The organism is Serratia sp. CY71090, from assembly GCF_052166845.1.
GTDB lineage: Bacteria > Pseudomonadota > Gammaproteobacteria > Enterobacterales > Enterobacteriaceae > Serratia > Serratia nematodiphila.
The window spans coordinates 55,763-111,898 of the sequence record NZ_JBJNOA010000014.1 but is presented as its reverse complement, the minus strand read 5'-3'; the positions used below and the strand labels follow the sequence as shown (position 1 = coordinate 111,898).

At 60.6% G+C, this 56,136-nt stretch carries 53 protein-coding genes (1 of these 53 running past the window's edge); 31 read left to right on the top strand and 22 right to left on the bottom strand.

Going from position 1 to position 56,136, the window contains the following annotated elements:
- Nucleotides 1-33 precede the first annotated feature (33 nt).
- The 3 genes from ACJ8OK_RS22080 to ACJ8OK_RS22070 all read left to right on the top strand — a co-directional run bounded on the left by ACJ8OK_RS22080 (nucleotide 34) and on the right by ACJ8OK_RS22070 (nucleotide 2,794).
- Nucleotides 34-765 (top strand): glutathione peroxidase, encoded by a 732-nt coding sequence (locus ACJ8OK_RS22080; protein ID WP_004931051.1) that lies wholly within the window; start codon nucleotides 34-36, stop codon nucleotides 763-765.
- A 72-nt stretch (nucleotides 766-837) separates the two neighbouring features.
- Nucleotides 838-2,286: a dihydrolipoyl dehydrogenase gene (locus tag ACJ8OK_RS22075; protein ID WP_442531045.1), complete on the top strand. Its 1,449-nt coding sequence runs from the start codon at nucleotides 838-840 to the stop codon at nucleotides 2,284-2,286.
- A 181-nt stretch (nucleotides 2,287-2,467) separates the two neighbouring features.
- Nucleotides 2,468-2,794: a type II toxin-antitoxin system HicB family antitoxin gene (locus tag ACJ8OK_RS22070; RefSeq protein ID WP_019452249.1), complete on the top strand. Its 327-nt coding sequence runs from the start codon at nucleotides 2,468-2,470 to the stop codon at nucleotides 2,792-2,794.
- A gap of 36 nt (nucleotides 2,795-2,830) precedes the next feature.
- Here the strand turns inward: ACJ8OK_RS22070 and argH are convergent, their stop codons facing one another.
- From argH to argC, 4 genes are all read right to left on the bottom strand, one after another.
- Entirely contained in the window at nucleotides 2,831-4,204 is a 1,374-nt protein-coding gene (gene argH, locus ACJ8OK_RS22065) for an argininosuccinate lyase (RefSeq protein ID WP_033631318.1), read from the bottom strand.
- Between the two features lie 68 nt (nucleotides 4,205-4,272).
- On the bottom strand, nucleotides 4,273-5,493 hold the full coding sequence (locus ACJ8OK_RS22060) for an argininosuccinate synthase (RefSeq protein WP_004931061.1): 1,221 nt from the start codon (nucleotides 5,491-5,493) through the stop codon (nucleotides 4,273-4,275).
- Nucleotides 5,494-5,518: 25 nt separating this feature from the next.
- Entirely contained in the window at nucleotides 5,519-6,292 is a 774-nt protein-coding gene (gene argB, locus ACJ8OK_RS22055; protein ID WP_033631319.1) for an acetylglutamate kinase, read from the bottom strand.
- Nucleotides 6,293-6,312: 20 nt separating this feature from the next.
- Nucleotides 6,313-7,317 carry an N-acetyl-gamma-glutamyl-phosphate reductase gene (gene argC, locus ACJ8OK_RS22050; protein ID WP_004931065.1) on the bottom strand — a complete coding sequence of 335 codons (1,005 nt, stop codon included), beginning with the start codon at nucleotides 7,315-7,317 and terminating at the stop codon, nucleotides 6,313-6,315.
- A 216-nt stretch (nucleotides 7,318-7,533) separates the two neighbouring features.
- Here argC and argE point away from each other — a divergent pair, with 216 nt between their 5' ends.
- Together argE and ppc are read left to right on the top strand one after the other, a co-directional pair.
- Nucleotides 7,534-8,679 (top strand): acetylornithine deacetylase, encoded by a 1,146-nt coding sequence (argE, locus tag ACJ8OK_RS22045; RefSeq protein WP_442531044.1) that lies wholly within the window; start codon nucleotides 7,534-7,536, stop codon nucleotides 8,677-8,679.
- Between the two features lie 258 nt (nucleotides 8,680-8,937).
- Nucleotides 8,938-11,574, top strand: a complete 2,637-nt coding sequence (gene ppc / locus ACJ8OK_RS22040) for a phosphoenolpyruvate carboxylase (protein WP_442531043.1) — start codon at nucleotides 8,938-8,940, stop codon at nucleotides 11,572-11,574.
- A 106-nt stretch (nucleotides 11,575-11,680) separates the two neighbouring features.
- Here ppc and metF read toward each other — a convergent pair whose 3' ends face one another.
- The 3 genes from metF to metB all read right to left on the bottom strand — a co-directional run bounded on the left by metF (nucleotide 11,681) and on the right by metB (nucleotide 16,404).
- On the bottom strand, nucleotides 11,681-12,577 hold the full coding sequence (gene metF / locus ACJ8OK_RS22035; RefSeq protein ID WP_004931071.1) for a methylenetetrahydrofolate reductase: 897 nt from the start codon (nucleotides 12,575-12,577) through the stop codon (nucleotides 11,681-11,683).
- 228 nt (nucleotides 12,578-12,805) lie between these two features.
- A complete protein-coding gene (locus ACJ8OK_RS22030; protein WP_242141566.1) occupies nucleotides 12,806-15,241 on the bottom strand; it encodes a bifunctional aspartate kinase/homoserine dehydrogenase II in 2,436 nt (811 codons plus the stop codon).
- Between the two features lie 2 nt (nucleotides 15,242-15,243).
- Nucleotides 15,244-16,404 (bottom strand): cystathionine gamma-synthase, encoded by a 1,161-nt coding sequence (gene metB / locus ACJ8OK_RS22025; protein WP_015379413.1) that lies wholly within the window; start codon nucleotides 16,402-16,404, stop codon nucleotides 15,244-15,246.
- 304 nt (nucleotides 16,405-16,708) lie between these two features.
- On the opposite strand from metB, the gene metJ reads away from it, so the two are divergent.
- Nucleotides 16,709-17,026 carry a met regulon transcriptional regulator MetJ gene (metJ, locus tag ACJ8OK_RS22020; RefSeq protein WP_004931076.1) on the top strand — a complete coding sequence of 106 codons (318 nt, stop codon included), beginning with the start codon at nucleotides 16,709-16,711 and terminating at the stop codon, nucleotides 17,024-17,026.
- A gap of 77 nt (nucleotides 17,027-17,103) precedes the next feature.
- Here metJ and rpmE read toward each other — a convergent pair whose 3' ends face one another.
- Entirely contained in the window at nucleotides 17,104-17,319 is a 216-nt protein-coding gene (rpmE, locus tag ACJ8OK_RS22015; protein WP_004931078.1) for a 50S ribosomal protein L31, read from the bottom strand.
- 200 nt (nucleotides 17,320-17,519) lie between these two features.
- On the opposite strand from rpmE, the gene priA reads away from it, so the two are divergent.
- The 7 genes from priA (at nucleotide 17,520) to rraA (ending at nucleotide 25,594) form a co-directional block, all read left to right on the top strand.
- Nucleotides 17,520-19,715 (top strand): primosomal protein N', encoded by a 2,196-nt coding sequence (gene priA, locus ACJ8OK_RS22010; RefSeq protein WP_004931080.1) that lies wholly within the window; start codon nucleotides 17,520-17,522, stop codon nucleotides 19,713-19,715.
- 291 nt (nucleotides 19,716-20,006) lie between these two features.
- On the top strand, nucleotides 20,007-21,035 hold the full coding sequence (gene cytR, locus ACJ8OK_RS22005; protein WP_004931082.1) for a DNA-binding transcriptional regulator CytR: 1,029 nt from the start codon (nucleotides 20,007-20,009) through the stop codon (nucleotides 21,033-21,035).
- A gap of 65 nt (nucleotides 21,036-21,100) precedes the next feature.
- The gene (gene ftsN, locus ACJ8OK_RS22000) at nucleotides 21,101-22,039 is read left to right on the top strand and encodes a cell division protein FtsN (protein WP_260953789.1); all 939 of its coding nucleotides are present in this window, start codon (nucleotides 21,101-21,103) and stop codon (nucleotides 22,037-22,039) included.
- Nucleotides 22,040-22,141: 102 nt separating this feature from the next.
- Entirely contained in the window at nucleotides 22,142-22,672 is a 531-nt protein-coding gene (hslV, locus tag ACJ8OK_RS21995; RefSeq protein WP_004931085.1) for an ATP-dependent protease subunit HslV, read from the top strand.
- A gap of 12 nt (nucleotides 22,673-22,684) precedes the next feature.
- The gene (gene hslU / locus ACJ8OK_RS21990; protein ID WP_033631324.1) at nucleotides 22,685-24,019 is read left to right on the top strand and encodes an HslU--HslV peptidase ATPase subunit; all 1,335 of its coding nucleotides are present in this window, start codon (nucleotides 22,685-22,687) and stop codon (nucleotides 24,017-24,019) included.
- A 96-nt stretch (nucleotides 24,020-24,115) separates the two neighbouring features.
- On the top strand, nucleotides 24,116-25,033 hold the full coding sequence (locus ACJ8OK_RS21985; protein WP_033631325.1) for a 1,4-dihydroxy-2-naphthoate polyprenyltransferase: 918 nt from the start codon (nucleotides 24,116-24,118) through the stop codon (nucleotides 25,031-25,033).
- 75 nt (nucleotides 25,034-25,108) lie between these two features.
- Complete coding sequence (gene rraA, locus ACJ8OK_RS21980; protein WP_004931090.1) at nucleotides 25,109-25,594, top strand: ribonuclease E activity regulator RraA; 486 nt, start codon at nucleotides 25,109-25,111, stop codon at nucleotides 25,592-25,594.
- 59 nt (nucleotides 25,595-25,653) lie between these two features.
- Here rraA and zapB read toward each other — a convergent pair whose 3' ends face one another.
- Nucleotides 25,654-25,893 carry a septal ring assembly protein ZapB gene (gene zapB / locus ACJ8OK_RS21975; protein WP_004931092.1) on the bottom strand — a complete coding sequence of 80 codons (240 nt, stop codon included), beginning with the start codon at nucleotides 25,891-25,893 and terminating at the stop codon, nucleotides 25,654-25,656.
- A 523-nt stretch (nucleotides 25,894-26,416) separates the two neighbouring features.
- Between zapB and ACJ8OK_RS21970 the strand changes: the two genes are divergently transcribed.
- The 3 genes from ACJ8OK_RS21970 to glpX all read left to right on the top strand — a co-directional run bounded on the left by ACJ8OK_RS21970 (nucleotide 26,417) and on the right by glpX (nucleotide 29,953).
- Nucleotides 26,417-27,262, top strand: coding sequence for an MIP/aquaporin family protein (locus ACJ8OK_RS21970; RefSeq protein ID WP_004931095.1), 846 nt, complete (start codon nucleotides 26,417-26,419; stop codon nucleotides 27,260-27,262).
- A gap of 42 nt (nucleotides 27,263-27,304) precedes the next feature.
- A complete protein-coding gene (gene glpK, locus ACJ8OK_RS21965; protein ID WP_442531041.1) occupies nucleotides 27,305-28,813 on the top strand; it encodes a glycerol kinase GlpK in 1,509 nt (502 codons plus the stop codon).
- A 129-nt stretch (nucleotides 28,814-28,942) separates the two neighbouring features.
- Nucleotides 28,943-29,953 (top strand): class II fructose-bisphosphatase, encoded by a 1,011-nt coding sequence (gene glpX / locus ACJ8OK_RS21960; RefSeq protein ID WP_016929713.1) that lies wholly within the window; start codon nucleotides 28,943-28,945, stop codon nucleotides 29,951-29,953.
- Between the two features lie 194 nt (nucleotides 29,954-30,147).
- On the opposite strand, the gene emrD is transcribed toward glpX, so the two are convergent.
- The gene (gene emrD / locus ACJ8OK_RS21955; RefSeq protein WP_004931102.1) at nucleotides 30,148-31,332 is read right to left on the bottom strand and encodes a multidrug efflux MFS transporter EmrD; all 1,185 of its coding nucleotides are present in this window, start codon (nucleotides 31,330-31,332) and stop codon (nucleotides 30,148-30,150) included.
- Nucleotides 31,333-31,629: 297 nt separating this feature from the next.
- On the opposite strand from emrD, the gene ACJ8OK_RS21950 reads away from it, so the two are divergent.
- Together ACJ8OK_RS21950 and fpr are read left to right on the top strand one after the other, a co-directional pair.
- On the top strand, nucleotides 31,630-32,241 hold the full coding sequence (locus ACJ8OK_RS21950) for a helix-turn-helix transcriptional regulator (protein WP_004931104.1): 612 nt from the start codon (nucleotides 31,630-31,632) through the stop codon (nucleotides 32,239-32,241).
- Nucleotides 32,242-32,244: 3 nt separating this feature from the next.
- Nucleotides 32,245-32,991 carry a ferredoxin--NADP(+) reductase gene (fpr, locus tag ACJ8OK_RS21945; RefSeq protein WP_004931107.1) on the top strand — a complete coding sequence of 249 codons (747 nt, stop codon included), beginning with the start codon at nucleotides 32,245-32,247 and terminating at the stop codon, nucleotides 32,989-32,991.
- An 8-nt stretch (nucleotides 32,992-32,999) separates the two neighbouring features.
- On the opposite strand, the gene ACJ8OK_RS21940 is transcribed toward fpr, so the two are convergent.
- On the bottom strand, nucleotides 33,000-33,419 hold the full coding sequence (locus ACJ8OK_RS21940; protein ID WP_004931108.1) for a DUF805 domain-containing protein: 420 nt from the start codon (nucleotides 33,417-33,419) through the stop codon (nucleotides 33,000-33,002).
- Nucleotides 33,420-33,618: 199 nt separating this feature from the next.
- On the opposite strand from ACJ8OK_RS21940, the gene ACJ8OK_RS21935 reads away from it, so the two are divergent.
- Together ACJ8OK_RS21935 and tpiA are read left to right on the top strand one after the other, a co-directional pair.
- On the top strand, nucleotides 33,619-34,203 hold the full coding sequence (locus tag ACJ8OK_RS21935) for a DUF1454 family protein (protein WP_021504458.1): 585 nt from the start codon (nucleotides 33,619-33,621) through the stop codon (nucleotides 34,201-34,203).
- Between the two features lie 127 nt (nucleotides 34,204-34,330).
- On the top strand, nucleotides 34,331-35,098 hold the full coding sequence (tpiA, locus tag ACJ8OK_RS21930; RefSeq protein WP_004931113.1) for a triose-phosphate isomerase: 768 nt from the start codon (nucleotides 34,331-34,333) through the stop codon (nucleotides 35,096-35,098).
- Nucleotides 35,099-35,163: 65 nt separating this feature from the next.
- Here tpiA and ACJ8OK_RS21925 read toward each other — a convergent pair whose 3' ends face one another.
- The 4 genes from ACJ8OK_RS21925 to cpxP all read right to left on the bottom strand — a co-directional run bounded on the left by ACJ8OK_RS21925 (nucleotide 35,164) and on the right by cpxP (nucleotide 39,048).
- A complete protein-coding gene (locus ACJ8OK_RS21925; RefSeq protein WP_060557951.1) occupies nucleotides 35,164-36,153 on the bottom strand; it encodes a sulfate ABC transporter substrate-binding protein in 990 nt (329 codons plus the stop codon).
- 186 nt (nucleotides 36,154-36,339) lie between these two features.
- Nucleotides 36,340-37,302, bottom strand: a complete 963-nt coding sequence (pfkA, locus tag ACJ8OK_RS21920) for a 6-phosphofructokinase (RefSeq protein ID WP_004931116.1) — start codon at nucleotides 37,300-37,302, stop codon at nucleotides 36,340-36,342.
- A gap of 231 nt (nucleotides 37,303-37,533) precedes the next feature.
- Entirely contained in the window at nucleotides 37,534-38,436 is a 903-nt protein-coding gene (gene fieF, locus ACJ8OK_RS21915; RefSeq protein ID WP_048326689.1) for a CDF family cation-efflux transporter FieF, read from the bottom strand.
- Between the two features lie 132 nt (nucleotides 38,437-38,568).
- On the bottom strand, nucleotides 38,569-39,048 hold the full coding sequence (gene cpxP / locus ACJ8OK_RS21910; RefSeq protein WP_004931122.1) for a cell-envelope stress modulator CpxP: 480 nt from the start codon (nucleotides 39,046-39,048) through the stop codon (nucleotides 38,569-38,571).
- A 148-nt stretch (nucleotides 39,049-39,196) separates the two neighbouring features.
- On the opposite strand from cpxP, the gene cpxR reads away from it, so the two are divergent.
- The 5 genes from cpxR to ACJ8OK_RS21885 all read left to right on the top strand — a co-directional run bounded on the left by cpxR (nucleotide 39,197) and on the right by ACJ8OK_RS21885 (nucleotide 43,403).
- Nucleotides 39,197-39,895, top strand: coding sequence for an envelope stress response regulator transcription factor CpxR (gene cpxR / locus ACJ8OK_RS21905; protein WP_004931124.1), 699 nt, complete (start codon nucleotides 39,197-39,199; stop codon nucleotides 39,893-39,895).
- Nucleotides 39,892-41,286: an envelope stress sensor histidine kinase CpxA gene (gene cpxA / locus ACJ8OK_RS21900; RefSeq protein WP_015379421.1), complete on the top strand. Its 1,395-nt coding sequence runs from the start codon at nucleotides 39,892-39,894 to the stop codon at nucleotides 41,284-41,286. Before cpxR ends, cpxA begins: the two co-directional genes overlap by 4 nt.
- A 43-nt stretch (nucleotides 41,287-41,329) precedes the next feature.
- Nucleotides 41,330-41,803, top strand: a complete 474-nt coding sequence (gene trmL / locus ACJ8OK_RS21895) for a tRNA (uridine(34)/cytosine(34)/5-carboxymethylaminomethyluridine(34)-2'-O)-methyltransferase TrmL (protein WP_085058907.1) — start codon at nucleotides 41,330-41,332, stop codon at nucleotides 41,801-41,803.
- Nucleotides 41,804-41,853: 50 nt separating this feature from the next.
- On the top strand, nucleotides 41,854-42,627 hold the full coding sequence (locus ACJ8OK_RS21890; protein WP_085058908.1) for a CHAD domain-containing protein: 774 nt from the start codon (nucleotides 41,854-41,856) through the stop codon (nucleotides 42,625-42,627).
- A 104-nt stretch (nucleotides 42,628-42,731) separates the two neighbouring features.
- Entirely contained in the window at nucleotides 42,732-43,403 is a 672-nt protein-coding gene (locus tag ACJ8OK_RS21885) for a DUF3313 domain-containing protein (RefSeq protein ID WP_033631337.1), read from the top strand.
- 61 nt (nucleotides 43,404-43,464) lie between these two features.
- On the opposite strand, the gene cysE is transcribed toward ACJ8OK_RS21885, so the two are convergent.
- From cysE to ACJ8OK_RS21860, 5 genes are all read right to left on the bottom strand, one after another.
- Nucleotides 43,465-44,286, bottom strand: coding sequence for a serine O-acetyltransferase (gene cysE, locus ACJ8OK_RS21880; protein ID WP_004931135.1), 822 nt, complete (start codon nucleotides 44,284-44,286; stop codon nucleotides 43,465-43,467).
- A 106-nt stretch (nucleotides 44,287-44,392) separates the two neighbouring features.
- Nucleotides 44,393-45,412, bottom strand: a complete 1,020-nt coding sequence (gene gpsA / locus ACJ8OK_RS21875) for an NAD(P)H-dependent glycerol-3-phosphate dehydrogenase (RefSeq protein WP_033631338.1) — start codon at nucleotides 45,410-45,412, stop codon at nucleotides 44,393-44,395.
- Complete coding sequence (gene secB / locus ACJ8OK_RS21870) at nucleotides 45,412-45,882, bottom strand: protein-export chaperone SecB (RefSeq protein ID WP_004931139.1); 471 nt, start codon at nucleotides 45,880-45,882, stop codon at nucleotides 45,412-45,414. Before secB ends, gpsA begins: the two co-directional genes overlap by 1 nt.
- 57 nt (nucleotides 45,883-45,939) lie before the next feature.
- Nucleotides 45,940-46,188, bottom strand: coding sequence for a glutaredoxin 3 (grxC, locus tag ACJ8OK_RS21865; RefSeq protein ID WP_004931142.1), 249 nt, complete (start codon nucleotides 46,186-46,188; stop codon nucleotides 45,940-45,942).
- A 28-nt stretch (nucleotides 46,189-46,216) separates the two neighbouring features.
- Entirely contained in the window at nucleotides 46,217-46,651 is a 435-nt protein-coding gene (locus tag ACJ8OK_RS21860; RefSeq protein ID WP_015379424.1) for a rhodanese-like domain-containing protein, read from the bottom strand.
- A 297-nt stretch (nucleotides 46,652-46,948) separates the two neighbouring features.
- Here ACJ8OK_RS21860 and gpmM point away from each other — a divergent pair, with 297 nt between their 5' ends.
- The 3 genes from gpmM to ACJ8OK_RS21845 are packed head-to-tail and all read left to right on the top strand — an operon-like array spanning nucleotide 46,949 to nucleotide 50,793.
- Nucleotides 46,949-48,493 carry a 2,3-bisphosphoglycerate-independent phosphoglycerate mutase gene (gene gpmM / locus ACJ8OK_RS21855; protein WP_021504464.1) on the top strand — a complete coding sequence of 515 codons (1,545 nt, stop codon included), beginning with the start codon at nucleotides 46,949-46,951 and terminating at the stop codon, nucleotides 48,491-48,493.
- Between the two features lie 9 nt (nucleotides 48,494-48,502).
- On the top strand, nucleotides 48,503-49,837 hold the full coding sequence (gene envC / locus ACJ8OK_RS21850; RefSeq protein ID WP_048326700.1) for a murein hydrolase activator EnvC: 1,335 nt from the start codon (nucleotides 48,503-48,505) through the stop codon (nucleotides 49,835-49,837).
- A 2-nt stretch (nucleotides 49,838-49,839) separates the two neighbouring features.
- Nucleotides 49,840-50,793, top strand: a complete 954-nt coding sequence (locus ACJ8OK_RS21845; protein WP_442531036.1) for a divergent polysaccharide deacetylase family protein — start codon at nucleotides 49,840-49,842, stop codon at nucleotides 50,791-50,793.
- A 41-nt stretch (nucleotides 50,794-50,834) separates the two neighbouring features.
- Here ACJ8OK_RS21845 and tdh read toward each other — a convergent pair whose 3' ends face one another.
- The gene (gene tdh, locus ACJ8OK_RS21840) at nucleotides 50,835-51,860 is read right to left on the bottom strand and encodes an L-threonine 3-dehydrogenase (RefSeq protein ID WP_004931152.1); all 1,026 of its coding nucleotides are present in this window, start codon (nucleotides 51,858-51,860) and stop codon (nucleotides 50,835-50,837) included.
- Nucleotides 51,861-51,869: 9 nt separating this feature from the next.
- Nucleotides 51,870-53,066, bottom strand: coding sequence for a glycine C-acetyltransferase (kbl, locus tag ACJ8OK_RS21835; RefSeq protein ID WP_004931154.1), 1,197 nt, complete (start codon nucleotides 53,064-53,066; stop codon nucleotides 51,870-51,872).
- Nucleotides 53,067-53,306: 240 nt separating this feature from the next.
- Between kbl and rfaD the strand changes: the two genes are divergently transcribed.
- The 3 genes in view from rfaD to rfaC are tightly spaced (at most 22 nt apart) and all read left to right on the top strand, a layout consistent with a single transcriptional unit that may run on beyond the window.
- Complete coding sequence (rfaD, locus tag ACJ8OK_RS21830) at nucleotides 53,307-54,236, top strand: ADP-glyceromanno-heptose 6-epimerase (RefSeq protein WP_033631340.1); 930 nt, start codon at nucleotides 53,307-53,309, stop codon at nucleotides 54,234-54,236.
- Between the two features lie 22 nt (nucleotides 54,237-54,258).
- Nucleotides 54,259-55,305, top strand: a complete 1,047-nt coding sequence (gene rfaF / locus ACJ8OK_RS21825) for an ADP-heptose--LPS heptosyltransferase RfaF (protein WP_048326703.1) — start codon at nucleotides 54,259-54,261, stop codon at nucleotides 55,303-55,305.
- A 2-nt stretch (nucleotides 55,306-55,307) separates the two neighbouring features.
- Nucleotides 55,308-56,136: the 5' portion of a lipopolysaccharide heptosyltransferase RfaC gene (gene rfaC / locus ACJ8OK_RS21820; RefSeq protein ID WP_442531033.1), read on the top strand. The gene runs 137 nt beyond the window's last position; the window shows 829 of its 966 coding nt (coding positions 1-829); its start codon is at nucleotides 55,308-55,310; its stop codon lies off the right edge, out of view.

Sequence of the window (56,136 nt, the reverse complement as noted above, 5' to 3'; positions counted from 1 at the left end):
AAAAATTACTTTTCCTAATTAAGGGGTTAATCAATGTTTACCAGTCAAGAAGGCAAGAAAGTTCCTCAGGTTACTTTCCACACCCGTCAGGGCGACCAATGGATTGATGTGACCACTGATGACCTGTTCAAAAACAAAACCGTTATCGTGTTCTCGCTGCCGGGCGCGTTTACGCCGACCTGCTCTTCAAGCCATCTGCCGCGTTACAACGAGCTGTCCAGCGTATTCAAGCAGCACGGCGTCGACAGCATTCTTTGCGTCTCAGTGAACGACACCTTCGTCATGAACGCCTGGAAAGCCGATCAGCATGCGGAAAACATCACTTTCGTGCCGGACGGCAACGGTGAATTCACCAAAGGTATGAACATGCTGGTTGAGAAAGCGGATCTGGGCTTTGGCCCTCGCTCATGGCGCTACTCGATGCTGGTGCGCGACGGCGTGGTCGAGAAAATGTTTGTCGAACCAAACAAGCCGGGCGACCCGTTTGAAGTGTCCGACGCCGACACCATGCTGAAATACCTGGCGCCGGAATTCAAAGTGCAGGAATCGGTCTCCCTGTTCACCAAACCGGGCTGCCCATTCTGCGCCAAAGCCAAGCAGATGCTGCAAGAGCGCGGCATTCAGTATGAAGAGATCGTGCTGGGCAAAGACGCCACCACCGTCAGCCTGCGCGCCGTCAGCGGCCGCGCCACGGTGCCGCAGGTATTCATCGGCGGCCGTCACATCGGCGGCAGCGACGATCTGGAAACCTTCCTGTCAGCTTAATAAGTAATAACAAAGCCAACGTGAACTTTGGCGGGCTACGGCCCGCCTTTTTTTTACCTTTCAGGAGCGGATATGAAACTGTTGAACGTTGATGTCGCGGTCATCGGCGGCGGCACCGCAGGGCTCGGCGCCTACCGAGAGGCCAAGCTGTCTACCCCCAGCGTGGTGATGATCGAAGGCGGGCCTTATGGCACCACCTGTGCGCGCGTTGGCTGCATGCCATCCAAATTATTGATCGCCGCCGCCGAAGCGGTGCATCAAATCGAACGTGCGCCGGGCTTTGGCGTGCACCCAACCGGCAAAACGCGCATTGACGGGCGCGAGGTGATGGCTCGCGTCAAACGCGAACGCGATCGTTTCGTCGGCTTCGTGCTGGAAGGCGTGGACGAGATCCCGGCCGGCGACAAAATTCAGGGCTATGCCCGCTTTATCGACGACAACACGCTGCAGGTCGATGAGCATACGCGCATTGTGGCGCAGCGCATCGTAATCGCCACCGGCTCCCGCCCCAGCTGGCCGGCGCCGTGGAACGAACTGGGCGATCGCCTGATCGTCAACGACGATCTCTTCAACTGGGATGATTTGCCGCAGTCCGTAGCGGTGTTCGGCCCCGGCGTCATCGGGCTGGAACTGGGGCAAGCGCTGCACCGCCTCGGGGTCGACACCCGGGTCTTCGGCATCGGCGGCGCCGTCGGGCCGCTCACCGACAGCGCCGTGCGCGATTACGCCGCGAAAACGTTGGGGGAAGAGTTCTATCTCGACGCCGACGTGAAAGTGGAGATGATGCAGCGCGAAGGCGACAAGGTGTTTATCCGCTATCGGGATCTGCAGTGCCAACCGCAGGAGATCCTGGTGGACTACGTGTTGGCCGCCACTGGCCGCCGCCCCAACGTCGATCGGTTAGGCCTCGAAAACACCGGTTTGCAGCTCGACGCTCGAGGCGTGCCGCTGGCCGACCGCCTGACGATGCAAACCAGCGTGCCGCATATCTTCATCGCAGGCGACGCCAGCAACCAGCTGCCGCTGCTGCATGAGGCCAGCGATCAGGCGCGCATCGCCGGCGCCAACGCCGGCAGCTTCCCGGAGATCAATCCGGGTCTGCGCCGCAGCGCGATTTCGGTGGTGTTCTCCGATCCGCAGATCGCCATGGTCGGCTCGACCTTCCGCGAGCTGAGCGAGAAGTTCAGCGCCTGCGGCTGTTTTGAAGTGGGCAAGGTCTCGTTTGAGAATCAGGGCCGCTCTCGGGTGATGCTGCGCAACAAGGGCGTTCTGCACGTTTACGGCGAACAGGGCACCGGCCGTTTCCTCGGCGCGGAAATGATCGGCCCGGACGCCGAACACATTGCGCACCTGTTGGCCTGGGCGCACCAGCAGCAGATGACCGTCGATCAGATGCTGGACATGCCGTTCTATCATCCAGTGATCGAAGAAGGCTTGCGCACCGCGCTGCGCGACCTGCAGGCGAAGCTCAAACTCGGCGCGGCCGAAATCGAGCGCTGCCAGCGCTGCCCGGGCGAATAACCCCTCATTCTCCATTCATACCCACCGGGCCTTCAGGCCCGGTTTTTTTGCGCAGCGCTTTCCAGATTTTCCTCCCTCCTCTTGCCTCACGGCCCTCCTGCACGCATTTTTATGCTTTGGCACTGAAGTGATATCAATAATGACACTAAAATGGAGGACAGAGCCAGAATGGAGGAAGAGCATGGAAAAGCATGAACACTATACCTATCGCATCACCTGGTCAGCGGAAGATCGTGAATATGTCGGGCTGTGCGCCGAATTCCCCTCGCTGTCCTGGCTGGCCGCCACGCGTACCGGCGCACTGGAGGGCATCGAAAAAGTGGTGAGCGAAACGATCGCCGATATGCTGGCGCAAGGCGAAACGCCGCCGCAGGCGCTGGCGGAAAAGAACTTCAGCGGAAAACTGGTGTTGCGCATGACGCCGGAACAGCATCGCCGGCTGGCGATCGGCGCGATGGAAGAAGGCGTGAGCCTGAACCGTTATCTGTGCGCCCGCCTGGCGGGGTAGAGGTTCAAGGGCGGCGCCAGGCCGCCCTTGTCGTCGTCAAGCCAAACGCTGTTTCGCTGCGGCGATTGCCGCGGCCACCTGTTGCGGCGCGACGCCGCCTTTGGCCGCACGTTTGTCCAGGCAGGATTGCAACGCCAGGATCGGGTAGACATCGTCAGCGATCGTCGCGCTGAACTGCTGCAAATCCGCCAGCGGCAGCGCTTCCAGCGGTTTGCCCTGGCGAATCGCTTCTACCACTGCCTCACCGACGATATGGTGCGCTTCGCGGAACGGCACGCCCTTGGCGACCAGGTAATCCGCCAGCTCGGTGGCGTTGGCATAGCCCTGCTCCGCCGCTTCCTGGCAGCGCGGGCGCTTCACCTGAATGCCGTCCAGCACCAGCGCCGCCATCTGCAGGCAGTCCATCCAGGTGTCGAGCGCGTCGAACAACCCTTCTTTGTCTTCCTGCATGTCTTTGTTGTACGCCAGCGGCAGGCCTTTCAGCGTCATCATCATGCCGGTCAGCGCGCCCTGTACGCGGCCGCACTTGCCGCGGATCAGCTCCAGCGCGTCCGGGTTTTTCTTCTGCGGCATCAACGAAGAGCCGGAGGTCACGCGGTCGGACAGCTCGACAAACGCCGCCTCGCCGCTGTTGAAGAAGATCAGATCTTCGGCGAAGCGCGACAGATGCACCATGCTGATGGCGGCGTTGGACAGCAGTTCCAACACGTGATCGCGATCGGATACGCTGTCCAGGCTGTTGCGGGTCGCCGAGGCGAAGCCCAGCCAGCCGGCCAGCTGCTCGCGATCGATAGGATAAGCAGTGCCGGCCAGCGCGCCGCTGCCCAGCGGGCTGACGTCCAGCCGTTTCAGGGTATCCTGCAGGCGGCTTTCATCGCGCGCCAGCATCTCGACATAGGCCAGGCACCAGTGCGCGAAAGTCACCGGCTGCGCGCGTTGCAGGTGGGTATACCCCGGCATCACCGCATCCTGGTTGGCTTCGGCGGTCTCCACCAGCGCCTGCTGCAGCTGGACGATCGCCTGATGCAGATCGCCGATCTGCTGTTTGCACCACAGCTTCAGATCGGTCGCGACCTGATCGTTGCGGCTGCGGCCGGTGTGCAGCTTCTTGCCCAAATCGCCGACCTTCTCGATCAGCTTCTGCTCCACCCAGCTGTGGATGTCTTCGGCATCGCTTTGGACGATCGCCAAAGGCTCGGCCTGGACTTCCTTCAGTAGCGCATTCAGCGCCAGCTCCAGCTGCTGTTGCTCCGTTGCCGTCAACACGTTAACGGTCACCAGCGCCTTCGACCAGGCCACCGAGCCCACGATATCCTGCTCCGCCAGGCGATAATCGAACCGCAGCGAATCGTTGAGTTGCTTGAACCGCTGATCCGCCGCCTGAGTGAACCTTCCGCCCCAAAGTGCCATACCTTACTCCTGAATTTTTATGCGAAAGGGCGCAGCATGCTGCGCCCTTGCAGAGTCACGCCAATCGGTTATTTATTCTTTTTCTCATTCAACGCGCGGATGCGTGAAGACAGAGAGAACAGGCGGATAAAGCCGCCCGCGTGGCTGTGATCGTAAACTTCGTCTTCGCCGAAGGTGGCGAACTCTTCGGAGTACAGGCTGTTGGCGGATTTTTTCTGGGTCGCCGTCACCTGGCCTTTGTACAGCTGCAGCACCACTTCACCGTTCACCTCTTCAGCCAATGCTTCGGCAGAGGCCTGCAGCGAGCGGCGCAGCGGCGCGAACCAGCGGCCGTCATACACCACATAGGACATCTCCAGGCCCAGCTGCTCGCGCCATTTGAAGCTGTCGCGATCCAGCACCAGCTGCTCGATGGCGCGCAGCGCCGCCACCATGATGGTGCCCCCCGGGGTCTCATAGCAGCCGCGGGATTTGATGCCCACCAGACGGTTTTCCACGATGTCGATCCGGCCGACGCCGTGCTTGGCGCCCAGCGCGTTCAAGGTTTCCAGGCACTGGTAAGGCGACAACGCTTTCCCGTTAACCGCCACAACGCGGCCTTTCTCAACGGTGACGGTCACCTGCTCAGGCTGATCCGGCGCTTCCTGCGGATCGACGGTCCATACCCAGCAATCCTTGTTCGGCGCATTCCACGGGCTTTCCAGCACGCCGCCTTCGGTGGAGATGTGCCAGGCGTTCTCATCGCGGCTGTAGATTTTCTCCAGCGATGCGGTGGTCGGGATATTGCGCTCTTTCAGGTAATCCAGCAGCGCTTCACGGGAACGCAGGTTCCACTCACGCCACGGCGCCACCACTTTCAGCTGCGGCGCCAGCGCGGTGTAGGTGGTTTCGAAACGCACCTGATCGTTGCCTTTGCCGGTTGCGCCGTGGCACAGCGCGTCCGCGCCCACTTTCAACGCCAGCTCGACCTGCGCCTTGGCAATGATCGGCCGCGCCATCGAGGTGCCCAGCAGGTAGCTGCCTTCGTACAGGGCGCCGGTCTGCAGCACCGGATAAACGTAATCGCGGATAAATTCTTCACGCAGATCGACCACATGACATTCAGAGGCACCGGACTGCAGGGCTTTTTGCTCCACGCCTTCCAGATCGCTGCGCTCCTGGCCGATGTCCGCCACGAACGCCACCACTTCACAGCCGCCGTAGTTCTCTTTCAGCCATGGAATGATGGCCGAGGTATCCAGGCCGCCGGAGTACGCCAGAACGATTTTTTTGATGCCTTGGTTTTGCATGATCTATTCCTTTCTAATTCTAAAATTAAGCGAGGATCCGGGTGCCAATCGACACGCCGTTAAACAAAGCAGGAAGCTGATCGGCATGGCGCCAGCTGGCGATATCCACCGGGCGGCCGAGGGTGCGGGCGGCGTCGAGCGCCGCATTCACCTTCACCACCATACCATCGGTGATGATGCCTTGCGCGATCAGTTGTTCCGCTTTTTGCGCCGTCATTTCCGCAATGCGTTGGCCCTTGCCGTCGAGGATGCCGCTGACGTCCGACAGCAGGATCAGATCCGCCCCCAGCGTCGCGGCCAGCGCCGTCGCCGCCTGATCGGCGTTCACGTTCATTAACTGCCCTTCGGCGGTGATGCCGATGGAGCTGATAACCGGCAGGTAGCCGGCGCCCAGCAGGGTATTGAGCAGCGCGGGCGAGCCGGGCTGCGCGTTGCCAACGTGGCCCAATGCCGGATCGAGCGGGGTCACGACCGAGCTGCCGCCGTCCGCCAGGCTCAGGCCGACAGCGTTGATTTGGTGTTTAATCGCCCACGCCAGCAGCGTTTTGTTGGCGGTGCCAGCCAGCGCGCCGGTGATGATGTCGATCTGATCGGCCGGCGTGACCCGCAGGCCGTTCTTTTTCACCACCGGCAAAGCGAGCTGCTTCATCAGTTCGTCCACCACGCAGCCGCCGCCGTGCACGATCACCAGCGGGCGCTGGTGCTGCTGCCGATAGCTGTCCAACGCGGTAAACAGACGCTCCAGCGCTTCTTCACTGTCTAATAACACGCCACCTAACTTGATAATTAACGGGTTCATTGCTGTTTACTCACGCTGGTTTAAAGGAGTGATTGGGTTTCCGGGAAGCCGAAACGGATATTCAGGCATTGCACCGCCTGCGCCGCCGCGCCTTTCAGCAGGTTATCTTCCGCCGCCACGGCGATCAGATGCTCGCCCTGCACCGCAAAACCGATGTCGCAGAACGGCAGCCCCACCACCGCTTTCAGCGCCGGCACGCCCTGGTCGTACAGCCGCACCAGCGGCTTGTCGTCATAGGCGGCATGATAGGCGGCGGCCACGTCCTGCGCGGTCACGCCAGCTTTCAGGCGGCAGGTGATGGTTTCAAGAATGCCGCGCGGGAAATTACCCAGGTGCGGCGTAAAGATAACCGGCACGCCCAGGTGCGCGGCGATCTCCGGCTGGTGCCGGTGAGTGAAAATACCGTACGGCTGCAAGCTCACTTCGCAGAAACTGGTGGTCATGCTGGCCTTGCGCCCGGCGCCGCTGACGCCGCTGGTGGCGTTGATCACCGGCCACTGGTCGAGGTTCAGCAGTTGCTTTTCGATCAACGGTTTCAGCGCCAGCTGCGCCGCCGTCGGGTAGCAGCCCGGCACCGCGATCAGCTGCGCCTGTTTGATCTTGTCGCTCTGCCACTCCGCCAGGCCGTACACCGCCTGCTCCAGCAGGGCGCCATGCTGATGCTCGAAACCGTAGTACTGGGTATAAAAACCGGCGTCCTGCACGCGGAAGGCGCCGGACAGATCGAACACCACGCAGCCTGCCGCCAGGAAGGCCGGTGCGATATCGTGGCTGACTTCATGAGCGGTGGCGAGGAACACCACGTCGATGCCCTGCGCCGCCTTGGCGACGTCGGTCAACGGCTGCAGCGGCAGATCGACGATGCCTTTCAACTGGGGATGGAGATCGGAAAGCAACTTTCCTGCATCTGCACTTTGCGCTGAAACCGCTAAAGCGGTTATGTTCATGTGTGGGTGGCGATTCAGGTAAGCCGTGAGCTCCGCTCCGGCGTAACCGCTGGCACCAACGATCAGCGTATTCAACATGTGGCCTTTCACCTTCTAAACTGACGTGCGGTCGCTTGTGACCCAGGTAACAGGGCTAGCCAGCGTTGTTGCGCCGTTCACCCACGGAGCCAGGCGTTGATGCTTTTATAAACATCCGGGCATCGGGTTCCCTTACGCTTCGGCTTAATGTATTTTTATTCAAAATAAATGCATGAATATTGATACTATCCTAACCAAAGGCTGTCAACAGTGAAGATGAAATTACCTCCATTTATTGAGCTGTACCGGGCGTTGATCGCCACTCCGTCAATCAGCGCCACCGATGCCGGCCTCGATCAGAGCAATGAGGCGTTAATCAACTTGCTGGCCGGATGGTTTGCCGACTTGGACTTCCGCGTCGACGTGCAGCCGGTGCCGGAGTCGCGCCACAAATTCAACCTGCTGGCCAGCATTGGTGAAGGCAGCGGCGGCCTGCTGCTGGCCGGCCATACCGATACGGTGCCTTACGACGAAGGCCGCTGGACGCGCGATCCCTTCACCCTGACCGAGCACGACAACAAGCTCTACGGGCTGGGCACCGCCGACATGAAAGGCTTCTTCGCCTTTATTCTGGACGCGGTGCGCGACATCGACGCGAGCAAGCTGACCAAGCCGCTGTACATTCTGGCGACCGCAGATGAAGAAACGACGATGGCCGGCGCGCGTTATTTCGCCGCCTCCACCGCCATTCGGCCGGATTTCGCCATCATCGGCGAGCCGACCTCGCTGCAGCCGGTGCGCGCGCACAAGGGCCACATGGCCAACGCCATTCGCATCGTCGGCCAGTCCGGCCACTCCAGCGATCCGGCGCGCGGCGTCAACGCCATCGATCTGATGCACGAGTCCATCGGCCGCCTGATGGAGCTGCGCAAGACCCTGCAGGAGCGCTACAACAACCCGGCGTTCGCCGTGCCTTATCCCACCATGAACTTCGGCCATATCAGCGGCGGTGACGCGGCCAACCGCATCTGCGCCTGTTGCGAGCTGCACCTGGATATCCGCCCGCTGCCCGGCATGACGCTCGACAACATCAACGAACTGATGCATCAGGCGCTGGAGCCGGTGAGCCAACGCTGGCCGGGCCGCCTGACCATCGAAGAGCTGCACGCGTCGGTGCCGGGCTACGAGTGCCCGACCGACCACCGCATGGTGGCGGTGATCGAGGAGCTGCTGGGCACCCGCACGCAGGTGGTCAACTACTGTACCGAGGCGCCGTTCGTGCAACAGGTATGCCCGACCCTGGTGCTCGGCCCCGGTTCCATCGATCAGGCCCACCAGCCGGACGAGTACATCGATACCGCGTTTATCGAACCGACGCGCAAACTGTTGGGCCAGCTGGTCAGTCACTTTTGCCGGCAATAAACACGACATTTAACAGGGGAAATGCCTTATGCTTTCCCCTACCTCAAAATAAGTAGAAAACAGCGAAATAAGCCGTGCTGATAACCGACGAGGCGTAATTAAATTTCAGAAAATGCGCCGATTTTGATGTTTTTTTGCTAAAAATAGTGTCAATTGACGATTGGACAGGAACGCGATGTGATCAGGCTGGCGGTCTGCGCCTGACGCGTGAAATTTATTTACAAGATAAAAATCATACAGAACTGGGTCAGGGGTTATATGAACGAACAATATTCGGCAATGCGCAGTAATGTCAGTATGCTCGGCAAATTGCTCGGCGATACCATCAAAGAAGCGCTGGGCGAGCATATTCTCGATCGCGTTGAGACCATCCGTAAGCTTTCCAAATCTTCACGCGCCGGCAACGAAGCGCATCGCCAGGAGCTGCTCTCCACCCTGCAGAACTTGTCCAACGACGAGCTGCTGCCGGTGGCGCGCGCCTTCAGCCAGTTCCTCAACCTGACCAACGTCGCCGAGCAGTACCACAGCATTTCGCCCAACGGCGAAGCCGCCAGCAACCCGGAAGCGCTGGCGCAGCTGTTCAGCCGCCTCAAAGACAAAAAGCTCAGCGACAAAGAGCTGCAGCACGCGGTGTCGCAACTTTCCATCGAGCTGGTGCTGACGGCGCACCCGACGGAGATCACCCGCCGCACCCTGATCCACAAGCTGGTGGAGGTCAACACCTGCCTCAGCCAGCTCGATCACAACGATCTGGCCGACTACGAGCGCAACAAGATCATGCGCCGCCTGCGTCAGCTGGTGGCCCAGTCGTGGCACACCGATGAAATTCGCAAACATCGCCCCTCCCCGATCGACGAAGCCAAATGGGGCTTTGCGGTGGTGGAAAACAGCCTGTGGGAAGGCGTGCCGGCGTTCCTGCGCGAATTCAACGAACAGCTGGAAAACTCCATCGATTACAGCCTGCCGGTGGAAGCGGTGCCGGTGCGCTTCACCTCCTGGATGGGCGGCGATCGCGACGGCAACCCGAACGTCACCGCCGAAATCACCCGCCATGTGCTGCTGCTCAGCCGCTGGAAAGCCTGCGACCTGTTTACCCGCGATATCCAGGTGCTGGTCTCCGAGCTGTCGATGACCGAGTGCACCCCTGAGCTGCGCGCCCGCGCCGGCGGCGATGAGGTGCAGGAGCCGTACCGCGAAATCATGAAGCAGCTGCGTAGCCAGCTGATGAGTTCCCAGGCTTATCTGGAAGGTCGCCTGAGGGGCGAGCGCGTGCTGAAGCCGCACGACCTGCTGGTGAACAACGAGCAGCTGTGGGAGCCGCTGTATGCCTGCTACCAGTCGCTGCAGGCCTGCGGCATGGGCATCATCGCCAACGGTCAACTGCTGGATACCCTGCGCCGCGTGCGCTGCTTCGGCGTGCCGCTGGTGCGCATCGACGTGCGCCAGGAAAGCACCCGCCATACCGAAGCCATCGCCGAGCTGACCCGCTATCTGGGGCTGGGCGACTATGAAAGCTGGTCGGAAGCCGATAAACAGGCGTTCCTGATCCGCGAACTGAACTCCAAACGCCCGCTGGTGCCGCTGAAGTGGCAACCGAGCGCCGACACGCAGGAAGTGCTGGAAACCTGCCGGGTGATCGCCGAAGCGCCGCAGGGCTCGATCGCCGCCTACGTGATTTCGATGGCGCGCACGCCTTCCGACGTGCTGGCGGTGCACCTGCTGCTGAAAGAGGCCGGCTGCCCGTTCGCGCTGCCGGTCGCTCCGCTGTTCGAAACCCTCGACGATCTGAACAACGCCGACGACGTAATGACCCAGTTGCTGAATATCGACTGGTATCGCGGCTTTATTCAGGGCAAACAGATGGTGATGATCGGCTATTCCGACTCGGCGAAAGACGCCGGCGTGATGGCCGCTTCCTGGGCGCAGTACCGTGCGCAGGACGCGTTGATCAAAACCTGTGAAAAAGCCGGCGTGGCGCTGACGCTGTTCCATGGGCGCGGCGGTTCCATCGGCCGCGGCGGCGCACCGGCGCATGCGGCGCTGCTGTCGCAGCCGCCGGGCAGCCTGAAGGGCGGCCTGCGCGTCACCGAACAGGGCGAGATGATCCGCTTCAAATTCGGCCTGCCGGAAGTCACCATCAGCAGCCTGGCGCTGTATGCCGGGGCGATCCTCGAGGCCAATCTGCTGCCGCCGCCGGAACCGAAGAAAGAATGGCGGGCGTTGATGGACGACCTGTCCGAGACCTCCTGCCGGATGTATCGCGGCTACGTGCGTGAAAACCCGGACTTCGTGCCTTACTTCCGCGCGGCCACGCCGGAACTGGAGCTGGGTAAACTGCCGCTGGGCTCGCGCCCGGCCAAACGCAAGCCGAACGGCGGCGTAGAGAGCCTGCGCGCCATTCCGTGGATCTTCGCCTGGACGCAGAACCGCCTGATGCTGCCGGCCTGGCTCGGCGCCGGCGCCGGATTGCAGGAAGCGGTGAAGGCCGGCAAACAGGCGGAGCTGGAGGCGATGTGCCGCGACTGGCCGTTCTTCTCCACCCGCATCGCCATGCTGGAAATGGTGTTCGCCAAGGCCGACCTGTGGCTGGCGGAATACTACGATCAGCGCCTGGTGGATAAATCGCTGTGGCCGCTGGGCCAACAGCTGCGCGATCAGCTGGAAAGCGACATCAAGGTAGTGCTGACCATCGCCAACGATGCGCACCTGATGGAAGACCTGCCGTGGATCGCCGAATCCATCGCGCTGCGCAACGTCTATACCGACCCGCTGAACGTCCTGCAGGCCGAACTGCTGCACCGTTCGCGCCAGCAGGAGCAGCCGGACGCCCGCGTCGAGCAGGCGCTGATGGTCACCATCGCCGGCGTCGCCGCCGGGATGCGCAACACCGGCTAGTGAGCCTAATCGCGGCCCCGTTTATCGGGGCCGTTTTTTTATGCCTTCCCCCACAAAAAAAGGGCGCCGCGGTAAAGCGACGCCCTTTTTCAATGGAACAAGCCCGTCAGGCGGCGGCCACCGGGCGCACGCCCAGCGTGTGGCAGATGGCGTAGCTCATCTCGGCGCGGTTCAGCGTATAGAAGTGGAAATCTTTCACCCCTTCGCGGCTGAGGATCTTCACCATGTCCATGGCGATATTGGCACCGACCATTTTGCGGGTCTCCGCATCGTCGTCCAGCCCTTCGAACATGCTGGTCATCCAGCTTGGCACCCGCACGTTGGTCATGGTGGCAAAGCGCTGCAGCTGCTTGAAGTTGGACACCGGCAGAATGCCCGGCACGATTTCCACGTCGATACCGGCGGCGACGCAGCGGTCGCGAAAGCGCAGGTAGCTCTCGACGTCGAAGAAGAACTGAGTGATGGCGCGGCTGGCGCCAGCGTCGATCTTGCGCTTCAGGTTAATCAAATCCGCCTGGGCGCTCTTCGCCTCCGGGTGCACTTCCGGGTAGGCGGCGACGGAAATATCGAAGTCGCCCACGTCTTTCAGCAGCGCCACCAGATCGGTCGCGTACATGTCCGGCTTGCCGCCGCCCGGCGGCAGATCGCCGCGCAGCGCCACGATATGGCGAATGCCGCTGTTCCAGTAATCGGTCGCGATGTCGCGCAGCTGCGCCGGGCTGGCGTCGATGCAGGTCAGGTGCGGTGCCGCCTCCAGGCCGGTGCGCTCCTTGATCCCCTTGATGATGCTGTGGGTGCGATCGCGCTCGCCGGAGTTGGCGCCGTAGGTGACGGAAACGAATTTGGGTTTAAGGATGCTCAGACGATCGATCGACTGCCACAGGGTCTCTTCCATCTCGCTGGTGCGTGGCGGGAAGAACTCGAATGATACGTTAATCTGGCCGTTCAACTCCGCCAGACTCTGATTCAGCGCTTCCCGCTGGTTTGCGTGGAAAAAACTCATACCCTGCTCACCTCTTCTCGATCACTGTTTTTATTTCATCTTGATGAGCGTCTATACGTTTAGACGTCTAGATAGAAAATGCCGCATGTTGGCTAAAGAGTCAACAGGAAAATGAGGGGAATAAGATGATTAATCCTCACCCGCTCAAAGAGGAAATTTCATGACAGCGGCAGGGATAAGTATGGCAGGAAAAGCAAAGGGGCGCGGTGAACCCGCGCCCGCAGAGGATTAAAGCAGCTGCGCCAATCGGTTAAGGTCTGACTGGATCGCGCCGGCGGTCACGTCGCGGCCGGCGCCCGGCCCGCGGATCACCAGCGGATTATCGCGATACCAGCGGCTTTCGATGGCAAACACGTTGTCGCACGGCAATAGCGAGGCCAGAGGATGCTCAGGGCGCACCGCCTCCACGCCGACCCGCGCCTTGCCGTTGGCGTCGAAACGCGCCACGTGGCGCAGCACCAGGCCCATTTCGCTGGCGGCCTCAAAGCGCTGCTGCATCTGCTGGTTCAGCGCCTCGCCGTTCTCGAAGAACTGATCGACGGAGCCCAGCTCGCACCCCGCCGGCACCAGCGACTCGACCCGCACCTGGTTCGGTTCGATGTCGTAGCCCGCCTCGCGCGCCAGGATCACCAGCTTGCGCATCACGTCCTGGCCGGAGAGATCGACTCGCGGATCCGGTTCGGTCAGCCCCTGCTGCCAGGCCTGATCCACCAGCTCGGTGAACGGCACCGTGCCGTCATACTGCAGGAACAGCCAGGAAAGCGTGCCGGAGAAGATGCCGCTGATCGCCAGAATGCTGTCGCCGCTGTCGCGCAGATCGCGCACCGTGTGGTTGACCGGCAGGCCGGCGCCGACGGTGGCGTTGTACAGCCAGTGGCGGCCGGTTTTGGCGAAGGCGTCGCGAATTTGGCGATAGCTGTCGCTGCACGAGGCCCCCGCCAACTTGTTGGCGCTGATCACGTGGAAACCGTAGCTGGCGAAATCCAGATACTGCCCGGCCAGCTCTTCGCTGGCGGTCACGTCAAGCACCACCAGATCGTCGAACGGGTGCGCGCGCATCCACAGGAACAGCGATTCTTCATCCAGCTCCTGCGCTTCGTCCTCAAAGAATGCCAGCGCGCGGCTGGCGTCCAGCCCGTCATAGTTCAGCAGGCTACGGCGGCTGTCCACCACCCCCGCCAGGATAAATTCGAAGCCGCTGCGCGCGGAGATATTGGTCTGCTCACGGGCGAACAGCTCCAGCCAGCGCGAGCCGATATTGCCCTTGCCGAACAGCACCAGACCGATGCGCTTCTCGGCGCGGAACAGGCTTTGGTGCAGCCCCTGGATCAGCAGCGCGGTCGGCCCCTGGCGCAATACCGCCACCAGGCTGATGCCATCTTCCGCCTGCCAGATGAACTCGACCGGCTGATCTTTCAACTGCTGATAGAAACGGTGGCTGTGCAGCGGGTTCTTGCACACCCCGGCGCCGACCATCGCCACCAGCGCCAACCCTTCACGCAGGCGCAGCTCGCCTGGCAGCGCCGCGGCCTGCAGCGTCACCAGCGCGCTGTTGACCACCTCGGAGGTGTAGCACAGCTGCACCAGGTTGCGGTCAGGGTGGATGCCCACCGCCAGCGGTTTGATCTGCGCGCGCTTGAGCACCAGATCCAACTCTTTCTGCGCCAGTTTGAAGTCATTCTGAGCGGCAACGTGCAGTTCAATCAGGCACACATCGTCGTGGCTGGTGACAATCTTGGCGCCGGTGCCGGACGCCAATACGCGCTCGATGCGCGTCGAGCCCTGCTCCGGCTGATAGCTGCAGCGCAGCTGAAGATCGATATCGCTGCCGGAGACCGGCTGCAGGGTGCGGGTGTGCAATACCGGCGCCGCCAGGCGCGCCAGCTCGCTGGCTTCGTCCAGACGCAGCAGCGGCAGCAGGCAGGCGTCTTTCACCTTGCGCGGATCGGCGCTGTATACCCCGGCCACGTCGCTCCAGATGGTGACGCGCGCAGCGCCGGCCAACGCGCCGACCTGAGTGGCGGAGTAGTCGCTGCCGTTACGCCCCAACAGCACGGTTTCCCCGGCGTCGTTGCGCGAAATGAACCCGGTCACCACCAGGCGTTTGCCCGGATGTTGAGCCATCAATTGCTGCAGCAGCGGGTAAGAACGGCCTTCATCCACCTGCGGCTGCGCGGCGCGCTCAGCGCGCAGGAAATCACGCGCGTCCAGCCAGGCCGCCTGCATATCCAGCTGATTAAGCACCGCCGCCATCAGGCGCGCCGACCAGATCTCGCCGTGCCCGACCACTTCGGCATAGCATACCTCGTCGACGTTGCCGTCCAGCAGCGCCGCCAGACGTTCCAGATCCTGAATGAACTCGGCGATCAGCGGCTCGGCGCTTTCCGGCGGCAACAGGCCGCTGATAAGATCGCTGTGATAGCGACGCAACGTCTGCTGCACCTGATGCGCAGACAGGCGATCGCTCTGGCTGAGCTTCAGCCAGTTGATCAACTGGTTGGTGGTACTGCCGGCGGCCGATACCACCATCATGTCGCCTGGCTGGCTGTATTCCGCCATAATCCCGGCCACACGCAGATAACACTTCACATCCGCCAGACTGCTGCCGCCAAACTTGTGCAGTTGACGCCCGCTCACCGGCCCTGCTACAGCAATTGCATTCATGCTTACCTCGTTGCCGCCGCCTGGAAAGCGCGTTCCAGATCGGCAATCAAATCTTCACTGTCTTCAATACCCACGGAAATGCGCAGCAGGCTCTCGGAGATGCCGGCCGCTGCCCGCGCCTCCGCCGCCATGCCGGCGTGAGTCATGGTCGCTGCATGCGAGATCAGGCTTTCTACGCCGCCCAACGATTCTGCCAGAGTAAACAGCTCAAGGGCAGAGAGAAAACGGCGCAGCACCGCTTCATCGCCGTCCAGTTCAAAACTCAGCATCGCGCCGAAACCGCGCTGCTGACGGCGGGCGATCTCATGCCCCGGATTCTCCGGCAGGGAGGGATGATACAGCTTTTTCACCAGCGGTTGCTGCTGTAAATAGTCAACAATCGCTTCAGCGTTTTGTTGCGCCGCCTTGATGCGCGGCGACAGCGTGCGCATGCCGCGCAGCAGCAGATAACTGTCGAACGCGCCGCCGGTCACGCCAATGTTGTTTGCCCACCAGGCCAACTCGACCGCCAGCTCGGGATCTTTGGCAATCACCGCCCCGGCCACCACGTCCGAATGCCCGTTCAGGTATTTGGTGCAAGAATGGACCACCAGATCGGCACCGAGTTCGATCGGCTGTTGCAGGGCCGGGCTGAGGAAGGTGTTGTCCACCACCGTCAACGCGCCCGCCGCATGCGCGGCAGCGCAGATCGCCGCGATGTCCACCACCCGCAGCAGCGGATTGCTGGGGCTTTCTATCAGCACCAGCTTCGGCTTCTGCGCCAGCGCCTGCTGCAGGGCTTCTTCATTACCCTGATCGACGAACAGCACGCGATAGGCGCCGCGCTTGCTCAGGCTGTCGAACAGCCGATAGCTGCCGCCGTAGCAGTCGTGCGGCGCCACCAGCAGATCGCCGGGCTTCAACAACACGGTGGTCACCAGATGGATCGCCGACATCCCGCTACCGGTCATCACCGCGCCGGCGCCGCCTTCCAGCTCCGCCAACGCGCGCTGCACTACGTCGCGCGTCGGGTTGCCGCGGCGCGAGTAGTCATGGGCTCGGGGTTGGTTGAAGTCGGTAAAGTTATAGGTGCTGGACAAATGAATCGGCGGGACAACGCAGCCGTACTGTTCGTCGTCGTTCAGGCCGCTGCGTACGGCAATCGTGGCTGGTTTACGCGTCATGGGCTCGCTCGGCTCTCGGTTCGGTGGATGAGGCCTAAAGAGTAATCGCAGGATTGATAGACGTCAATACATCTGGACATCTAAACTTCTTTGCGTATAGATTGAGCAATGACACAATACCCGCTAAAATTATGCCGATATGACATGACGATAAGATGTTAAGCGGCAATGCCTGGCCGAAGCGGGGCATTCAGTGACCCTGGTCGCGTAAAATTGACATTTATTTAGTGAGAACAGTGAAGATCGGGCATAATTGGCCGGTTTTTAGAATTTTGTAATTTTTCTGACAAAGTTAAGGTGTCCCATGGCTGAGTGGAACGGCGAGTATGTCAGCCCTTACGCTGAACACGGTAAAAAAAGCGAGCAAGTCAAAAAGATCACGGTATCCATTCCGCTGAAGGTCCTGAAAATCCTTACCGACGAACGGACCCGTCGCCAGGTGAACAACCTGCGCCACGCCACCAACAGCGAACTGCTGTGCGAAGCGTTTCTGCATGCCTTTACCGGCCAGCCGCTGCCGAACGATGAAGACCTGCGCAAAGAGCGCAGCGATGAAATCCCGGAAGCCGCAAAAGCGTTGATGCGCGAACTGGGTGTCGATCCCGATACCTGGGAATATTGAGAACCGCCCGGCGAACGCCGGCGGCAGAAAAGAAAAAAGGCGCCCAGGGCGCCTTTTTCATCGGTCGATAAGAAATCTTATTTCTTAGCGCCTGGTACGCTGAAACGCTTGTTGAAGCGGTCAACGCGGCCACCGGTAGCAACGTCACGCTGCTTGCCAGTGTAGAACGGGTGGCATGCGCCACAAACGTCCAGGTTCAGATCGTGGCCCACGGTGGAGCGGATCTTCATCACGTTACCGCAAGAGCAGTTAGCAGTAACTTCTTCGTATTTTGGGTGGATACCTTGTTTCATGGGAAACCTCAGTTAAGGCCGTGTCGCTATCCAGCCCTGTTTCGCCAGACACCACACGTGGTTGATAATAGAATTTTGGTATCGAATTATACCAAAGGCGGCAAATTATACAGCATTAGTCGGGGCGCGCAATCGGAACCGTACATTTGCCGATGCGCCGTGTAAACTGATGCCCACTTTTTTTCAATTTGGATGAGATCATGCCCGTCGTACACGTTGCTTTGCCGGTCCCCCTCGCCCGCACCTTCGACTATCTGCTGCCGCCCGGCATGCAGCCGGTGGCCGGCGCGCGCGTGGGCGTGCCCTGGGGCAGGCAGCATGCAATCGGCATCGTCACCGGCTGCAGCGACACCAGCGAACTGCCGCTGGACAAGCTCAAACCGATCGACAGCGTGATCGACACCGAGTCGCTGTTCTCTCCCAGCCTGTGGCGCATCCTGCGCTGGGCCAGCGATTACTATCACTATCCCATCGGTGAAGTGCTGTTCCACGCGCTGCCGATCCTGCTGCGCCAAGGCAAACCGGCCGAGGCCGCGCCGCTGTGGCAGTGGTTCGCCACCGAAGAGGGGCGCGCCACGCCGCCCGAAAGCCTGAAACGCGCGCCGAAACAGCAGCAGGCGCTGGCGGCGCTGTTGCAACGCCCGGTCTATCGCCATCAGGTCAGCCAGCTTGAGCTGACGGAAAGCGCTCTACAGGCGCTGCGCGCCAAAGGGCTGATCGACCTGCGCGCTCAGGTCGCGGCCACGCAGGACTGGCGCCCCAATTTCGCGGTGCTTGGCGAGCGGCTGCGGCTGAATACCGAACAGGCCACCGCCGTCGGGGCGATCAGAAGCGAGGATGAGCAGTTCGCCGCCTGGCTGCTGGCCGGGGTCACCGGCTCCGGCAAGACCGAGGTGTATCTCAGCGTGCTGGAGAACGTGTTGGCCAAAGGCCGGCAGGCGCTGGTGCTGGTGCCGGAAATCGGCCTGACGCCGCAAACCATCGCCCGCTTTCGCGAGCGCTTCAACGCGCCGGTGGACGTGCTGCACTCCGGGCTGAACGACAGCGAACGGCTGGCGGTTTGGCTGCGCGCGCGCAGCGGCGAAGCCGCGATCGTCATCGGCACCCGCTCGGCGCTGTTCACGCCGTTCCGGCAACTGGGCGTAATCATCATCGACGAAGAGCACGACAGCTCTTATAAACAGCAGGAAGGCTGGCGCTACCATGCCCGCGATCTGGCGGTGTTTCGCGCCCGGGAAGAGGACATCCCGATGGTGATGGGCTCCGCCACGCCGGCACTGGAAACGCTGCACAACGTGCAGCTTGGCAAATATCGCCAGTTGAAGCTCACCCAACGCGCGGGCAACGCCAAACCGGCGGCGCAGCACCTGATCGATCTGAAAGGGTTGCCGCTGAAGGTCGGCCTGTCACAGCCGCTGTTGAAGAGCATGCAACACCATTTAAAAGCCGGCAACCAGGTGATGCTGTTCCTCAACCGCCGCGGTTACGCCCCGGCGCTGCTGTGCCACGAGTGCGGTTGGATCGCCGAATGCCAGCGCTGCGATCACTACTACACCTTCCACCAGCATCAGCGCCAGCTGCGCTGCCACCACTGCGACAGCCAGCGACCGGTGCCGCACCAGTGCCCGCAGTGCGGCTCCACCCACCTGGTGTCGGTGGGCGTCGGCACCGAACAGCTGGAACAGGAGCTGGCGCCGCTGTTCCCCGACACGCCGATCACCCGCATCGATCGCGACACCACCAGCCGCAAAGGGGCGCTGGAGCAACACCTGGCGGATATTCATCGCGGCGAAGCGCGCATTCTGATCGGCACGCAGATGCTGGCCAAGGGCCACCACTTTCCCGACGTCACGCTGGTGGCGTTGCTGGACGTGGACGGCGCGTTGTTCTCCGCCGACTTCCGCTCCGCCGAGCGTTTCGCTCAGCTGTATACCCAGGTCTCCGGCCGGGCGGGCCGCGCGGGCAAACAGGGTGAAGTGCTGCTGCAAACCCACCACCCGGAGCACCCGCTGCTGCAGGTGCTGCTGCAACAGGGTTACGACGCCTTCGCCAAACAGACGCTGGCGGAGCGCAACAGCGTGTTTCTGCCGCCCTACACCAGCCACATCATCGTGCGCGCCGAAGATCACGATAACCAACAGGCCCCGTTGTTCCTGCAGCAGCTGCGCAATCTGTTGGAAGCCAGCCCGCTTAAGGACGATTCGCTGTGGGTGATGGGCCCGGTGCCGGCGCTGCAGTCCAAACGCGGCGGCCGTTTCCGCTGGCAGCTGCTGCTGCAGCACCCGACGCGGCGCGTCCTGCAACAGCTGATGAAAAGCTCGCTGCCGCTGATCGGCACCCTGCCGCAAACGCGCAAGGTGAAATGGACGCTGGATGTCGATCCGATCGACAGCTGATCCCGGAAAAGTCCGATTTAGCTGCCGCAGTGCAAACGTTTACCCTTGAAATTGCGAGCGAACGCTAAAAAACCTTCTCAGGTCACATTTTTTATGCAAATTAGGTAACAAAGGCGGGGCGTATTCTGTTTAGAATGTCTGCGAGGGCAAATTTTGTCGCCACATCGCAGCGCGACGGAGTGCCCGAACGCGAGTGGCGCTCAATGACAACAATCTCGCCACCGCATGCCGGACATTGTGAGCAAACAGCAGTAGTGGCGTCGGCATGGGGCTGACGCAAGGAGAAAGGCGTTGGAACACAAGAAAGAGTTATCCATGGCGACCATGAAAGACGTCGCCGAAATGGCGGGCGTTTCAACGGCTACCGTATCGCGGGCGCTGATGAACCCGGAAAAGGTGTCAACGCCAACGCGCCAGAAAGTGGAACAGGCCGTGCTGGCCGTGGGTTATTCTCCTCATGCTCTGTCACGCAATATCAAACGCAACGAATCCCGCACCATCCTGGTGATCGTGCCCGACATCTGCGATCCGTTTTTCGCCGATGTGATCCAGGGGATCGAACAGACCGCGGCCCAACAAGGTTATCTGGTGCTGATCGGCGACTGCGCGCAGCAAAATCAGCAAGAGCGCACCTTCGTCAATCTGATCATCACCAAACAGATCGACGGTATGCTGCTGCTGGGCTCCAACCTGCCGTTCGACGCCAGCAAGGAAGAGCAGCGCAACCTGCCGCCGATGGTGATGGCCAACGAGTTTGCCCCTGAGCTGGAACTGCCGACGGTGCACATCGATAACCTGACTGCCGCCTTTGAAGCCGTGCATTATTTGCATCAATTGGGCCACCGGCAGATCGCCTGCGTCGCCGGGCCGGAACAGATGCCGCTGAGCCATTATCGGCTGCAGGGTTACGTTCAAGCGCTACGTCGTAATGGCATTACCGTCGAAAGCAGCTATATTACCCGGGGTGATTTTACCTACGAAGCCGGCGCGCAAGCGCTGACGGCGCTGATGGCTCAGCCGAAACCGCCGACGGCGGTGTTCTGCCACAGCGACGTCATGGCGATCGGCGTGCTGTCCCAGGCGAAGAAAATGGGGCTGCGGGTACCGCAGGATCTGTCGATCGTCGGCTTTGACGACCTCAAGCTGGCGCAGTATTGCGATCCGCCGCTGACCACGGTGGCGCAGCCGCGCTTCCAGATCGGCCAGCAGGCGATGTTGCTGCTGCTGGAGCAGTTGAACGGCCAAACGGTGGCCAGCGGCTCCCGGCTATTGGACAGTGAATTGATTATCAGAGGCAGCACCGCTGCCCCGAAACGCTAGTCAAATATTTTAGGGTTCAGTAACATGACGGACTTATCCTCTCATCAGGACACAGCGGAATAATAGTGGCACAAAAAGACTATGTAAGCCGTGGGCGCGCAGCAGGAGCTAAGCGTAAAACCCCCAGCCGTAAAAAACGCAGTTCTCCGAAGGTTTCCAAAACCGTGCTGGCGTTAGCCGCCGCGTTGCTGGTTGTCTTTGTCGGTGGCCTCTATTTCATTACGCACAACAAGCCGGAAGACGCGCCGTTGTTGCCTGCGCACACCACTCGCCCGGGCAACGGCCTGCCGCCGAAGCCGGAAGAGCGCTGGCGCTATATCAAAGAGCTGGAAAACCGGCAGATCGGCGTGCAAACCCCGACCGAACCGACGGCCGGCGGCGAGCTCAATTCCAAAACTCAGCTGACCGCCGAACAGCGGCAGTTGCTGGAACAAATGCAGGCCGACATGCAGCAGCGTCCGACGCAGCTGAATGAAGTGCCGTATAACGATCCGGGCCAGGCCAACGCGCGCAGCAACCGCCAGCAGCAGCAGATGCAACAACAGCAAATGCAGCAGCAGCCGGTACAGCAACAGCAGCAGGTCGCTCAGCCGCCGCGCAACCCGTTCAACAACGGGGCCACCACCGCGCCGGTGCAGCAGCAGCACCAGCAGCCGAAGCCGGCCACCCAGCAACCGGTGCAGGTGAAACAGCCTGAACCGAAGCCGCAACCGAAGCCGGAGCCCAAACCGGAAGTGAAACAGGAAACGGCCAAGCAGGAAACCAAGCCGGAATCGAAACAGAAGTGGATGGTGCAATGCGGTTCGTTCCGCGCCACCGATCAGGCTGAATCCGTGCGGGCGCGCCTGGCGTTCGAAGGCATCGAGAGCCGCATCACCGCCGGCGGCGGCTGGAATCGCGTAGTGCTCGGCCCCTACAGCAGCCGCGCCGCAGCGGACAAAACCCTTTCGCGCCTGAAGGGCGTCGGCATGTCGAGTTGCATTCCCCTCTCCGTTGGGGGTTGAAAAGCGTCAATCCCCCCCCATCTATACTCTCAATATGCCTCGTAGCGTCTGCGAAAGCAGGCGCTGCGGGGACTTCTTTCCGTCTTTAACGAGGGTCTGCTCGTGACAACAATTGTAAGCGTACGCCGCAACGGCCAGGTCGTCATCGGTGGTGATGGCCAGGCAACCCTGGGTAATACGGTGATGAAGGGTAACGTCAAGAAAGTGCGTCGCCTGTATAACGACAAAGTGATCGCCGGTTTCGCCGGTGGCACCGCTGACGCCTTCACGCTGTTTGAACTGTTTGAACGCAAACTGGAAATGCATCAGGGCCACCTGGTGAAAGCCGCCGTCGAGCTGGCGAAAGACTGGCGCACCGACCGCATGCTGCGCAAGCTCGAAGCGCTGCTGGCGGTCGCCGATGAAACCGCCTCGCTGATCATCACCGGCAACGGCGATGTGGTGCAGCCGGAAAACGATCTGATCGCCATCGGCTCCGGCGGCCCGTACGCCCAGGCTGCCGCCCGCGCCATGTTGGAAAATACCGAACTGAGCGCCCGCGACATCGTTGAGAAATCTCTCAACATCGCCGGCGACATCTGTATTTACACCAACCATTTCCACACCATTGAAGAATTGCCTTCCAAAGCGTAAGGATCGAATACCATGTCTGAAATGACCCCGCGCGAGATCGTCAGCGAACTGGACAGCTATATCATTGGCCAAAACAAGGCCAAACGCGCTGTCGCCATTGCCCTGCGCAACCGCTGGCGCCGGATGCAGCTCAACGAGATGCTGCGTCACGAAGTGACCCCGAAAAACATTCTGATGATCGGCCCGACCGGCGTCGGTAAAACCGAAATCGCCCGCCGTCTGGCGAAGCTGGCCAACGCGCCGTTCATCAAGGTTGAAGCCACCAAGTTCACCGAAGTGGGCTATGTGGGCAAAGAAGTGGACTCCATCATCCGCGATCTGACAGATGCCGCCATCAAAATGGTGCGCATGCAGTCGATCGAGAAAAACCGCACCCGCGCCGAAGAGTTGGCCGAAGAGCGCATTCTCGACGTGCTGATCCCGCCGGCCAAAAACAACTGGGGCCAGCCGGAAGAAAATCAGGAACCGTCCGCCGCCCGCCAGGCATTCCGCAAGAAACTGCGCGAAGGCCAGCTGGATGACAAAGAGATCGAAATCGATCTGGCCGCCGTGCCGATGGGCGTGGAAATCATGGCGCCTCCAGGCATGGAAGAGATGACCAACCAGCTGCAGTCGATGTTCCAGAACCTCGGCGGCCAGAAGCAAAAACCGCGCAAGCTGAAGATCAAAGAAGCCTTCAAGCTGCTGGTGGAAGAAGAAGCCGCCAAGCTGGTGAACCCGGAAGAGCTGAAAGAGCAGGCGATCGAAGCGGTTGAGCAGCACGGCATCGTGTTTATCGATGAGATCGACAAAATCTGTAAGCGCGGCGGCCAAAGCTCCGGTCCGGATGTCTCGCGTGAAGGCGTGCAGCGCGATCTGCTGCCGCTGGTGGAAGGCTGCACCGTGTCCACCAAGCACGGCATGGTGAAGACCGACCACATCCTGTTCATCGCTTCCGGCGCGTTCCAGACCGCCAATCCGTCGGATCTGATCCCGGAACTGCAGGGCCGTCTGCCGATCCGTGTTGAGCTGCAGGCGCTGACCACCGAAGACTTCGAGCGCATCCTGACCGAGCCGAGCGCGTCGCTGACCGAGCAGTACAAAGCGCTGATGGGCACCGAAGGCGTCAACATCGAGTTCACCGCCGACGGCATCCGCCGCATCGCCGAAGCCGCGTGGCAGGTCAACGAAAGCACCGAGAACATCGGCGCGCGTCGTCTGCACACCGTGCTGGAGCGTCTGATGGAAGATATTTCCTACGATGCGAGTGAAATTAATGGCCAATCCATTACAATTGATGCGGATTACGTGCGCAGTCATCTGGATGAACTGGTGGCGGATGAAGATTTGAGTCGTTTTATCCTATAATCGCTCAATCATTGTCTTGTCAGTCATCTGTGTGGGAGGCATTGCCTCCCACAATTATTTCTAACGGACACCGCAACTTACTGACAGAAGCGAAACATGAGCTCATCAACCTCCACCACCCCGATTTCCGCCTGGCTCGAAAGTCTACGCCCCCGCACCCTGCCGTTGGCCTTTGCCTCCATCGTGGTCGGCTCGGCGATCGCCGCCTGGCACGGCAGCCTGAAACCAGAAGTGGCGCTGCTGGCGCTGTTGACCGCCGGCCTGCTGCAGATCCTCTCCAACCTGGCGAACGACTACGGCGATGCGGTCAAAGGCAGCGACAAAGAAGATCGCATCGGGCCATTGCGCGGCATGCAGAAAGGCATGATCACCCAGGCGCAGATGAAACGGGCGCTGGTGGTGACGGTGGTGCTGATCGCCATCGCCGGCTGTTCGCTGATCGCCGTCGCCTGCGAGCAACCCAGCGACGTGGTGGGTTTCCTGGTGCTGGGCGGGCTGTCCATCGTGGCGGCCATCACCTATACCGTCGGCAACAAGCCCTACGGGTATTTGGGGCTGGGCGATATCTCGGTGCTGGTGTTCTTCGGCTGGCTGAGCGTGGCCGGTACCTACTATCTGCAGACGCACACCTTCGACAGCGTCGTGATGCTGCCCGCCACCGCCTGCGGCCTGCTGGCGACGGCGGTGCTCAACATCAATAATCTGCGCGATATCGAAAGCGATCGCGAAAACGGCAAGAATACGCTGGCGGTGCGTCTCGGCCCGCACAAGGCGCGCATTTACCATGCCCTACTGCTCGGCGGCGCAGTGCTGTGTTTCGCGCTGTTCACGCTGTTCAACCTGCACAGCCCGTGGGGTTGGCTGTTCGTGCTGGCGATCCCGCTGCTGGCGCGCCACGGCCTGCGCGTGCTGCGCGATCCGACGCCGGTAGGCATGCGGCCGATGCTGGAACATATGGTCAAGGCGGCGTTGCTGGCCAATCTGCTGTTCGCCATCGGCGTGGCGCTCAGTTAAAAACTGATGATTTTGCCAACAGGGCGAATAAAGGGATATACTGAACATTCCAGCGGCAAACAGACGTAAAATCCTATGAAATACGATACTTCCGAACTTTGCGACATCTATCATGAAGAGGTGAACGTTGTTGAACCTCTGTTCTCCAATTTTGGCGGGCGTACTTCATTTGGCGGGCAGATCACCACGGTGAAATGCTTTGAGGATAACGGCCTGTTGTTCGATCTGCTTGAAGAAAACGGCCGCGGCCGCGTGCTGTTGGTCGACGGCGGCGGTTCGGTACGCCGGGCGCTGATCAACGCCGAACTGGCGCGCCTGGCCGCCCAGAACGAATGGGAAGGCATCGTGGTGTACGGCGCGGTGCGCCAGGTGGACGATCTGGAAGAGCTCGACATCGGCATTCAGGCGATGGCGGCAATCCCGGCGGGTGCCGTGAGCGAAGGCGTGGGCGAAAGCGATATCCGCGTCAACTTCGGTGGCGTCACCTTCTTCTCCGGCGACCACCTGTATGCCGACAACACCGGCATCATCCTCTCCGAGGACCCGCTCGACATCGAGTGATTTTCGGACATGAAAAAGGGCGCCTCAGGCGCCCTTTTCGTTGCTGCATGGCGTGAGAATCAGACCTCTTCCATTTTGCCCAGCAGCGCGCGCAGGCGATCTTGCCATACGTGCTGTTCTTCTTTCAGCTGTTGGTTTTCGCGCACCAACGCTTCGTGGTTGCCGGAGGCAGCCTGAACTTCCTGCGACAGAGAGTTGTTTTTGTCTTTCAGCTCTTCAATTTCCATCTGCAACAGGGTGATGGTATCAATCGCCTGCTGTACTTTTGCTTCCAGTTTCTCAAATACTTCAAATGACATGCTTCAGTCCCCTCATGATAGCAAGGCGTACATCTATAAGTAGCGGCCGCAACGTCGGCTGCAGCTACTGCGAATATTGCATCGCGCTCAGTGACGCGCGCCATTACGAAAGGCGCGCCGGTCTCGATTCGTTAAAAACGATTGTAAGTAGCCAGTCTCCGCCTGTCTAGCAACATACCGGATCATCGCGCAGTCTGTTGCAATTTTCCTGCCCTCGCCATCAGTAAAAACTGAAAATCCCCGTCGGCGCCGCCACGAGTTGTTAACGCCCCTCGCTAAACCACTGGTCAGATCACACTTTTATGGCTCAGAAAGAACACTAAACGACGCGAAATCGCTCAATTTTATGACGCGCCACACACATTTTGATTTCGCTATTTCTCGTTTATGTTCGTTAACGATAAATTTACATCACGTCCTCATTCAATAATTGGACGAGATGAAAAAACTGTGCCCATAGGCCAGATGTATACCTGGCTGAGCCTATAAACCAACAACCGCCGTTTTGCAGGACACCAACATTATGAGCCAAACCACCAGTCCGACATTAAAAGGCCAGTGCATCGCCGAGTTCCTCGGCACGGCGCTGCTGATCTTCTTTGGCGTAGGCTGCGTTGCCGCGCTGAAACTGGCGGGCGCCAGCTTCGGCCAGTGGGAAATCAGCATCATTTGGGGCCTGGGCGTCGCCATGGCCATCTATCTGACCGCCGCCATTTCCGGTGCGCATCTCAACCCGGCGGTCACCCTCGCCCTGTGGCTGTTCGCCTGCTTCGACGGGCGCAAAGTGGTGCCTTACATCATTGCGCAGATCGCCGGCGCCTTCTGCGCCGCGGCCTTGGTCTACGGGCTGTACTACAATCTGTTCTTCGACTTCGAAGCGGCCCACCACATGGTGCGCGGCAGCAACGAAAGCCTCGAACTGGCAGGCATCTTCTCGACTTACCCTAACGCGCACATCTCGGTCGGCCAGGCCTTTCTGGTAGAAATGGTGATCGCTGCAATCCTGATGTGCCTGATCCTGGCGCTGACCGACGACGGCAACGGCATTCCGCGCGGCCCGCTGGCGCCGCTGCTGATCGGTATTCTGATTGCCGTGATCGGCGCCTCCATGGGACCATTGACCGGCTTTGCGTTGAACCCGGCGCGTGACTTCGGGCCGAAACTGTTCGCCTACCTGGCCGGCTGGGGCAAAGTCGCCTTCACCGGCGCACGCGACATCCCGTACTTCCTGGTGCCGATCTTCGCCCCTATCGTCGGCTGTGGCTTGGGCGCTTTCGGTTACCGCGCGCTGATTGGCCGCCACCTGCCGTGCGACGTCTGCGTGACGGAAGAAGAGCCCGACGCCAAGACCCAGCAGCGTAAAGCGTGATGGGTGCAGTTTTACACGGTTAACAACAGCAGGATAATTACCATGACTGTAGAAAAAAAATACATTGTCGCACTCGACCAAGGGACCACCAGCTCACGTGCCGTCGTGCTCGATCACGACGCCAACATCGTCGCAGTATCGCAGCGCGAATTCCCGCAGATCTATCCAAAGGCCGGCTTGGTTGAGCACGACCCGATGGAGATCTGGGCATCGCAAAGTTCGACGCTGGTAGAAGTGCTGGCGAAAGCCGACATCAATTCCGATCAGATCGCCGGCATCGGCATCACCAACCAGCGCGAAACCACCATCGTCTGGGAAAAAGAGACCGGCAAGCCGATTTACAACGCCATCGTTTGGCAGTGCCGCCGCACTGCCGACATCTGCGAGAAGCTCAAGCGCGACGGCCTGGAAGAGTACATCCGTCACAACACCGGCCTGGTGGTTGACCCGTACTTCTCCGGCACCAAGGTGAAGTGGATCCTGGACAACGTCGAAGGCGCCCGCGAGCGCGCCAAGCGCGGCGAACTGCTGTTCGGCACCGTGGATACCTGGCTGGTGTGGAAAATGACCCAGGGGCGCGTACACGTCACCGATTACACCAACGCCTCACGCACCATGATGTTCAACATCCACGAACTGGACTGGGACGAGCGCATGCTGGAAGTGCTGGATATCCCGCGCGCCATGCTGCCGAAAGTCCGCCCGTCCTCCGAAGTGTACGGCCAGACCAACATCGGCGGTAAGGGCGGCACGCGTATTCCTATCGCCGGTATCGCCGGTGACCAACAGGCGGCACTGTACGGCCAGCTGTGCGTTCAACCGGGCATGGCGAAGAACACCTACGGCACCGGCTGCTTCCTGCTGATGAACACTGGCAAAGAAGCGGTGCGCTCGAAAAACGGTCTGCTGACCACCATCGCCTGCGGACCGCGCGGCGAAGTGAACTATGCGCTGGAAGGCGCGGTGTTCATCGGCGGTGCGTCTATCCAGTGGCTGCGCGACGAGCTGAAACTGATCAGCGACGCCGCCGACTCCGAATATTTCGCCACCAAGGTGAAAGACAGCAACGGCGTCTATGTGGTGCCGGCCTTCACCGGCCTGGGCGCGCCCTACTGGGATCCGTATGCTCGCGGCGCCATCTTCGGCCTGACCCGTGGTGCCAACAGCAACCACATCATCCGCGCCACGCTGGAATCCATCGCCTTCCAGACCCGTGACGTGCTGGACGCCATGCAGGCCGACGCCAACACCCGCCTGCAATCGCTGCGCGTGGACGGCGGCGCAGTCGCCAACAACTTCCTGATGCAGTTCCAGTCCGATATTCTCGGCACCCGCGTAGAACGCCCTGAAGTGCGTGAATCGACGGCGCTGGGCGCGGCGTTCCTGGCGGGTCTGGCCATCGGCTACTGGAACGATCTGGATGAAGTGAAGAGCAAAGCGGTGGTTGAGCGTGAATTCCGCCCAAGCATCGAAACCACCGAACGCAACTACCGCTACAGCGGCTGGAAAAAAGCGGTGGCTCGCGCTCAGGCATGGGAAGATCACGAGTAATCCCGAAGCTGCCGTTTCGCCAACAAGCGCTGCCTGCGGGCGGCGCTTTTTTTTTGCCCCGCCCTGCCGCCACCGCGCTGTGATAGACTTTGTCGATATTTTCCTCCCTTTCTCACAGACAGGTTTGCCATGAAACGTGAATTAGCCATCGAATTCTCCCGCGTTACCGAAGCCGCCGCGCTGGCGGGCTACAAATGGCTGGGGCGCGGCGACAAGAACGCCGCCGACGGCGCGGCGGTCCACGCCATGCGCATCATGCTCAACAAAGTGGATATCGATGGGCGCATCGTGATCGGCGAAGGCGAGATCGACGAAGCGCCGATGTTGTATATCGGCGAGCAGGTCGGTACCGGCCAGGGCGACGCGGTCGACATCGCGGTCGATCCGATCGAAGGCACCCGCATGACCGCCATGGGCCAGTCCAATGCGCTGGCGGTATTGGCGGTGGGCGATCGCGGCACCTTCCTGCATGCGCCGGACATGTACATGGAGAAGCTGGTGGTCGGCCCGGCGGCGCGCGGCGCCATCGATCTCAACCGGCCATTGGCAGAGAACCTGCAGAACGTCGCCGAACGACTGGGCAAACCGCTGTCGCAGCTGACGGTGATCGTATTGGCCAAACCGCGCCACGACGGCGTCATCGCGCAGATGCAGCAGTTGGGCGTGCGAGTATTCGCCATTCCTGACGGCGACGTAGCGGCCTCCATTCTCACCTGCATGCCGGAAAGCGAGGTCGATGTGATGTACGGCATCGGCGGCGCACCGGAAGGGGTGATCTCAGCCGCGGTGATCCGCGCGCTGGACGGTGACATGCAGGCGCGTTTGCTGCCGCGTCATGAGGTGAAAGGCGACAGCGCCGAAAACCGCCGCATCGGCGAACAGGAGTTGGCCCGCTGCCGGGAGATGGGTATCGAAGCCGGTCAGGCGCTGCGTCTGGATCAGATGGCGCGCAACGACAACGTGATCTTCTCCGCCACCGGCATCACCAAGGGCGATCTGCTGGAAGGCATCAGCCGCCAGGGCAACATGGCCACCACCGAAACGTTGCTGATCCGCGGCAAGTCGCGCACCATCCGCCGTATTCGTTCGACCCACTATCTGGATCGCAAAGACCCGGCGCTGCACGAGTTTCTGCTGTAACGAAACAGGGCGCCGAATGGCGCCCTGATGATTGATGACAAACCTCATGCCCTTGCCGTGTTGGCAGAGAACAGCGAATAAAAAACAAGGAAAGTCAATTTATTGATTTTCGGCTGATAACCACAAAGGGGAGAAAAACCCCGCTTTTTCTCCCCTTTGTCAACGGTATGAGGGCGCCGAATGGCGCCCTGTCGTTATGCGGTATGCCCCTGATGCTGCATACGATTGGACAGCGGCCACCAGCACAGCAGGATCAGCAGCGCCATCGCGAACATCAGCAAGCCGAGGCTGAACTGCCCGGTTTGCGGCAACATGGCGGACAGCCAGGTCGCCAGACCGGACCCCATGTTCTGCATCCCGCCCACCAGTGCGCCCGCCGCGCCGGCCAGGTAAGGGAACGGCTCCATCGCCCCGGTGGTCGCCAGCGGGAACAGCATGCCGGCGCCGAAGAAGAACAACGCGGCCGGCACGATCAGCGTCCAGATGTTCATCACGCCGAACCAGCCCGGGATCCACATCATCGCCCCCGCCAGCAGGCAGCTAATCACCGAATGCCACATCAGCGTGTGGAAGGTCTTGCCGTCGCGCCCGGCGTACCAGGCGCCGAAAAACGCCGCCGGGATCGGCAGAATGAACAGGATGCTGACGGTCAGCCCACTCAGCCCCAACACGCCGCCCATCAACACACCGCAGCTGGCCTCGAATACCGCAATCCCCGCCAGCGCGCCGATCAGCATCACCAGATAGCAGCTGAAGGTGCTGTCACCCAGCAGCTGGCGGAAACTGGCCAGCATGCGACGTTTTTCCGTTTGCACCGGGCGGGTTTCCGGCAGCCAGCGGAACATCGCGAAGGCGACGCAGGCGCACAGCGCCAGCAGGAAGGCGTAACAGGCGCGCCAGCCGAACACCATCGCCAGCGCGCCGCCGATCACCGGCGCCAACAGCGGGCTGACCAAAATCCCCATATTCAGCAGGCTGTTGGCATAGCGCAGCGCGGTGCCGGCATACAGATCGCGCGGCATGGTGCGCGCCATCACGCCCGCCACGCCGGTGCCCATGCCCTGAATCGCGCTGGCGGCAACCAGCATCGTCAGGTTGGTGGACAGCAGTGCGCCCAGCGCACCGACCAGGAAGATCATCATGCCGGTCAGGATCACCGGGCGGCGCCCGATCCGATCCGATATCGGCCCGTAAATCAGCTGGGAGAAACCGTAGGTCAGCAGATACGCCGCCATCACCCGTTGCACGGCGCCGGTGCGAACCGACAGATCGTGGGCGATATCAGCAATAACGGGAACATAAATGGTTTGCGCCATCTGGCCGACGGCGACCAACAGGATAAGCATCACCAGCAGGTGAAAATTCTCTAGTTTTCTCATTATCTTCGTTAACGTTTCAACTCGTCACAGCGTCCCGGTATGGCCGTTGCAGCAGCCAGAACGGCGAGCAGCCCTCTATGGCGGCATAAACTAATCAAATCTGATTTTTTTAGCGAGTTTCAGGCAGATATTGATCCAGGTCACACTGGCAGCAAACCCGACCAGGCTCGTAAATTAAACTGTACGTCTAACGCTTTGGAGTTAAAAATAGCGCCCTTGCAGTAGCCGCGCTTTAGCATTTAATCGATAATTATTTTCATCAACTTGAAATAAAATAACACCATAGGGATTTGGTTCATGAAAACACCTGAGCTGATTTTATTGCAGTTAAAGGCGCTCGGCCCGCACTCGGCCAAAATGCTGGCGGAGCGTCTGGACATCACGCCGATGGGCATCCGACAACATCTGCAATCCCTGGAAAAACGTGAGTTGGTTTGTTACGAAGAAGCGCGCAGCAAGGTCGGCCGCCCGACGCGCTACTGGTCGCTGACAGCGCGAGGGCACGCTTTTGCGGCCGCCGACCAGGAACGGCTGCGGGCATCCGCGCTGCGGCTGTTTGGCGGCGCCGGTGTGGAACCGTTGCTGAACGCGCGCGAAGAGCAGCTTTATCTGCGTTATGCCGAAGAGCTGTCCGCCGAGCGCAGCCACCAAGAGCGGTTAGCCCGATTGGTGCGTCTGCGGCAACATGACGGTTACATGGCCGAATTGCTCGATCATCCGCACGGTGCGCTGTTGGTGGAAAACCACTGTCCGATCGGCGTGGCCGGTTCCAACTGCAGCAGCCTGTGCAATTCCGAGCTGCAGCTGTTTCACCGCCTGTTCGGCAACGACTATCGGATAGAGCGCACCACGCACGCCATTTCCGGCTCACGACATTGTGCTTATTTGATTCGACCACGGGAGCTTTAGAGTATGGCTGAATGGGTAAACGGCAAGGTTACGCAGGTAAAACAATGGACCGACGGGCTGTTCAGCCTGGTGGTCAATGCCCCCATCGATCCTTTCACCGCCGGGCAATTCGCCAAACTGGCGCTGGAGATCGACGGCGAACGAGTGCAACGCGCCTACTCCTACGTCAATGCCCCCGATGACGCCAACCTGGAGTTCTATCTGGTGACGGTGCCGGAAGGCAAACTGAGCCCGCGCCTCAATCAGCTGCGGCCAGGGTCGGATGTCATGGTGACCAAAGAAGCGGCCGGCTTCTTCGTGCTGGATGAAGTGCCCGACTGCGACACGCTGTGGATGCTGGCGACCGGCACCGCCATCGGCCCCTATCTATCGATTCTGCAGCAAGGCGTCGGCCTGGAACGCTTTAACAACCTGGTGCTGGTGCACGCCGCGCGTTTTGCGCGCGATCTGAGCTACCTGCCACTGATGCAGCAACTGCAGCAACGCTACAACGGCAAGCTGCGCATCCAGACCGTCGTCAGCCGTGAAGAAACACCCGGCTCACTGACCGGCCGCGTGCCGGCGCTGATCGAGGACGGCCGGCTGGAAGCGGCGATCGGCTTGACCATCGACGCCGAAACCAGCCACGTGATGCTGTGCGGCAACCCGCAGATGGTGCGGGACACCCAGCAAACGCTGAAAGACCACCGCCAAATGCGCAAGCACCTGCGCCGCAAACCGGGCCACATCACCAGCGAGCACTACTGGTAACCCGAGGATCAGCGGAACTTCACCGGTTCGGCTTCCGGGCCGAACCGATTGTCTCCCGGCGTGCCGACGAAGGCGCCCAGATCGATAGTCATCATCACGATAATCAGCGTCGGGATGAAACGCCCGACGCCCCATTGCCAGATCGGCGCCAGCATTTGCCAGTTGCCCGCCGCCAGCATCCACGCCAGGATCAGCAGCAACGCCCACCAGCCGGCCTTGTTGCGATCGTGCAGACGTTTGACCAGCACCGCCGCCGTCGGCCACAGCAGCGCCACGATAAAGAAGGCGATGGATTGGATGGCTATCAATTGATAATTGGCCAGCGTAAACGCCGCCGCCATCAGCACCAACCACAGCCCCATCCAGATCCAGAAGTCGCGCCGCCCGATGCGGCCCTTAAAAGAAAAACACCACTGTTGTAACGTCATCGATTCCTGCGCTCTAAGCCTGCCCATATTCTGCGCCGCAGTGTAACATAGACGCTGCCGGGCCGAGTTTTCCGCCTTGCATAACGCGGCGCGCCGCACAGCTTTCTCGTCAGCGAACCGATAATGGCGTGGGATCTTTGACAAGGCCCGCGAGTTATCGCTTTAATCGGAGCCATCTTTGTCCTTGATGCCATACGCCATGCTGAGAAAAACCCTCGCCATCGCCTGCCTGCTGCAGGCCGCCGCCAGCGCCTGGGCCGAACCTCCCGCCGCCGAAGCGAAACCGACCGCGCCTTACCTGCTGGCCGGGGCGCCGACCTTCGATCTGACGGTGGTCAAATTCCGCGAAAAATACAATCGCGACAACCCGAAGCTGCCGATTGGCGAATTCCGCGCCATTCCCGCCGCCGAAGACGATTCGCCGCTGCTGACGCGCGCCGCCAGCAAACTCAACGAAAACCTGTACGCCTCCACCGCGCTGGAGAAAGGCACCGGAAAAATCAAAACGTTGCAGATCACGCATCTGCCGCTGCAGCAGGCCAATGAAGAAAAAGCCGCGCGCGCCATCGCCATCAACTACATGGCGGCGCTGATGCGCCAGTTCGAACCGGCATTGACGGTGGAACAGAGCCAGAACAAGGTGAACAGCCTGCTGGAAAAAGGCAAAGGATCGCGCTTTTACCAACAGCAGGTCGGCGCCATTCGCTATGTCGTCTCGGACAACGGCGATAAAGGCGTAACCTTCGCGGTTGAACCGATTAAGCTGGCGCTTTCCGAGCCGTAACGGCGCGGCATTTAATGACGAAAAGCAAAGCCTTCGCGCTTAATGATCTCTATACTGTTGGGCAGGTAAACTGCCGGTCCGGCAGTTGTCATTTCGACTCTCGCGTTCCCTAGTTGGAGGAAAAAACATGCGTCATCCATTAGTTATGGGTAACTGGAAGCTTAACGGCAGCACTCACATGGTCAACGAACTGATCGCCGGTCTGCGCAATGAGCTGAGCAGCGTTGACGGCTGTGGCGTCGCCATCGCCCCGCCGGTGATGTATCTGGATCAGGCCAAGCACGCGCTGGCCGGCAGCCGCATCGCGCTGGGCGCGCAGAACGTGGACGTTAACCTGTCCGGCGCCTTCACCGGTGAAGTTTCCGCCAACATGCTGAAAGACGTCGGCGCTCAGTACATCATCATCGGCCACTCCGAGCGTCGCACCTACCACAAAGAAAGCGACGAAGTGATCGCCGAGAAATTCGCCGTGCTGAAAGAAGCCGGCCTGATCCCGGTGCTGTGCATCGGTGAAACCGAAGCGGAAAACGCAGCGGGCAAAACCGAAGAAGTATGCGCGCGCCAGATCGACGCCGTGCTGAAAACCCTGGGCGCACCGGCGATGAAAGGCACCGTGATCGCCTATGAGCCGGTCTGGGCCATCGGTACCGGCAAATCCGCCACCCCTGCGCAGGCGCAGGCCGTGCACAAATTTATCCGCGATCACATCGCCAAGCACGATGCCGCGGTCGCCGCTGAAATCATCATCCAGTACGGCGGTTCGGTGAACGACAAGAACGCCGCAGAGCTGTTCTCCCAGCCGGACATCGATGGCGCGCTGGTTGGCGGCGCCTCGCTGAAAGCCGACGCTTTCGCCGTGATCGTCAAAGCCGCTGCCGCAGCGAAAAAAGCCTGATTGCCTTAGGCTTGCCATAAAAAAACCCCGGCTTGCCGGGGTTTTTTATTGCCGTTTAAACGGCATCAACGTTTGCTGATTTCGTCGAATACGCCGCCGGTGGCGAAGTGCACCTTCTGCGCTTCGGTCCAGCCGCCGAAGGTGTCATCTACGGTGAACAGCTTCAGCTGCGGGAACTGCCCGGCAAATTTGGCCGCCACCGCCGCATCGCGCGGGCGGTAATAGTGCTGTGCCGCAATAGTCTGCCCTTCCGGTGAATACAGATACTTCAGGTAGGCGGTCGCCACCTCGCGGGTACCGCGTTTGTCGACCACCTTATCCACCACCGACACCGTCGGTTCGGCCAGGATCGATTCGCTCGGGGTGATAATCTCGAACTTGTCTTTGCCCAGCTCTTTCTCCGCCAGCAGCGCTTCGTTTTCCCAGGCGATCAGCACGTCGCCGATGCCGCGCTCAACGAAGGTATTGGTCGAGCCGCGCGCTCCGGAATCCAGCACCTCGACGTTCTTGTACAGGTTTTTGACGAAGTCCTGCGCCTTGGCCTTATCGTTGTTATTGTGATGCAACGCGTAGCCCCAGGCGGCCAGGTAGTTCCAGCGGGCGCCGCCGGAAGTTTTCGGGTTTGGGGTGATCACCGACACGCCCGGCTTGATCAAATCAGGCCAGTCATGAATCTGTTTCGGGTTGCCTTTGCGCACCAGGAAGACGATGGTCGACGTGTAAGGCGCCGAATTGTCCGGCAGGCGTTTGATCCAGTCTTTCTCGATGCGCCCGCGTTCGGCGATGGCGTCGACGTCATAGGCTAACGCCAGCGTCACCACGTCGGCCTCGATGCCGTTGATCACCGACGTCGCCTGCTTGCCGGAGCCGCCGTGCGACTGGCGCACCGTCACCTTGTCGCCGGTTTCCGCCTGGTAGTGCTTGCTGAATGCCGTGTTGTAAGCCTGATAGAACTCACGCGTCGGATCGTATGACACGTTCAGCAACTGAATATCCTTCGCCATGGCGCCGGACGCCAACAGCACCAATGTCAGACCTATACCCCATTTACGCATCGACAGGCTCTCCCAGAAAATTAAGCGCAACCTCAATCGGTTGATTTAGCATCAGAGCCTGCCAGAAACTTTCCCGGCAACTAAAGAATAAAAAATTTTGGGATAGATGATTCTGGAATATGTCACTGGCGAGCATAAAAAAGCCCCCGGGAGCGGAGGCTTTTTTGTCGTGCGGTGAGTGGCGTATCAGTACAGCTTTTTCGCCGTTTCCAGCCAGTCGCCCTTGAACGGACGCTTCATGTTTTCGATCGCGTCGATGATGTCATGATGCACCATTTTTTCGTTCTGGATACCGACGCAGCGGCCGCCGTACCCCTGCAGCAGCAGTTCGATGGCGTAGGCGCCCATGCGCGAGGCCAGGATGCGGTCATAGGCGACCGGCGAACCGCCGCGCTGGATGTGGCCCAGCACAGTGGCGCGGGTTTCACGCTTGGTTTCCTGCTCAATGTGGCGCGCCAGCTCATCGATATCGCAGATGTGCTCGGTGATCGCCACGATGGCGTGTTTTTTGCCTTTGGCGATACCGGCCTTGATTTCGCACACCAGATCTTCGCGGTTGAATTCGATTTCAGGCAGCACGATAAATTCGCAGCCGCCGGCAATCGCCGCCGCCAGCGTCAGATCGCCGCAGTAACGGCCCATCACTTCCACGATGGAGATACGCTGGTGCGACGAGGAGGTATCACGCAGGCGGTCGATCGCTTCCACCACGGTTTCCAGCGCGGTGAAGTAACCGATGGTGTAGTCGGTGCCGGCGACATCGTTATCGATGGTGCCCGGCAGACCGATGCACGGGAAGCCTTCTTCCGTCAGGCGTTTGGCGCCCATGTAGGAACCGTCGCCGCCGATCACCACCAGCGCGTCGATGCCGCGATTCTTCAGGTTTTCAATCGCCTTGGCGCGCACGTTTTCATCCCTGAATTCCGGGAAGCGGGCCGAACCAAGGAAGGTGCCGCCACGGTTGATCATGTCGGACACGCTATAGCGATCCAGCTGCTCCATGCGATCTTCGTACAAGCCAAGGTAGCCATCGTAAATACCAAAAACTTCCAGACCTTCTGAAAGCGCAGAACGCACAACGCCGCGGATTGCAGCGTTCATACCCGGCGAATCACCGCCGCTCGTCAGTACACCGATTTTCTTGATCATGACTACCTCTGAACTGTGTAGATGCAATTTCTTAAGAATTCTGTCTCCGCCGATCGTCTTGAAACCTCTCCGGCTGCAGAAAACCAGCTTTATGGCTTATTGCTGGATATTATATCAAAAACACCCAGCTGAATTGATTCAAGTCACGCAATATAACGGTTAAAACGCCGCATGGCACGCTGAGCTAACTCAGATATTCATGATAATACTTTGCGCTATGCCTCTATATGATTATAGCTCCCAATGCCCCTGCCTACCCGGCGGCACCACGGAGCACGGATCCAGGTGAATGATGACGTCCGCCCCCGCAAAACGGTGCCGCAACGCCTGTTCCACCTGATCGGCTAACCGGTGCGCCTCGCGCAGCGGCAGCGTGTCGTCCATCTCCAGATGCAGCTGGATGAAACGCGTCGGCCCCGACTGCCGCGTGCGCAGATCGTGCGCGCCTTTCACGCCGGGCCAGGAGGAAACCACGGCGATAATCGCCTGGCGCTCGTCATCCGGCAACGCCCGATCCAACAGCGACTGCACCGCTTCGTAGCCCATGCGCAGCGCGCTATACAGGATGTAAACGCCGATGCCCAGTGCAAACAGCGCATCCGCCCGCTGGAAGCCGTACCAGCTTAGCCCAAGAGCGATAAGAATAGCACCATTCATCATGACATCTGACTGATAATGCAGCATATCTGCGCGCACGGCCTGACTGCGCGTTTTTCTGACCACCCAGCGTTGATAGGTGACCAGCATCAGGGTGCTGACTAACGCGATCACCGTCACGATGACCCCAACGCCGGGATCGCGCAGCGTTTGCGGTGCATACAGATGCTGGAAGCCGGTGAGAAACAGAAACAGGGCGGAACCGGAAATAAACATGCTTTGCGCCAGCGCCGCCAGCGACTCCGCTTTGCCGTGGCCGAAGGTGTGCTCGGCATCGGCCGGCTGCAGCGAATAGCGCACCACCAGAAGGTTGGTCAGCGATGCCGCGATATCGACCAGCGAATCCACCAGCGCCGCCAGCAGGCTGACAGAACCGGTCTGGTACCAGGCGACGATTTTGATCAGCAACAGCGACGACGCCAGCGCGGTAGCGGCCAACGCAGCGGACTTTACCAGGCGTGCATAGCGCTGTTCCATTGAGGGATCCCGGTCAAAAGGTGTGGCGCTCAATATAGCGAAATGTCGGATAAAAAAAACCCCGCCATCATGGCGGGGAAGACAGGGATGGTGTCTATGGCAAGGAAAAACAGGGGACTACTCAGTCGTACTTCACTTCTGGGCAGAAGCTTGCTGCAAACCAGAAATTTGTTGCTCCATCTGCTGCATGCGCTGCTGATGTTTCTGGTCTAAAACACTTTTTTGCTCTGGCGTCAGCAGGTTATACATTTGGTTGCGCACCCGGGCCATTTCGACCTGGCGCTTGACCTGCTGTTGGGCCATCTTTTCCGCCTGGGCATACACGGCGGCTTCGTCAAATTTCTCTGCGGTCACCAGTTTATGCATGGCTTCCATTTCAGCTACATTGACACCAGGCAGATCGTGCCGGGCCTGGCGCATCAAATCGCGCATTTGCTGGCGCTGCTGTTCGCTGAGGCTGACACCGTCGAACATATGGTGCTGGCCGGGTATTCGGGTCATCGCGTCGTTGCCGGGAGGTTGGGCTGTGTCCGGTATAGTGTCGGCAGCGAAGGCAGCGGTCGAACCAATTGCCAGCAGTGATGCCATAACTAATGCGGTCACCTTACGCATTTCAACTCCTCAAGCTTTCTCACTTTGCGAATCAACGAGGAGCAGTGTACCGCCACACCTGAAAACCTGCGTCAGTGCATGTAAAACTACGTAAAGTCATGGAATGGCAACAGTTGATGACGTATTTTGCGTCTGGAGGTAAATCATAATGAACAAGATTCTGTTAGTTGACGACGACCGCGAGTTGACCTCGCTGTTAAAAGAACTGCTTGAAATGGAAGGTTTTAATATCGTCGTCGCGCACGATGGCGAGCAGGCGTTGTCGCTGCTGGACAGCTCCGTCGATCTGCTGCTGCTCGACATCATGATGCCGAAGAAAAACGGCATCGATACGCTGAAAGAACTGCGCCAACATCACCAGACGCCGGTCATCATGCTGACCGCGCGCGGCAGCGAACTGGACCGCGTGTTGGGCCTGGAGCTGGGCGCCGATGATTACCTGCCGAAACCCTTCAACGATCGCGAACTGGTCGCGCGCATTCGCGCCATTCTGCGCCGTTCCAACTGGAGCGAACAGCAGCAGCAGGTCGACAGCGGCGCCCCGACGCTGGATGTCGATGGCCTGCAGCTGAACCCCGGCCGCCAGGAGGCCAGCTTCGACGGCCAGGTGCTGGATCTGACCGGCACCGAGTTCACCCTGCTGTATCTGCTGGCGCAACATCTCGGCCAGGTGGTGTCGCGCGAACTGCTGAGCCAGGAAGTGCTGGGCAAACGCCTGACCCCATTCGATCGCGCCATCGACATGCATATCTCCAACCTGCGGCGTAAGCTGCCGGATCGCAAAGACGGGCATCCGTGGTTCAAAACCCTGCGCGGGCGTGGCTATTTGATGGTATCTGCAACATGATCAACAGTTTGACGGCACGCATCTTCGCCATTTTCTGGTTCACGTTAGCCCTGGTGCTAATGCTGGTGCTGATGGTGCCCAAGCTCGACTCCCGCCAAATGACCTCGCTGCTCGACAGCGAGCAGCGGCAGGGGTTGATGCTGGAACAGCACGTCGAGGCCGAGTTGCAAAACGATCCGGCCAACGATCTGATGTGGTGGCGCCGCCTGTTCCGCGCCATCGACAAATGGGCGCCGCCGGGCCAACGCCTGCTGCTGGTCACCAGCGAAGGTCGGGTGATCGGCGCGCAACGCAATGAAATGCAGATCGTCCGCAACTTCATCGGCCAATCCGACAATTCGGATCATCCGAAGAAGAAAAAGTACGGCCGCGTCGAACTGGTCGGGCCGTTCGCGGTGCGCGACGGCGAAGACAACTACCAGCTGTACCTGATCCGCCCCGCCAACAGCCCGCAATCCGATTTCATCAACCTGATGTTCGACCGGCCGCTGCTGCTGCTGATCGTCACCATGCTGATCAGCGCCCCGCTGCTGCTGTGGCTGGCCTGGAGCCTGGCGAAACCGGCGCGCAAGCTGAAGAACGCCGCCGATGACGTGGCGCGCGGCAACCTGAAACAGCATCCGGAACTGGAGGCCGGCCCGCAGGAGTTTCTGGCCACCGGCGCCAGCTTCAACCAGATGGTCAGCGCGCTGGAACGCATGATGAACGCCCAGCAACGCTTGATCTCGGACATCTCGCACGAGCTGCGCACGCCGCTGACTCGCCTGCAGCTGGCCACCGCGCTGATGCGCCGCCGCCACGGCGAAGGCCACGAGCTGGCGCGCATCGAAACCGAAGCGCAACGGCTGGATTCGATGATCAACGATCTGCTGGCGCTGTCGCGCGGGCAGCAGAAGGGCGAGCTGGCGCGCGAGCAGTTGAAGGCCAACGAACTGTGGGCCGACGTGCTGGATAACGCCCGTTTCGAAGCCGAACAGATGGGCAAGCAGCTGGAGATCGCTGCGCCGCCCGGTCCGTGGACGCTGTTCGGCAACGCGAGCGCGCTGGACAGCGCGTTGGAAAACATCGTGCGCAACGCCCTGCGTTATTCGCACACCCGCATCGCCGTGGCGTTCAGCGCCGACAATCAGGGCGTGACTATCCAGGTTGACGACGACGGCCCCGGCGTCAGCGCCGAAGACCGCGAGCAGATCTTCCGTCCATTCTACCGCACCGATGAGGCGCGCGACCGTGAGTCCGGCGGCACCGGCCTTGGCCTGGCTATCGTCGAGGCGGCGGTCAATCAGCATCGCGGCTGGGTGAAGGCCGAAGACAGCCCGCTTGGCGGTCTGCGGCTGGTGCTGTGGCTGCCGCTGCATCATCAACGCCTATCGTCTAAGACAGAACAGTAAGAGTTTGCTATCCTGCGCCCCTCGTTCACGAGGGGCCTGCAACATGCTGAACATCGTTTTATTTGAACCCGAAATTCCACCCAATACCGGCAATATCATCCGCCTGTGCGCCAATACCGGCTTTAATCTGCACCTGATCGAACCGCTGGGTTTCCCGTGGGACGACAAACGCCTGCGCCGCGCCGGGCTGGACTATCATGAGTTCACCCGCGTCAGCCGCCATGCCGATTACGCCGCCTTTCTCGCCGCCGAAAACCCGCAGCGGCTGTTTGCCCTCACCACCAAGGGCACGCCGGCGCACAGCGCCGTCAGCTACCACGCCGGCGACTACCTGCTGTTCGGCCCGGAAACGCGCGGGTTGCCTGCCGACATCCTCGATGCGCTGCCCGTGCAGCAAAAAATCCGCATCCCGATGCAGGCGCAAAGCCGCAGCATGAACCTGTCGAATGCCGTATCGGTGGTGGTGTATGAAGCCTGGCGGCAGCTGGACTATGCCGGTGCGCTGATCAAGGCGTAATCCGCGACGTCGCGCCATACTGGAAGAATCATCCTCTCCAGGCACGGCACATGGCTTTCATCGCAGAGATTGTCACCCAGCTTCGCCGGCTCGAACCGGCGCTGAACGAGGCGCTGTTGCGGCTGCAACAGGCGCAAGACAGCGAAGCGCTGCACGACTTGCGCGTCTGTCTGCGCCGCATTCGCAGCCTGCTGCGCCCGTTACGCGGCTGCCCCGGCGCAACCCGGCTCGATCGGGCCGCCGCCGAATTGGGCAGGCTCACGACGCCGCTGCGCGATCTCGAGGTGCTGATCGCCGAACTGGCGCGTCATCGCCTCGATTGGCAGGCCAACGTGCGCCAGAGCGAATTTCAGGCCCGCTGCCGTCAACTGCTCGCCCATCCGCAGCTCATCGGTTTTCCCTCGCTTTTGCACGCCTGGCCGCGCCGCTTTCGCCGCAGCGCGCAACGCGCTGCCAAACACCGTGTGAACCGACGCCTGCAGCGCCAACAACGGCAATTGCGCCGGGCATTGGCCGATACCGGCTACGATCGCCACCGCCTGAGGCTGCTGATAAAACGCCTGCGTTACGCGGCTGAAGCCTATCCGCAGAGCCTTCCCCTCTCTCCCGCCGCGATGGCGAGCCTGAAAGCGGCGCAGAACGCCCTCGGTGATTGGCACGACCGGGAGGTTTGGTGCCTGCAAGCCGAGCATCAGGCGGATCTCTGGCCCTTGTTGCCCCGGTGGCAAGCTGAGCAACGCCAGGCGCTGGTCAGAGCGGACGCCTTGCTCGCCGCCTTATCACCGGCACTGGCGGCGAAAACCGGCGGCGCATCACGATCCTGAAAAAAGGCCGCAACAGGGCACGCCCGGCCCCGAAAAAGCCCGATGAGGCGCAGATAATGCGCTATGTTTTGTAAGGGTAATCACCACTCATCATAGGAAACCATATGAAGAAACAACGTTTGAGCGTTGCCATGGCGGTTCTGGCGGCGGGCCTGTTGCTGGCGGGCTGCTCGTCCAAAGTCACCCAAACGAATCAATATTCGGGGTTCCTGCCGGACTACAGCAAGCTGCAGGAAACCAGCTCGCCAAGCGGCCATAAAACGCTGCGTTGGATCGATCCCAACTTTAAAGAGTCGAATTATCGCGGCGTGTATGTCGCTCCCGTGGTTTATTACCCGGCGGCTAAACCCACCGCCCGCGTCAGCCAACAAACGCTGGACAAAATTAGAAACTATACCGACCAAAGCGTGAGAAAAGCGGTGGCCGAGCGCACTACCGTTTTGAATAACCCGACAGGTTCCCGCGTGCTGTTGGCCAAAGTCGCGATTACCGCCGTGTCTGCCGAAGATGAGGATATGAAATTCTATGAAGTGGTGCCGGTAGCGGCCGTGGTGGCCAGCACCATGGCCGCCACTGGCCACCGGACGCAAAACACCACGCTGTTCCTGGAAGCGCAGTTGATCGATCAGGATAGCGGTAAAACGGTGCTGGAAGTGGTGCGCAAGAGTTACGGCAAAACCGTCAACAACGACAGCGCGCCAGTCACGGAACAAGAAGTCAAAGCGGCGATCGATGACATGGTCAACGACATCGTCACGTTCCCGAAACAGGGCTGACCACCGCCTGAAAAACACAGGGGGAGCCGAAGCTCCCCCTGAATGAACCCGCAACCACGGCTTAGATGCCGTCGCCATACTCGAAGCCGTGGTTGGTGCCGTTGAAGTATTGGTCCATATCCATCGACGGCGTATCGCTCTCCGGCCGCCCGACGATGCGCGCCGGCACGCCGGCGGCGGTGGTGTGCGGCGGTATCGCCTGCAAGACCACCGAGCCCGCGCCGATCTTCGCGCCCTTGCCCACTTCGATATTGCCGAGAATTTTGGCGCCTGCGCCAATCATCACCCCTTCACGGATTTTCGGGTGACGGTCGCCGCTGGTTTTACCGGTACCGCCCAGGGTGACCGACTGCAGGATAGAGACGTTGTTCTCCACCACCGCCGTTTCACCGATCACGATGCCGGTGGCGTGATCGAGCATGATGCCGCAACCGATGGTCGCCGCCGGATGGATGTCCACGCCAAAGGCGACGGAAATTTGATTTTGCAGGTAGATAGCCAGCGCCTGCCGCCCTTGCTGCCACAGCCAGTGACCGATGCGGTAAGCCTGCAGCGCATGGAACCCCTTCAGGTAAAGCAGCGGCGTGGAGTATTTATCGACCGCCGGGTCGCGCAGGCGCACCGCGAGGATATCGCGCGCCGCCGAAACGATCATCTGGTTGTCAGACTTGTAGGCCTCTTCCACCACCTCGCGCACCGCGATGGCGGGCATGATCGGCGTGGCCAGCTTGTTGGCCAGCATATAGCTGAGCGCGCTGCCCAGGTTCTCGTGCTTGAGCAACGTCGCATGGAAAAAGCTGGCCAGCATCGGTTCACAATCAGCCAGTGCTCGCGCTTCTGATTTAATGCTGTTCCAGACCTGTTCCAACTCTTCTGACGACATCACATACCCCTCTGCCTTGCCAAACGGGCCGCTTCACACGGTAGCGCGAAGCAGCCCAGGTCATTTGCGGGGTCAGCATTCAGCTGCCCCGACATATCGTTTTATGTCACGCGCTGGGTTTTTCGTCCTTTCGGGCTCGCCCCAGCAGGCTCAGCGCCGCTTCGCGAGCGTCCTTGTGGCAGTAAAGCACCTGATAAATCTGTTCGGTGATCGGCATTTCCACACCGTGCCGCTGCGCCAACGCCAACACCTCTTTGGTATTGCGATAGCCCTCGACCACCTGACCGATACTGTCCTGCGCTTCCTGCACGCCTTTACCCTGCCCCAGCATAATGCCGAAGCGACGGTTGCGCGACTGGTTGTCCGTGCAGGTTAGCACCAGATCCCCCAGCCCCGCCATGCCCATGAACGTCGAAGGATCGGCGCCCAGCGCAGAACCCAGACGGCTCATTTCCGCCAGCCCGCGCGTAATCAACGCGGTACGGGCATTGGCGCCGAAACCGATGCCGTCGGACATGCCGGCGCCGATGGCGATCACATTCTTCACTGCGCCGCCAAGCTGCACACCGATGAAGTCGGGATTGCTGTAGACGCGGAAGCTCTTGCCGCAGTGCAGCAGCTGTTGCAGATCGTCGGCGAACTGCGCATCGGTCGCCGCCAGCGCGATCGCCGTCGGCAGGCCGGCGGCCAGCTCTTTGGCGAACGTCGGCCCGGAGAGCACCGCCAGCGGGATCGTCTCGCCCAGCGCCTCACGCGCCACGTCCTGCAGCAACCGGCCGGTTTCCGCTTCCAACCCCTTGGTGGCCCACACGATGCGGGCATCCGGGCGCAGATGCGGCTTCAGCTGGCGCAGCACGTCGCCGAACACGTGGCTCGGCACCACCACCAGCACGTCGCGGCTGGCGGCCAGCGCACGCGCCAAATCGGCTTCGAGCAGCAGGGTATCGGGGAAGGGAACATCGGGCAGAAACGCCTGATTGCAGCGATCGCGCTGCAACGTTTGAATTTGCGCGGGGTTGTGCCCCCACAGCACCACGGTGTGGCCGTTACGCGCCAGCGTGATGGCCAATGCGGTGCCGTACGAGCCGGCACCGATAACAGTCATTGAAGCATTGACGGTGTTCATCAGGCATCCTGATGTGGTGCGGCACCTTCGCCTTCCGCCTGCTGCTGCAGATAGTTCATGAACAGCGCGTCAAAGTTGACCGGTGCCAGATTCAGCTGCGGGAAGGTGCCGCGGGAAACCAGGCTGGTGATGCACTCGCGCGCATACGGGAACAAAATGTTCGGGCAGTATGCGCCCAGGCAATGCGCCAGCTGCGTGCCTTCGATGCCTGCTACCGAGAAGATGCCCGCCTGCTGCACTTCGCACAGGAACGCCGTCTCTTCGCCCAGGGTCGCCGTCACGGTTACGCGCAGTACCACTTCATACACTTCGTCAGCCAGCTGGCTGGACGCGGTATCCAGATCAAGTTTAACTTCCGGCTGCCATTCCTGCTGGAAAACCTGCGGCGCGTTCGGCGCTTCGAAGGAGATATCCTTGGTATAGATACGTTGGATCTGGAAAGCCATTTCGGTGCTGTTTTGTTCTGACATGTGAGTAATACCCTTGGTTAAACGTCCTTATTGACACTCGGTGAACCGGCAAGCTGCTTAAAGCAGCGGATCCAGGCCGCCGCGAGCATCGAGTTCATATAAATCATCGCAGCCGCCGATATGCCGGCCGTCGATGAAAATCTGCGGCACGGTGGTGCGCCCGCTGCGCTCGATCATCACTTCGCGCTTGGCGTTATCGCCGTCGATGGCGATCTCGTTAAACGCCGCGCCCTTGCTGTTCAACAGCGCCTTGGCGCGATGGCAGAACGGGCAGGTCGCTTTGGTGTAGATATCAATGTTAGCCATGGATTGCCACCTCAAATAGGTTAAACGGTTACTTACCGCGCACCAGCGGCAGGTTTTCTCCGCTCCAGCCGGCAATGCCGTCTTTCAGCATAGTCACCTTTTCAAAACCGGCCTTGCTCAGGTTCTCCGCCGGCTCGCGGGAGGCGGTGCCGTTGGCGCACACGACGATGATCGGCTGCGCTTTGTGTTTTTCCAGCTCGCCCAGGCTGCCGTTTTTGATTTCGCTGGCGGTCAGGTTGATGGCGTTGGCCAGGTGACCACGGCGGAAATCGTCGCGGCTGCGGGTGTCGACCACCACGGCTTCTTCTTTGTTGATCAGGCGAATGGCTTCACCGCGGGCGATCTCTTTGACCTTGGAGAAACGGCTTTTGAAGGTCATGACGATCACGGCGACCAGCAGAGCGATCCAAGCCAGGCTCAGAATAGGGTGTCTGCTTACGAATGGCATAATTTCTTGCAGCATGGGGTGTAACAACTCCCGTCAGTTAAGGGATAAATAAGTCAAGGTTCCAGAGTATACCTGCCGAGTGCGGCAAATACAGCCAATAAGCAAGCGCGATTGTAGAAACTGCGGGCTGCGCTGAGAAATTCCCGACGTCAGAGCATAAAAGCCCGCGCGATTCGCCGCAACCTTGATCTCTTTGGGCTATTTATCGCCGGCGGCGGTGTAAAATCAGCCGGTTTTTCGAGGGCGAATAGCCATGCTTGCGGCGGGCGCATGGCTATTCGCAGCTTAAAAAGTTCATAAGAGGTCAATGCAATGTCGAACAACAAAAAACCGATGGTCCTGGTGATCCTGGACGGTTACGGCCACCGTGAAGAGCGGCAGGACAACGCGATCCTGAACGCCGGCACCCCGGTGATGGATCGTCTGTGGCGGGAGCAGCCGCATACGCTGATCGCCGCCTCCGGGCTGGATGTCGGCCTGCCCGATGGGCAAATGGGCAACTCCGAAGTCGGCCATGTCAATCTGGGCGCCGGGCGCATCGTGTACCAGGATCTGACCCGGCTGGACAAAGCGATCGCCGACGGCGACTTCTTTACCAACCCGGTGCTGACCGCCGCCGTCGATAAGGCCGTAGCGGCCGGCAAGGCGGTGCATATCATGGGCCTGCTGTCGCCGGGCGGCGTGCACAGCCATGACGAGCACATCCTGGCCATGATCAAGCTGGCCGCTCAACGCGGCGCCAAAGCCATTTATCTGCATGCCTTCCTCGACGGGCGCGACACGCCGCCGCGCAGCGCCGAAGCCCCGCTGCAACGCTGCCGCGACGCCTTCGCCGCATTGGGCGTCGGGCGCATCGCCTCGCTGATCGGCCGCTACTACGCGATGGACCGCGACAACCGCTGGGATCGCGTGCAGCTGGCCTATGACCTGCTGACCGCAGCCAAAGGCGATTCCGTGGCCGAGGATGCGATCGCCGGCCTGCAGGCCGCTTATCAGCGCGGTGAAAACGACGAGTTCGTCAGACCGACCGTGATCCGCGCCGCCGGTGAGGCCGATGCCGCAATGCAGGACGGCGACGCGTTGATCTTCATGAACTTCCGCGCCGACCGCGCGCGCCAGATCACCCGCGCTTTCGTGAACGCCGACTTCGACGGTTTCCCGCGCGCCAAGCAGGTGCAGTTCGGCGATTTCGTGATGCTGACCGAATACGCCGCCGACATCGCGACCGCCTGCGCCTATCCGCCGGCGCCGCTGGCCAACACCTTCGGCGAATGGCTGATGAAGCACGACAAAACCCAGTTGCGCATCTCGGAAACCGAAAAATACGCCCACGTCACCTTCTTCTATAACGGCGGCGTGGAAGCGCCGTTCAAGGGCGAAGACCGCGTGCTGGTCAACTCGCCGCAGGTCGCCACCTATGATCTGCAGCCGGAGATGAGCGCCGCCGAACTGACCGACAAGCTGCTGAGCGCCATCCGCAGCGGCAAATACGACGCCATCATCTGCAACTACCCGAACGGCGACATGGTGGGGCATACCGGCGTGTATGAAGCGGCGGTCAAAGCGGTGGAAACGCTGGACGCCTGCATCGCTCAGGTGGTTGACGCGGTGCGCGACGTCGACGGCCAACTGCTGATCACCGCCGATCACGGCAACGCCGAGCAGATGCGCGATCCGGCCACCGGCCAGGCGCACACCGCCCACACCAGCCTGCCGGTGCCGCTGATTTACGTCGGCAAACCGGCGCGCGCGGTCGAAGGCGGCAAGCTTTCGGACATCGCGCCAACCCTGTTAACGCTGATGGGAATGGAAATCCCGCAAGAGATGACTGGTAAGCCGCTGTTCATCGTGGAATAATCCTTCTCCATGAGGGAGAAGGCGTTTTTTGCACTATCAAGGGTAACCCGAAGCGCAAACGCAGGCAGCCGGCCGCTGCCTGAACGCACCGCGCCAAGGACGTTCACCGCCATGTGCGCCAGCGTATTTTGCGCTGGCGTCTTGCTGTTGCCGCTCGCCGGCCAGGCGGCGGAAGACAATAAATCCCAGCTGAAAGACATTCAGCAGAGCATCGCCGAGAAAGAAAAAGCGGTGAAGCAGCAGCAACAGCAGCGCAGCTCGCTGCAGGATCAGCTGCGGCAGCAGGAAAAAACCATCGCCCAGGCCAGCCGCCAGTTGCGCGACACCCAGGGCACGCTCACCCAGTTAGGCAAGGACATTTCCGGCCTGAACGCCTCGATCGCCAAACTGCAAAAGCAGCAATCGACCCAGCAAAATCTCCTCGCCAAACAGCTCGATGCCGCCTTCCGGCAAGGGCAGCACAGCGCCGTGCAGCTGATCCTCAGCGGTGAAGAAAGCCAGCGCAGCGAACGTATTCTGGCCTATTTCGGCTATCTGAACGAAGCGCGCCAGAAAACCATCGAAGAGTTGAAACAGACCCGCACCGAGCTGGCGAAGCAAAAAACCACGCTGGTGGCCAAACAGGGCCAGCAAAAATCCTTACTGAGCGAGCAACAGACACAGCAGCAGAAGCTGGAGCAGGCGCGCGGCGCCCGCAAGAAAACGCTGACCGCGCTGGAAGCCTCGCTGGAAAAAGACCAACAACGCCTGGTGGAACTGCGCCAGAACGAAGCCCGCATGCGCGACAAGATCGCTCGGGCGGAGCGCGAAGCCCGTGCGCGCGCCGAACGCGAAGCGCGTGAAGCGGCCAAAGTGCGCGAACAGGTGCGCATCAAGGAACAGCAGGCGAAGAAAACCGGCACCACCTACAAACCTAGCGAAGCCGATCGCTCGCTGATGGCGCGAACCGGCGGCCTCGGTCGTCCGGCCGGCCAGCTGATGTGGCCGGTGCGCGGCCGCACGCTGCACGGCTTTGGCGAGCAGCAGCAGGGCGAGCTACGCTGGAAAGGCATGGTGATCGAAGCCCGCGAAGGCAGCGAAGTGAAAGCCGTCGCCGATGGCCGCGTGCTGCTGGCCGACTGGCTGCAAGGCTATGGCCTGATGGTGGTGGTCGAACACGGTAAAGGCGACATGAGCGTGTACGGCTACAACCAAAGCGCGTTGGTCAACGTCGGGGCGCAGGTGCGCGCCGGCCAGCCGATCGCTCTGGTCGGCACCAGCGGCGGCCAGGGAACGCCGTCGCTCTATTTCGAAATCCGTCGTCAGGGACAGGCGGTTAACCCACTGCCGTGGTTGGGAAGATAGATTTGCGTTATGTCAAAACCCGTACAGCTTTGTTAATCGGCTGTCTGCTGCAGGTTTACGCTGCGCAGGCAGGAAAACTCTCCATCGTCATCGATGACGTGGGCTACCGCCCTCACGAAGAAAACGCGGTGCTGCAAATGCCGACGGCGATCTCGGTCGCAGTGTTGCCCAACGCGCCGCATGCCCGCCTGATGGCCACCCGCGCCCACAGCCAGGGCCGCGAAGTCTTGATCCACATGCCGATGACGCCGCTCAGCAAGCAGCCGCTGGAACGCGATACCCTGCAGCCTTCCATGAGCAGCGACGAGATACAGCGCATCATCCGCAACGCGGTGAACAACGTGCCCTACGCGGTCGGCATGAACAACCACATGGGCAGCGCCATGACCTCCAGCCTGCCGGGCATGCAGAAAGTGATGCAGGCGCTCGAAAGCTACCGCCTGTACTTCCTCGACAGCATGACCATCGGCAGCAGCCAGGCGACCCGCGCCGCGGCCGGCACCGGCGTGAAAGTGATCAAACGCAGGGTGTTCCTCGACGATACCGCGAACGAAGCCGACATCCGCCGCCAGTTCAACCGCGCGGTCGAATTGGCGCGGCGCAACGGATCCGCCATCGCCATCGGCCACCCGCGCCCGGCGACGGTGAAGGTGCTGCAGCAGATGCTGCCGTCGCTGCCCGCCGATATCGTGCTGGTCAAACCGAGCGCGCTGCTGAACGAACCGCAGGGCAATGGCGGTGGCAGCTACGTCCCGCCGCCGGTCAAACCGCAAAAACCGCAGCCGAAGAACCCGTTCAGCGGCGGCATCAAGCAGTGCAAGGTCAAACCGCCGAAGGAAAAAGCCAGCGCCGGCACCGCGCTGGGCGTTATCGCCGACAGCATTGCCACCTCGCCGCCGGTGACCTTCATCAAGCGTCATTGGCAGCACTGGACGCAAACCAAACCGCAAACATAAAAAAAGGGCCGGAATTCCGGCCCTTTTCACGCCTGCCGAGATCAATCCCAGCTCAGCACCACTTTGCCCGACTTGCCGGAGCGCATGGCGTCGAAGCCCTGCTGGAACTCGTCGATCGAGAAACGGTGGGTGATGATCGGGGTCAAATCCAGGCCGGACTGGATCAGCGCCGCCATCTTGTACCAGGTCTCGAACATTTCACGGCCGTAAATCCCTTTGATAAACAGCCCTTTGAAGATGACCTGATTCCAGTCGATCGACATATCCGAAGGCGGAATGCCCAGCATGGCGATGCGCCCGCCGTGGTTCATCGCATTGAGCAGCGTGCGGAACGCCGGCGGCGCGCCGGACATTTCCAGGCCGACGTCGAACCCTTCGGTCATGCCCAGTTCGGCCATCACGTCGCTGAGGTTTTCCTTGCTGACGTTCACCGCACGGGTCACGCCCATCTTGCGCGCCAGTTCCAGGCGGTATTCGTTAACGTCGGTGATCACCACATGGCGGGCGCCGACGTGTTTGCACACCGCCGCCGCCATGATGCCGATCGGGCCGGCGCCGGACACCAGCACGTCTTCCCCAACCAGATCGAACGACAGCGCGGTATGCACTGCGTTACCGAACGGATCAAAGATCGAAGCCAGTTCGTCGGAGATGTTATCCGGGATCTTGAAGGCGTTGAACGCCGGGATCACCAGGTATTCCGCGAAGCTGCCCGGGCGGTTCACGCCCACGCCGACGGTGTTGCGGCACAGGTGCGTGCGGCCGCCGCGGCAGTTGCGGCAGTGGCCGCAGGTGATATGGCCTTCGCCGGACACGCGATCGCCGATGTTGAAGCCTTTGACTTCCTGACCGATCGCCACCACTTCGCCCACGTATTCATGGCCGACCACCATCGGAACCGGAATGGTCTTTTGCGACCACTCGTCCCAGTTGTAGATATGCACATCGGTGCCGCAGATCGCGGTTTTGCGGATTTTGATCATGATGTCGTTGTGGCCCAGCTCCGGCTGAGGCACGTCGGTCATCCAAATCCCTTCTTCCGCTTTCAGTTTTGACAGTGCTTTCATGGTTTTACCTTATGCAATAACGCCAAGATCCTTACCGATACGTGTAAACGCCGCCACTGCGCGTTCGATTTGCTCCGGGGTGTGGTCGGCGGACATCTGGGTGCGGATGCGCGCCTGGCCTTTCGGCACCACCGGATAGAAGAAACCGGTCACATAGATGCCTTCCTTGAGCAACGCATTGGCGAATTCCTGCGCCAACTTCGCCTCACCCAGCATCACCGGGATGATGGCGTGATCGGCGCCGGCCAACGTGAAGCCGGCGGCGGTCATTTTTTCGCGGAACAGACGCGCATTGGCCCACAGGCGATCGCGCAGGGCATCGCCCTCTTCCAGCAGTTCCAGCACTTTGATCGACGCGGCGACGATCGCCGGCGCCAGCGAGTTGGAGAACAGGTACGGGCGCGAACGCTGGCGCAGCCACTCCACCACTTCTTTCTTGGCGGCGGTGTAGCCGCCGGACGCGCCGCCCAGCGCTTTGCCTAACGTACCGGTGATGATATCGACGCGGCCCATCACTTCGCAGTATTCATGGGTGCCGCGCCCGTTGGCGCCGACAAAGCCCACCGCGTGAGAGTCATCCACCATCACCAGCGCCTGGTATTCGTCCGCCAGATCGCAAACCCCTTTCAGGTTGGCGATCACGCCGTCCATAGAGAAGACGCCGTCGGTGGCGATCAGGATGTGACGCGCGCCGTCGGCTTTGGCCTGCTTCAGCTGCGCGGCCAGCTCGGTCATGTCGTTATTGGCATAGCGATAGCGCTTGGCCTTGCACAGGCGCACGCCGTCAATGATCGACGCGTGGTTCAGCGCATCGGAGATAATGGCGTCTTCCGGGCCGAGCAGGGTTTCGAACAGCCCGCCGTTGGCGTCGAAGCAAGAGGAGTACAGGATCGCGTCTTCCATGCCCAAAAAGGCCGCCAGTTTCTGTTCCAGCTGCTTGTGGCTGTCCTGGGTGCCGCAGATGAAGCGCACCGACGCCATGCCGAAACCGTGGCTGTCCATGCCCGACTTGGCGGCGGCGATCAGCGCCGGGTGGTTGGCCAGGCCCAGGTAGTTATTGGCGCAGAAGTTGATCACATGGCTGCCGTCGGCGACGGCGATATCCGCCTGTTGCGCGGAGGTGATGATGCGTTCTTCCTTGAACAGCCCTTCACTGCGCGTGGCGGCAAGCTGTTGTTCCAACTGCTGATAAAAAGACGCTGACATTCGGTTATCTCCAGGATTGGGCTATTTGCGGCATATTTTACTGATTTGTAACCAAACTGACGAGAATGCGCGGGAGAGAATATTAAAATTGCAGCAGATATCACGGCAAACGGCGGACTTCAATGGCAATGCGGGATATTCGGAGCCCTTCCGCTGTTTGCCGCGGCATGAAATGCTATTATAACCGCCATTGAGCGTGGGGCATTGTGCCCCGCCAGGCAGCTTAGCAGGGGTAACCCAATGATTATCGTCACAGGCGGCGCCGGCATGATCGGCAGCAACATCATTAAGGCACTGAACGACAAGGGATATCGCGATATCCTGGTGGTGGATAACCTGAAAGACGGCACCAAGTTCGTCAACCTGGTCGATCTGGACATCGCCGACTATATCGATAAAGAAGACTTTATCGCCAGCATCGTGGCCGGCGACGATCTGGGCGATATCGAAGCGGTGTTCCACGAAGGCGCCTGCTCCGCGACCACCGAGTGGGACGGCAAGTACATGATGGACAATAACTATCAGTACTCCAAAGACCTGCTGCACTACTGCCTGGATCGCGAAATCCCGTTCTTGTATGCCTCCTCCGCCGCCACTTACGGCGGCCGCGAAGAGTTCATCGAAGAGCGTGAGTATGAAGCGCCGCTCAACGTTTACGGCTACTCCAAATTCCTGTTCGATCAGTACGTGCGCGAGATCCTGCCGGAAGCGGACTCGCAGATCTGCGGCTTCCGCTACTTCAACGTTTATGGCCCGCGCGAAGGCCACAAAGGCAGCATGGCCAGCGTCGCCTTCCACCTGAATACCCAGATCAACCGCGGCGAAAACCCGAAACTGTTCGCCGGCAGCGAAAACTTCAAGCGTGACTTCATCTACGTCGGCGACGTTGCGGCGGTTAACCTGTGGTTCTGGGAAACCGGCAAATCCGGCATCTTCAACTGCGGCACCGGCCGAGCGGAAACCTTCCAGGCGGTAGCCGACGCGGTGGTGGACTTCCATCAGAAAGGCGCTGTGGAATACATCGAGTTCCCGGAGAAGCTGAAAGGCCGCTATCAGGCGTACACCCAGGCCGATCTGACCAAGCTGCGCGCCGCCGGCTACAACGCACCGTTCAAAACGGTCGCCGAAGGCGTGAAAGAGTACATGGCCTGGTTGAACCGCACCGCATAAGCTGAAGGAATTAACGCTGGGTATGAAAATACTGGTTATCGGCCCTTCTTGGGTTGGCGACATGATGATGTCGCAAAGTCTCTATCGCACCCTGAAGGCCGAATACCCGTCGGCGGAGATCGATGTGATGGCGCCGGCCTGGTGCCGCCCGTTGCTGGCGCGCATGCCGGAAGTCAATCAGGCGCTGGCGATGCCGCTGGGCCACGGCGCGCTGGGGCTCGGCGAGCGCCGCCGCCTGGGGCGCGCTCTGCGCGCCAACCGTTACGATCGCGCTTACGTTCTGCCCAACTCGTTCAAATCCGCGCTGGTGCCCTTCTTCGCCGATATCCCGCAGCGCATCGGCTGGCGGGGCGAAATGCGCTACGGCCTGCTGAACGACGTCCGCGTGCTCGACAAGACCGCCTTCCCGTTGATGGTGCAACGCTATGTGGCGCTGGCCTATGACAAAGGCCGCGTTCTGCGCGCCGACGATCTGCCGCAGCCGCTGCTGTGGCCGCGGCTGCAGGTGAGCGACGAAGAGATCGCCGACACCACCGCGGCCTTCAACCTGACCGACAGCCGCCCGATCGTCGGCTTCTGCCCAGGCGCGGAGTTCGGCCCCGCCAAGCGCTGGCCGCACTATCACTACGCAGCTCTGGCTCAGCGGCTGATCGAGGGCGGCTATCAAATCGCGCTGTTCGGTTCGGCAAAAGACCATGAGGCCGGCGAACAGATCCGCGCCGCATTGCAGGACGACGCCCGCGATTTCTGCCTTAATCTGGCCGGGAAAACCCAGCTGGAGCAAGCAGTTATCCTGATCGCAGCCTGCCGGGCGGTGGTCAGCAACGACTCCGGTTTAATGCACGTTGCCGCAGCGTTGAACAAACCGCTGATAGCCTTATACGGCCCAAGCAGCCCCGACTTCACGCCGCCGCTTTCCGACAAGGCGCGGGTCATTCGCCTGATCAGCGGCTACCACAAGGTGCGTAAGGGCGATGCCGAGCAGGGATACCACCAAAGTTTGATCGATATTCAGCCGCAGCAAGTGTTGGATGCGCTGACGCCGTTACTTGTCGCCAGCGAGGAATAGTCATGCAGGTGTTAATTGTAAAAACCTCCTCGATGGGGGACGTGCTGCATACGCTGCCCGCCCTGACCGACGCGCTGCAGGCCATTCCCGATATCCGCTTCGACTGGGTGGTGGAAGAAGGCTTCAGCCAAATCCCCACCTGGCACCCGGCGGTAGATCGCGTGATCCCGGTGGCCATTCGCCGCTGGCGAAAAAACTGGTTCGGCAACGATACTCGGCAACAGCGCTGCGACTTCAAGCGCGCGCTGCAAGAACGCCGTTACGACGTGGTGATCGACGCGCAGGGCCTGATCAAAAGCGCCGCGCTGATCACGCGCATCGCCAAAGGCAACAAACATGGCCCGGACTGCAAGAGCGCGCGCGAGCCGTTCGCCAGCTGGTTCTACAACGTGCGCCATGAGGTAGACAAACAGCAGCACGCGGTGGAACGCACGCGCGAACTGTTCGCCAAAAGCCTCGGCTACGATAAACCGGGCAGCTACGGCGATTACGCCATCGCCGCACGCTTTCTCAGCCGCCCGCCGGCCGATGCCGGGCAGTATTTGGTGTTTCTGCACGCGACGACCCGTGACGATAAGCATTGGCCGGAGCAAAACTGGCGTGAGCTGATCGCGCTGGCGGCGGACAGCGGGCTGAAGATCAAACTGCCGTGGGGCGCAGAGCATGAACATCAGCGCGCGCTGCGCTTGGCGGAAGGTTTTCCACATGTCGAGGTGATGCCGAAACTCAGCCTGCAGCAGGTGGCCGAGGTGCTGGCCGGCGCCAGGGGTGTGGTCTCGGTCGATACCGGGCTCAGCCATTTGACCGCCGCGCTCGACAAACCGAACATCA

Bases quoted from the DNA above. Each gene is read 5' to 3' on its own strand.
- glpX (WP_016929713.1), top strand. From the start codon at position 28,943: ATGAAACGTGAATTAGCCATCGAATTCTCCCGCGTTACCGAAGCCGCC.
- rfaD (WP_033631340.1), top strand. From the start codon at position 53,307: ATGATTATCGTCACAGGCGGCGCCGGCATGATCGGCAGCAACATCATT.
- ACJ8OK_RS21950 (WP_004931104.1), top strand. From the start codon at position 31,630: ATGAAAACACCTGAGCTGATTTTATTGCAGTTAAAGGCGCTCGGCCCG.
- ACJ8OK_RS21940 (WP_004931108.1), bottom strand. From the start codon at position 33,419: ATGACGTTACAACAGTGGTGTTTTTCTTTTAAGGGCCGCATCGGGCGG.
- glpK (WP_442531041.1), top strand. From the start codon at position 27,305: ATGACTGTAGAAAAAAAATACATTGTCGCACTCGACCAAGGGACCACC.
- zapB (WP_004931092.1), bottom strand. From the start codon at position 25,893: ATGTCATTTGAAGTATTTGAGAAACTGGAAGCAAAAGTACAGCAGGCG.
- rfaF (WP_048326703.1), top strand. From the start codon at position 54,259: ATGAAAATACTGGTTATCGGCCCTTCTTGGGTTGGCGACATGATGATG.
- tdh (WP_004931152.1), bottom strand. From the start codon at position 51,860: ATGAAAGCACTGTCAAAACTGAAAGCGGAAGAAGGGATTTGGATGACC.
- ACJ8OK_RS22070 (WP_019452249.1), top strand. From the start codon at position 2,468: ATGGAAAAGCATGAACACTATACCTATCGCATCACCTGGTCAGCGGAA.
- rpmE (WP_004931078.1), bottom strand. From the start codon at position 17,319: ATGAAACAAGGTATCCACCCAAAATACGAAGAAGTTACTGCTAACTGC.
- metB (WP_015379413.1), bottom strand. From the start codon at position 16,404: ATGACGCGTAAACCAGCCACGATTGCCGTACGCAGCGGCCTGAACGAC.
- ACJ8OK_RS22030 (WP_242141566.1), bottom strand. From the start codon at position 15,241: ATGAATGCAATTGCTGTAGCAGGGCCGGTGAGCGGGCGTCAACTGCAC.
- ACJ8OK_RS21970 (WP_004931095.1), top strand. From the start codon at position 26,417: ATGAGCCAAACCACCAGTCCGACATTAAAAGGCCAGTGCATCGCCGAG.
- rraA (WP_004931090.1), top strand. From the start codon at position 25,109: ATGAAATACGATACTTCCGAACTTTGCGACATCTATCATGAAGAGGTG.
- trmL (WP_085058907.1), top strand. From the start codon at position 41,330: ATGCTGAACATCGTTTTATTTGAACCCGAAATTCCACCCAATACCGGC.
- ACJ8OK_RS21885 (WP_033631337.1), top strand. From the start codon at position 42,732: ATGAAGAAACAACGTTTGAGCGTTGCCATGGCGGTTCTGGCGGCGGGC.
- argC (WP_004931065.1), bottom strand. From the start codon at position 7,317: ATGTTGAATACGCTGATCGTTGGTGCCAGCGGTTACGCCGGAGCGGAG.
- metJ (WP_004931076.1), top strand. From the start codon at position 16,709: ATGGCTGAGTGGAACGGCGAGTATGTCAGCCCTTACGCTGAACACGGT.
- metF (WP_004931071.1), bottom strand. From the start codon at position 12,577: ATGAGTTTTTTCCACGCAAACCAGCGGGAAGCGCTGAATCAGAGTCTG.
- ACJ8OK_RS21985 (WP_033631325.1), top strand. From the start codon at position 24,116: ATGAGCTCATCAACCTCCACCACCCCGATTTCCGCCTGGCTCGAAAGT.
- cysE (WP_004931135.1), bottom strand. From the start codon at position 44,286: ATGTCGTCAGAAGAGTTGGAACAGGTCTGGAACAGCATTAAATCAGAA.
- ACJ8OK_RS21925 (WP_060557951.1), bottom strand. From the start codon at position 36,153: ATGCGTAAATGGGGTATAGGTCTGACATTGGTGCTGTTGGCGTCCGGC.
- cpxR (WP_004931124.1), top strand. From the start codon at position 39,197: ATGAACAAGATTCTGTTAGTTGACGACGACCGCGAGTTGACCTCGCTG.
- ACJ8OK_RS21935 (WP_021504458.1), top strand. From the start codon at position 33,619: ATGCTGAGAAAAACCCTCGCCATCGCCTGCCTGCTGCAGGCCGCCGCC.
- argH (WP_033631318.1), bottom strand. From the start codon at position 4,204: ATGGCACTTTGGGGCGGAAGGTTCACTCAGGCGGCGGATCAGCGGTTC.
- emrD (WP_004931102.1), bottom strand. From the start codon at position 31,332: ATGAGAAAACTAGAGAATTTTCACCTGCTGGTGATGCTTATCCTGTTG.
- argE (WP_442531044.1), top strand. From the start codon at position 7,534: ATGAAATTACCTCCATTTATTGAGCTGTACCGGGCGTTGATCGCCACT.
- ACJ8OK_RS22075 (WP_442531045.1), top strand. From the start codon at position 838: ATGAAACTGTTGAACGTTGATGTCGCGGTCATCGGCGGCGGCACCGCA.
- fpr (WP_004931107.1), top strand. From the start codon at position 32,245: ATGGCTGAATGGGTAAACGGCAAGGTTACGCAGGTAAAACAATGGACC.
- ACJ8OK_RS22080 (WP_004931051.1), top strand. From the start codon at position 34: ATGTTTACCAGTCAAGAAGGCAAGAAAGTTCCTCAGGTTACTTTCCAC.
- gpmM (WP_021504464.1), top strand. From the start codon at position 46,949: ATGTCGAACAACAAAAAACCGATGGTCCTGGTGATCCTGGACGGTTAC.
- pfkA (WP_004931116.1), bottom strand. From the start codon at position 37,302: ATGATCAAGAAAATCGGTGTACTGACGAGCGGCGGTGATTCGCCGGGT.
- cpxA (WP_015379421.1), top strand. From the start codon at position 39,892: ATGATCAACAGTTTGACGGCACGCATCTTCGCCATTTTCTGGTTCACG.
- fieF (WP_048326689.1), bottom strand. From the start codon at position 38,436: ATGGAACAGCGCTATGCACGCCTGGTAAAGTCCGCTGCGTTGGCCGCT.
- secB (WP_004931139.1), bottom strand. From the start codon at position 45,882: ATGTCAGAACAAAACAGCACCGAAATGGCTTTCCAGATCCAACGTATC.
- gpsA (WP_033631338.1), bottom strand. From the start codon at position 45,412: ATGAACACCGTCAATGCTTCAATGACTGTTATCGGTGCCGGCTCGTAC.
- envC (WP_048326700.1), top strand. From the start codon at position 48,503: ATGAGGGAGAAGGCGTTTTTTGCACTATCAAGGGTAACCCGAAGCGCA.
- ppc (WP_442531043.1), top strand. From the start codon at position 8,938: ATGAACGAACAATATTCGGCAATGCGCAGTAATGTCAGTATGCTCGGC.
- ACJ8OK_RS21860 (WP_015379424.1), bottom strand. From the start codon at position 46,651: ATGCTGCAAGAAATTATGCCATTCGTAAGCAGACACCCTATTCTGAGC.
- ACJ8OK_RS21890 (WP_085058908.1), top strand. From the start codon at position 41,854: ATGGCTTTCATCGCAGAGATTGTCACCCAGCTTCGCCGGCTCGAACCG.
- ACJ8OK_RS22060 (WP_004931061.1), bottom strand. From the start codon at position 5,493: ATGCAAAACCAAGGCATCAAAAAAATCGTTCTGGCGTACTCCGGCGGC.
- grxC (WP_004931142.1), bottom strand. From the start codon at position 46,188: ATGGCTAACATTGATATCTACACCAAAGCGACCTGCCCGTTCTGCCAT.
- argB (WP_033631319.1), bottom strand. From the start codon at position 6,292: ATGAACCCGTTAATTATCAAGTTAGGTGGCGTGTTATTAGACAGTGAA.
- tpiA (WP_004931113.1), top strand. From the start codon at position 34,331: ATGCGTCATCCATTAGTTATGGGTAACTGGAAGCTTAACGGCAGCACT.
- priA (WP_004931080.1), top strand. From the start codon at position 17,520: ATGCCCGTCGTACACGTTGCTTTGCCGGTCCCCCTCGCCCGCACCTTC.
- kbl (WP_004931154.1), bottom strand. From the start codon at position 53,066: ATGTCAGCGTCTTTTTATCAGCAGTTGGAACAACAGCTTGCCGCCACG.
- hslU (WP_033631324.1), top strand. From the start codon at position 22,685: ATGTCTGAAATGACCCCGCGCGAGATCGTCAGCGAACTGGACAGCTAT.
- cpxP (WP_004931122.1), bottom strand. From the start codon at position 39,048: ATGCGTAAGGTGACCGCATTAGTTATGGCATCACTGCTGGCAATTGGT.